This window comes from Streptomyces paradoxus (assembly GCF_014202475.1).
Classification (GTDB): Bacteria; Actinomycetota; Actinomycetes; order Streptomycetales; family Streptomycetaceae; genus Streptomyces; species Streptomyces paradoxus.
In genome coordinates this window covers 1-57,671 of sequence record NZ_JACHGV010000020.1, presented here as the reverse complement: position 1 = coordinate 57,671, position 57,671 = coordinate 1, and the positions used below count along the sequence as shown (strand labels likewise).

Annotated in this window: 48 protein-coding genes and 2 pseudogenes (1 of these 50 running past the window's edge); 30 read left to right on the top strand and 20 right to left on the bottom strand. The window is 70.2% G+C overall.

All coding sequences use genetic code 11. From position 1 onward, the window contains the following. The 3 genes from HNR57_RS37455 to HNR57_RS37445 all read left to right on the top strand — a co-directional run. Window positions 1-1,017: the 3' portion of a hypothetical protein gene (locus HNR57_RS37455; protein ID WP_184567604.1), read on the top strand. The gene continues 345 nt to the left of window position 1, outside the view; the window shows 1,017 of its 1,362 coding nt (coding positions 346-1,362); its start codon lies off the left edge, out of view; the stop codon is at window positions 1,015-1,017. A 195-nt stretch (window positions 1,018-1,212) separates the two neighbouring features. After that, a complete protein-coding gene (locus tag HNR57_RS37450; RefSeq protein WP_184567602.1) occupies window positions 1,213-2,187 on the top strand; it encodes a helix-turn-helix domain-containing protein in 975 nt (324 codons plus the stop codon). A gap of 109 nt (window positions 2,188-2,296) precedes the next feature. Continuing rightward, the gene (locus HNR57_RS37445) at window positions 2,297-2,614 is read left to right on the top strand and encodes a hypothetical protein (protein ID WP_184567600.1); all 318 of its coding nucleotides are present in this window, start codon (window positions 2,297-2,299) and stop codon (window positions 2,612-2,614) included. A gap of 45 nt (window positions 2,615-2,659) precedes the next feature. Here HNR57_RS37445 and HNR57_RS37440 read toward each other — a convergent pair. The 3 genes and pseudogenes from HNR57_RS37440 to lat form a co-directional block, all read right to left on the bottom strand. Continuing rightward, window positions 2,660-3,364, bottom strand: a pseudogene (locus HNR57_RS37440) (integrase core domain-containing protein). Window positions 3,365-3,484: 120 nt separating this feature from the next. Beyond that, the gene (locus HNR57_RS37435) at window positions 3,485-5,071 is read right to left on the bottom strand and encodes an aldehyde dehydrogenase family protein (RefSeq protein ID WP_313675805.1); all 1,587 of its coding nucleotides are present in this window, start codon (window positions 5,069-5,071) and stop codon (window positions 3,485-3,487) included. After that, on the bottom strand, window positions 5,068-6,447 hold the full coding sequence (lat, locus tag HNR57_RS37430) for an L-lysine 6-transaminase (protein ID WP_184567598.1): 1,380 nt from the start codon (window positions 6,445-6,447) through the stop codon (window positions 5,068-5,070). The genes HNR57_RS37435 and lat overlap by 4 nt, the downstream gene beginning before the upstream one ends. 366 nt (window positions 6,448-6,813) lie before the next feature. On the opposite strand from lat, the gene HNR57_RS37425 reads away from it, so the two are divergent. The 7 genes from HNR57_RS37425 to HNR57_RS37395 are packed head-to-tail and all read left to right on the top strand — an operon-like array spanning window position 6,814 to window position 16,863. Next, entirely contained in the window at window positions 6,814-7,842 is a 1,029-nt protein-coding gene (locus tag HNR57_RS37425; RefSeq protein ID WP_184567596.1) for a TauD/TfdA family dioxygenase, read from the top strand. Further along, window positions 7,839-10,826, top strand: coding sequence for an AMP-binding protein (locus HNR57_RS37420; protein ID WP_184567594.1), 2,988 nt, complete (start codon window positions 7,839-7,841; stop codon window positions 10,824-10,826). Before HNR57_RS37425 ends, HNR57_RS37420 begins: the two co-directional genes overlap by 4 nt. 59 nt (window positions 10,827-10,885) lie before the next feature. Continuing rightward, entirely contained in the window at window positions 10,886-11,767 is an 882-nt protein-coding gene (locus HNR57_RS37415) for a thioesterase domain-containing protein (RefSeq protein WP_184567592.1), read from the top strand. Continuing rightward, window positions 11,764-12,987, top strand: a complete 1,224-nt coding sequence (locus HNR57_RS37410; protein ID WP_184567590.1) for an MFS transporter — start codon at window positions 11,764-11,766, stop codon at window positions 12,985-12,987. Before HNR57_RS37415 ends, HNR57_RS37410 begins: the two co-directional genes overlap by 4 nt. Beyond that, window positions 12,974-14,347: a hypothetical protein gene (locus HNR57_RS37405; RefSeq protein ID WP_184567588.1), complete on the top strand. Its 1,374-nt coding sequence runs from the start codon at window positions 12,974-12,976 to the stop codon at window positions 14,345-14,347. The genes HNR57_RS37410 and HNR57_RS37405 overlap by 14 nt, the downstream gene beginning before the upstream one ends. A 35-nt stretch (window positions 14,348-14,382) precedes the next feature. After that, entirely contained in the window at window positions 14,383-15,705 is a 1,323-nt protein-coding gene (locus tag HNR57_RS37400) for an ATP-grasp domain-containing protein (RefSeq protein ID WP_184567586.1), read from the top strand. 48 nt (window positions 15,706-15,753) lie between these two features. Further along, entirely contained in the window at window positions 15,754-16,863 is a 1,110-nt protein-coding gene (locus HNR57_RS37395; RefSeq protein WP_184567584.1) for a hypothetical protein, read from the top strand. Here the strand turns inward: HNR57_RS37395 and HNR57_RS37390 are convergent. After that, a complete protein-coding gene (locus HNR57_RS37390; protein ID WP_184567582.1) occupies window positions 16,837-17,874 on the bottom strand; it encodes a helix-turn-helix domain-containing protein in 1,038 nt (345 codons plus the stop codon). The two genes, HNR57_RS37395 and HNR57_RS37390, sit on opposite strands and share 27 nt — an antisense overlap. Window positions 17,875-18,328: 454 nt before the next feature. Between HNR57_RS37390 and HNR57_RS37385 the strand changes: the two genes are divergently transcribed. Both HNR57_RS37385 and sbnA read left to right on the top strand, forming a co-directional pair. Then, window positions 18,329-19,369, top strand: coding sequence for an ornithine cyclodeaminase (locus HNR57_RS37385; protein ID WP_184567580.1), 1,041 nt, complete (start codon window positions 18,329-18,331; stop codon window positions 19,367-19,369). A 16-nt stretch (window positions 19,370-19,385) separates the two neighbouring features. After that, the gene (gene sbnA, locus HNR57_RS37380) at window positions 19,386-20,357 is read left to right on the top strand and encodes a 2,3-diaminopropionate biosynthesis protein SbnA (RefSeq protein ID WP_184567578.1); all 972 of its coding nucleotides are present in this window, start codon (window positions 19,386-19,388) and stop codon (window positions 20,355-20,357) included. Window positions 20,358-20,424: 67 nt separating this feature from the next. Here the strand turns inward: sbnA and HNR57_RS37375 are convergent, their stop codons facing one another. Next, window positions 20,425-20,979 carry a GNAT family N-acetyltransferase gene (locus HNR57_RS37375; protein ID WP_184567576.1) on the bottom strand — a complete coding sequence of 185 codons (555 nt, stop codon included), beginning with the start codon at window positions 20,977-20,979 and terminating at the stop codon, window positions 20,425-20,427. Between the two features lie 332 nt (window positions 20,980-21,311). Beyond that, window positions 21,312-21,710 carry a DUF6336 family protein gene (locus HNR57_RS40750; protein ID WP_184567574.1) on the bottom strand — a complete coding sequence of 133 codons (399 nt, stop codon included), beginning with the start codon at window positions 21,708-21,710 and terminating at the stop codon, window positions 21,312-21,314. 218 nt (window positions 21,711-21,928) lie between these two features. On the opposite strand from HNR57_RS40750, the gene HNR57_RS37365 reads away from it, so the two are divergent. The 3 genes from HNR57_RS37365 to HNR57_RS37355 all read left to right on the top strand — a co-directional run bounded on the left by HNR57_RS37365 (window position 21,929) and on the right by HNR57_RS37355 (window position 23,700). Continuing rightward, window positions 21,929-22,699 (top strand): class I SAM-dependent methyltransferase, encoded by a 771-nt coding sequence (locus HNR57_RS37365; protein WP_184567572.1) that lies wholly within the window; start codon window positions 21,929-21,931, stop codon window positions 22,697-22,699. A 109-nt stretch (window positions 22,700-22,808) separates the two neighbouring features. Continuing rightward, on the top strand, window positions 22,809-23,066 hold the full coding sequence (locus HNR57_RS37360) for a NucA/NucB deoxyribonuclease domain-containing protein (protein ID WP_313675812.1): 258 nt from the start codon (window positions 22,809-22,811) through the stop codon (window positions 23,064-23,066). Between the two features lie 31 nt (window positions 23,067-23,097). Next, window positions 23,098-23,700 (top strand): hypothetical protein, encoded by a 603-nt coding sequence (locus HNR57_RS37355; RefSeq protein WP_313675804.1) that lies wholly within the window; start codon window positions 23,098-23,100, stop codon window positions 23,698-23,700. Between the two features lie 82 nt (window positions 23,701-23,782). Here HNR57_RS37355 and HNR57_RS37350 read toward each other — a convergent pair whose 3' ends face one another. Together HNR57_RS37350 and HNR57_RS37345 are read right to left on the bottom strand one after the other, a co-directional pair. After that, a complete protein-coding gene (locus HNR57_RS37350) occupies window positions 23,783-24,136 on the bottom strand; it encodes a hypothetical protein (RefSeq protein WP_184567570.1) in 354 nt (117 codons plus the stop codon). Window positions 24,137-24,404: 268 nt separating this feature from the next. Further along, on the bottom strand, window positions 24,405-24,899 hold the full coding sequence (locus tag HNR57_RS37345; RefSeq protein ID WP_184567568.1) for a lamin tail domain-containing protein: 495 nt from the start codon (window positions 24,897-24,899) through the stop codon (window positions 24,405-24,407). A gap of 6,066 nt (window positions 24,900-30,965) precedes the next feature. On the opposite strand from HNR57_RS37345, the gene cas3 reads away from it, so the two are divergent. The 6 genes from cas3 (at window position 30,966) to cas6e (ending at window position 40,058) form a co-directional block, all read left to right on the top strand. After that, window positions 30,966-33,968, top strand: a complete 3,003-nt coding sequence (cas3, locus tag HNR57_RS37340) for a CRISPR-associated helicase Cas3' (RefSeq protein WP_425583478.1) — start codon at window positions 30,966-30,968, stop codon at window positions 33,966-33,968. Window positions 33,969-34,301: 333 nt separating this feature from the next. After that, complete coding sequence (gene casA, locus HNR57_RS37335) at window positions 34,302-35,993, top strand: type I-E CRISPR-associated protein Cse1/CasA (RefSeq protein WP_184567566.1); 1,692 nt, start codon at window positions 34,302-34,304, stop codon at window positions 35,991-35,993. After that, window positions 35,990-37,168: a type I-E CRISPR-associated protein Cse2/CasB gene (gene casB, locus HNR57_RS37330; RefSeq protein ID WP_184567564.1), complete on the top strand. Its 1,179-nt coding sequence runs from the start codon at window positions 35,990-35,992 to the stop codon at window positions 37,166-37,168. The genes casA and casB overlap by 4 nt, the downstream gene beginning before the upstream one ends. A gap of 124 nt (window positions 37,169-37,292) precedes the next feature. Continuing rightward, window positions 37,293-38,471: a type I-E CRISPR-associated protein Cas7/Cse4/CasC gene (cas7e, locus tag HNR57_RS37325; RefSeq protein WP_184567562.1), complete on the top strand. Its 1,179-nt coding sequence runs from the start codon at window positions 37,293-37,295 to the stop codon at window positions 38,469-38,471. Further along, window positions 38,468-39,268 (top strand): type I-E CRISPR-associated protein Cas5/CasD, encoded by an 801-nt coding sequence (gene cas5e / locus HNR57_RS37320; protein WP_184567561.1) that lies wholly within the window; start codon window positions 38,468-38,470, stop codon window positions 39,266-39,268. The genes cas7e and cas5e overlap by 4 nt, the downstream gene beginning before the upstream one ends. Window positions 39,269-39,272: 4 nt before the next feature. Next, window positions 39,273-40,058 (top strand): type I-E CRISPR-associated protein Cas6/Cse3/CasE, encoded by a 786-nt coding sequence (gene cas6e / locus HNR57_RS37315; protein WP_184567559.1) that lies wholly within the window; start codon window positions 39,273-39,275, stop codon window positions 40,056-40,058. 837 nt (window positions 40,059-40,895) lie between these two features. On the opposite strand, the gene HNR57_RS37305 is transcribed toward cas6e, so the two are convergent. The 8 genes from HNR57_RS37305 to HNR57_RS37270 all read right to left on the bottom strand — a co-directional run bounded on the left by HNR57_RS37305 (window position 40,896) and on the right by HNR57_RS37270 (window position 46,588). Then, the gene (locus HNR57_RS37305; protein ID WP_184567548.1) at window positions 40,896-41,120 is read right to left on the bottom strand and encodes a hypothetical protein; all 225 of its coding nucleotides are present in this window, start codon (window positions 41,118-41,120) and stop codon (window positions 40,896-40,898) included. 100 nt (window positions 41,121-41,220) lie between these two features. Beyond that, on the bottom strand, window positions 41,221-41,406 hold the full coding sequence (locus HNR57_RS37300) for a hypothetical protein (protein WP_184567546.1): 186 nt from the start codon (window positions 41,404-41,406) through the stop codon (window positions 41,221-41,223). A gap of 257 nt (window positions 41,407-41,663) precedes the next feature. Next, window positions 41,664-41,864 carry a hypothetical protein gene (locus tag HNR57_RS37295; RefSeq protein WP_184567544.1) on the bottom strand — a complete coding sequence of 67 codons (201 nt, stop codon included), beginning with the start codon at window positions 41,862-41,864 and terminating at the stop codon, window positions 41,664-41,666. 712 nt (window positions 41,865-42,576) lie between these two features. Beyond that, entirely contained in the window at window positions 42,577-44,025 is a 1,449-nt protein-coding gene (locus tag HNR57_RS40745) for a helix-turn-helix domain-containing protein (RefSeq protein ID WP_184567542.1), read from the bottom strand. Window positions 44,026-44,209: 184 nt separating this feature from the next. Beyond that, window positions 44,210-44,485, bottom strand: coding sequence for a hypothetical protein (locus tag HNR57_RS37285; RefSeq protein ID WP_184567540.1), 276 nt, complete (start codon window positions 44,483-44,485; stop codon window positions 44,210-44,212). 836 nt (window positions 44,486-45,321) lie between these two features. Further along, entirely contained in the window at window positions 45,322-45,546 is a 225-nt protein-coding gene (locus HNR57_RS37280) for a DUF5133 domain-containing protein (protein WP_184567538.1), read from the bottom strand. 205 nt (window positions 45,547-45,751) lie between these two features. After that, on the bottom strand, window positions 45,752-45,976 hold the full coding sequence (locus HNR57_RS37275) for a hypothetical protein (protein WP_184567536.1): 225 nt from the start codon (window positions 45,974-45,976) through the stop codon (window positions 45,752-45,754). A 225-nt stretch (window positions 45,977-46,201) separates the two neighbouring features. Continuing rightward, window positions 46,202-46,588 (bottom strand): STAS domain-containing protein, encoded by a 387-nt coding sequence (locus tag HNR57_RS37270; protein ID WP_184567534.1) that lies wholly within the window; start codon window positions 46,586-46,588, stop codon window positions 46,202-46,204. A gap of 148 nt (window positions 46,589-46,736) precedes the next feature. Here HNR57_RS37270 and HNR57_RS37265 point away from each other — a divergent pair, with 148 nt between their 5' ends. From HNR57_RS37265 to HNR57_RS37250, 4 genes are all read left to right on the top strand, one after another. Next, entirely contained in the window at window positions 46,737-47,216 is a 480-nt protein-coding gene (locus HNR57_RS37265; protein ID WP_184567532.1) for an ATP-binding protein, read from the top strand. 909 nt (window positions 47,217-48,125) lie between these two features. Beyond that, window positions 48,126-48,938 carry an alpha/beta fold hydrolase gene (locus HNR57_RS37260; protein ID WP_246555356.1) on the top strand — a complete coding sequence of 271 codons (813 nt, stop codon included), beginning with the start codon at window positions 48,126-48,128 and terminating at the stop codon, window positions 48,936-48,938. Window positions 48,939-49,670: 732 nt separating this feature from the next. Continuing rightward, window positions 49,671-50,690, top strand: a complete 1,020-nt coding sequence (locus HNR57_RS37255; protein ID WP_184567658.1) for a rod shape-determining protein — start codon at window positions 49,671-49,673, stop codon at window positions 50,688-50,690. Between the two features lie 851 nt (window positions 50,691-51,541). Next, window positions 51,542-51,739, top strand: coding sequence for a DUF8691 family protein (locus HNR57_RS37250; protein WP_184567528.1), 198 nt, complete (start codon window positions 51,542-51,544; stop codon window positions 51,737-51,739). A gap of 186 nt (window positions 51,740-51,925) precedes the next feature. Here HNR57_RS37250 and HNR57_RS37245 read toward each other — a convergent pair whose 3' ends face one another. Beyond that, window positions 51,926-52,276: a DUF6233 domain-containing protein gene (locus HNR57_RS37245; RefSeq protein WP_184567526.1), complete on the bottom strand. Its 351-nt coding sequence runs from the start codon at window positions 52,274-52,276 to the stop codon at window positions 51,926-51,928. 695 nt (window positions 52,277-52,971) lie between these two features. Between HNR57_RS37245 and HNR57_RS41030 the strand changes: the two genes are divergently transcribed. After that, window positions 52,972-53,139, top strand: coding sequence for a hypothetical protein (locus HNR57_RS41030; protein ID WP_376772334.1), 168 nt, complete (start codon window positions 52,972-52,974; stop codon window positions 53,137-53,139). 3 nt (window positions 53,140-53,142) lie between these two features. Here the strand turns inward: HNR57_RS41030 and HNR57_RS40740 are convergent, their stop codons facing one another. Beyond that, window positions 53,143-53,316 carry an STAS domain-containing protein gene (locus HNR57_RS40740; RefSeq protein ID WP_313675803.1) on the bottom strand — a complete coding sequence of 58 codons (174 nt, stop codon included), beginning with the start codon at window positions 53,314-53,316 and terminating at the stop codon, window positions 53,143-53,145. Between the two features lie 5 nt (window positions 53,317-53,321). Then, window positions 53,322-53,507 (bottom strand): hypothetical protein, encoded by a 186-nt coding sequence (locus HNR57_RS40735; RefSeq protein WP_313675802.1) that lies wholly within the window; start codon window positions 53,505-53,507, stop codon window positions 53,322-53,324. Window positions 53,508-53,690: 183 nt separating this feature from the next. Here HNR57_RS40735 and HNR57_RS37230 point away from each other — a divergent pair, with 183 nt between their 5' ends. The 3 genes from HNR57_RS37230 to HNR57_RS37220 all read left to right on the top strand — a co-directional run bounded on the left by HNR57_RS37230 (window position 53,691) and on the right by HNR57_RS37220 (window position 55,690). Continuing rightward, complete coding sequence (locus HNR57_RS37230; protein ID WP_184567524.1) at window positions 53,691-53,969, top strand: hypothetical protein; 279 nt, start codon at window positions 53,691-53,693, stop codon at window positions 53,967-53,969. Between the two features lie 614 nt (window positions 53,970-54,583). Continuing rightward, entirely contained in the window at window positions 54,584-54,946 is a 363-nt protein-coding gene (locus tag HNR57_RS37225) for an STAS domain-containing protein (RefSeq protein WP_184567523.1), read from the top strand. 102 nt (window positions 54,947-55,048) lie between these two features. After that, window positions 55,049-55,690, top strand: coding sequence for a carbonic anhydrase (locus HNR57_RS37220; RefSeq protein ID WP_184567521.1), 642 nt, complete (start codon window positions 55,049-55,051; stop codon window positions 55,688-55,690). A gap of 253 nt (window positions 55,691-55,943) precedes the next feature. On the opposite strand, the pseudogene HNR57_RS37215 reads toward HNR57_RS37220, so the two are convergent. Beyond that, window positions 55,944-56,342: pseudogene (locus HNR57_RS37215) on the bottom strand (Sua5 family C-terminal domain-containing protein); the annotation flags it as partial. A 363-nt stretch (window positions 56,343-56,705) separates the two neighbouring features. Between HNR57_RS37215 and mobF the strand changes: the two are divergent. Continuing rightward, window positions 56,706-57,671: MobF family relaxase (mobF, locus tag HNR57_RS37210; protein ID WP_184567519.1), on the top strand; the 966-nt coding region annotated here is incomplete at its 3' end.

Here is a 57,671-nt window from a genome sequence, read left to right as displayed (position 1 = left end):
GAGGGCTGGCGGGTCTGTGAGGTCAACGTGGACAGCGCGCTCGGCGGTGCCGGGGCGATGGCCGCCGCGGTGGGCGCTCACATTGGGGGCCCGGCCGCCCGGCGGCTGAGGGCGGAGGGCCTGCGACTGACCGCGCCGGATTACTACGCCCACAAGGCCGCGGCGCTGCGGGCCTGGGCCCCGGGCGACGAGGGAGAACCGCCCCGGGTCGCCGTCCTCGGGGTCACCCAGCCCGGCGAGCCCCACCCCGACGCCGTCTTCGACGACGAGGTCCGGATGCTCCGGCGACAAGGTCTGGCCGCCTCCCGCGAGGATCCGCGTGACGGGGTCGAGGTCGTCGCCGGCCGACTGCGCAACCGTTCCGGAGACGCCTTCGACCTCGCCGTCCGGTACTACGTGCCGCGGGTCGCCGAGCGGCTAGGCGCACAGGCGGCGCGGCTGCACGAGATCGAGGGCGCGGCCCGGACCGTGACGTTCGTCCCCCGGACGGCGTTCGGATTCGCGAGCAAGCGGATACTGGCCTGGCTGTGGGAGGCCGCGGCGGCCGGTCACGGCAGCCATGCGGTGGTCAGGCGGCGGGTCCCGTACACCGTCCTGGTCGCCGACCGCACGGTTTTCCTGCCGGACGGCCGCCCGGCGCACCTGCCCACCCATCTCCTCCGCCGGCAGGCCGGGTACCTGCTGAAGCCGGCGTTCGAGATGGGCGGACGCGGTGTGCTCCTGGGGCGCGCGACGGACGAGCGACGGTGGCGGCTCGCCGTCGACGAGGCACTGTCGGGGGCGTGTCCGATGGTCGCGCAGCGCTATGTCGCACCGCGCCCGATCGACGTGCCCATCGTGCACGGAGACGCCCTGGATGTGCGCCGGGTCACCGCGGTGGTCTCGCCCTTCCTGCTGCGCGGGCGGTACGCCGGGAGCTTCTGCCGGCTCGCCCCGGCGCACCGCTCCCCGGTGGTCAACTGGGAGGACGACCTGCTGCACACCGCGCTGGTCTCGGTGGACCGGGGAGACGCCTGACGGGACCGACGCGAACGGCCGGTGGGCCGCCCCTGATCAGGGGCGGCCCACCGGCCGTTCGCGTCGGATTCTTCCGCTTTTCGGCGCTCAGCATGGTGAGTTGCATGTTCCTGACCCCGGCGCGGGACTCCGCTCCGGGTCCGTGCGCTGCAAGCTGAGGGCACCGGGAGAACGGAGAGTCGGGAGGACGTGGTGATGTTAGAGGTACTGGGGCTCGACGCGCGTGCGAGCCGGGTCTACGAGGTCATGGTCTCGCAGCCGGAGTGGACGGTCGCGGACATCGCCGCCCATCTCGCGGTGGCCCCGGACGAGGTCCGGGACGCCCTCGACACCCTGGCCCGGAAATCCTTGCTGCGCCCTGCCGAGGGTCACCCGGAGCGGCTGCGCGCGATCAACCCCGCCATCGGACTGTCGGCCCTGCTGGCCGGACAGGAGGCCGAACTGGCCGAACAGCGCGCACAGATCGCCCGCACCCGTCAGGAGGCCGCCCGACTGGCCTCGCGGTGGACGGCCACTCACGTGCCGCACGGCTCGGTGGAACTGCTGGAGGACGAGGTCGAACTCCGGCGCCGCCAGGAGGAGCTGACCGCACGGGTCCGGCTCGAGGTTCTGTCGTTCCTGCCCGGGGGTGCCCAGAGCGCGGACGTGCTGGCTGTGGAGCGGGAGGCAGCCGAGGGATGCCTGGCCCGCGGAGTGCGGATCCGGGAGGCGTTCACCACCAGCGCCATGAACGACGCGGCGACCAGCGCCCACACCGACTGGATGGCCCGCGCCGGGGCGGAGGTCCGCCTGGCCCCCGCCCTGCCGACCCGGTTGGTCGTCTGGGACAGTCACACCGCCCTCGTCCCGGCCGAACCCGGCCCGGGCCTGCGCGCGGGCCTCCTCCTGACGGCTCCCGGAATCGTCACCGCCCTCGTCGCACTCTTCGAGGCGGTGTGGGCCGGTGCGGAGCCCGTGCACGAGGAGGCCCCGCACGACCGAAGCGCCGACCCGCAGGACCTGCAGCTCGTACGCTTCCTCCGGTCCGGGCTCACCGACGAGGCGATGTCGCGCCAACTCGGCGTCTCTGTACGGACCACCCGCCGCATGCTGGCCGGTCTCTACGCCCGCCTCGGCGCCCGCTGTCGGTTCGAAGCCGGCTACGAGGCCGCCCGCCGCGGCTGGCTCTGACCTTCTCCTGTCGTGGTCTTCTCCGCCCTCTCTGGCATTTCGCTGCCGTGGCAGGAAGCCGCCCTGCCGGAACGAGACACGGGCCGCCAGTAGGCGTCACCCTCATGGCATGCACTCGATCCTCATTCGTCTGCGCAGTCCGGCAGGAACCGGCGGACCGGCTCAGGGCGCCGACGCCCTCGCCAACCGCTTCATGACCGCCTCCGTGCCGGGGGTGGAACACGTCAGTCTGCAGCCCGTCACCGACGGGTTCGACGGCATCGCATTCGTCGTCGCGCCGAGCCTCTCCCAGGCGGTGCGCCGCACCCGCACGGTGTGCGAAACACTGCTGGCCTCCCGGGAGTTGGGCGACGGGTGGTGGCTGGAATCGTGTCAGGCTGACGTGCTCAACGTCAGCGGACTGTGGCTGCCCGGCCGCGCGCGCTGACTCGCGCACGCAGGCACGCGGCGGCCGCGAGACCAGGGCCGTGCGCTAGGTGTATTGCCCTGTGAGGTTGGGGACGCGGCTGGCGGGTGGTTGGCCTGCGAGCGCGGTGTGTCCGCGGTGGTGATTGTAGGTGTGGAGCCAGCCGGGGAACGCTTCGCGGCGTTCGGCCTCTGACCAGTAGGGGCGGGCGTAGGCCCATTCGTCGAGCAGGGTGCGGTTGAAGCGTTCGGCCTTGCCGTTGGTCTGGGGCCGGTAGGGCCGGGTTCGCTCGTGGGTGATCCCGGCCCGGGTGAGGGCGTCGCGCCAGTCGCGTGAGCGGTAGCAGGAGCCGTCGTCGGTCAGGACCCGCTCAACGGTGATCCCGGCAGTGGTGAAGAATTCCTGGGCCCGCGTCCAGAAGGCGGCGGCGGTCTCTTTCTTCTCGTCGGCGTGGATCTCGCTGAGGCGAGGCGGGGGTGATCGTCGACGAGGGTGTGGAGGTAGCTGTAGCCGGCGTTCTTGCGGGTTTTGCTGCCGGCCTGGCGGCCGAGGACGTTGTGGCCGCCGCCGTCGGGGATGTTGCCGAGCGGCTGGACCGATCAGCCATCCCGGCCTCGCCGAGCTCGCGGTAGCGGTCCGCCCACCGCTGGGCTGTCGTGGGCGAGACCTGGAAGCGTTCGGCGGCGCGGCGCAGCGGCCAACCGTCCTCGACCACGCAACGGGCCAGCCGCAGTCGTCGGTCTCGGTCAGGGGTGCATTACGGTGGGGCACGAGGGCCTTTCTTGTCGGTGTAGACGTCGAAATCCACACCGAACCTGGAAGGCCCTCACCCGTTCAAGCAGCCCCAACCGAGGCCTGCATCACCGTTCACAACCTCCCGAGATAGAACAGTTAGGGCAGCCGGTAGTCGAGGTCGGCGACCGTCTCGGCAGTGTCCATCTGGGCCTTCTGGAGCCGACCCGAGTAGTCCCAGTTCATCGACTGCCACCGGGTGAACTGGTCCAGGACCCAGACGCCCGACTGCCGTGAGCCGTTGCCAGAGCGCCCGTTTCCGCCGAAGGGAAGATGGGCCTCGGCACCCGAGGTCGAGTTGTTCACGCTGATCATCCCGGCCCGGACGCGCCGACGGAAGGTGAAGGCGGTGTGCGCGTCGTTCGTGTAGACGGCTGCCGACAGCCCGTAGCCCGGAGCGTTGGCCAGCTCCACGGCCTCGTCGAACTCCCGGTAGGTGGTCACTCCCACCAGCGGCCCGAAGGTCTCCTCGAGGAACAGCCGGTCGTCCGGGCGCACACCCGAGACCACGACGGGGTGGTAGTACAGACCCGTATCCGGGTCCCCGACGAAGCCTGCGCGTGGATGGGCGGCGGTGATGCGACCGGGCCGGGCATGGCCGTGCACCGTGTGGTGGGGGCGGATCCAGGTGAGGTACTCCTCGAAACGCTCGGCGAACCGCCGGTTGAGTAGCGGCCCGTAGAGCACCGGTCCGGTCGGTTCGCCGATCGTGGCCGCGTCCACCGCCGCGGTGAACCTCGCGAGGAAGTCGTCCGCCACGGACTCGTGCACGATCAGGGTGCCGAGTGAGGTGCAGCGCTGCCCGGCCGAGCCGAAGCCAGCGAACAGGGCTCCTTCGACGGCCAGGTCGAGGTCGGCGTCGGGGGTCACCACCAGCGGGTTCTTGCCGCCCAGCTCGAGGCATGGCGACTGCAGGTGGCGACCGGCCAGCTCGCCGATGCGGACACCGACCTCGGAGGAGCCGGTGAAGCCGATCTTGTCGACGGTGCCCGCGGCCAGAGCCTTCTCCAGACCCGCGAAGGTCTGCTCGCCGTCCGCATGCACGATGTTCAGCACGCCCTCGGGCAGCCCTGCCCGGCTCAACAGCTCATAGAGCGCGGCGGCGCTGGCCGCCGCGTACTCCGCGGGCTTCCACACCACAGCGTTGCCGCACAGCAGGGCGGGCACGATGTACCAGGCGGGGACAGCCACAGGAAAGTTGCCGGCGGTGACGACCGCCACCACGCCGACCGGCTCGCGGAAGGTGAGCAGCTGTTTGTCGGGCATCTCGCTCGGCACCGTCTGCCCGTACAGGCGCCGTCCCTCGCCGATGAAGAAGTCGCAGGTGTCCACGATCTCGCGGACCTCGCCCAGGGCTTCGGCGTACGGCTTGCCGATCTCGCGGGTGACCAGGGCAGCCAGCCGCTCCGCGTTGGCCTCCACGAGGCGTCCGGCGGCCGCGATGGTCCGGCCTCGCACGGGAGCAGGGGTGCCGGCCCATGCCTGCTGCCCGGCCTTCGCGGCCGCGCAGGCAGCCGCGAAACCGTCGGCACCGACGAGTTCCACTTCCGCCACGGCCTCGTCGAGCCGGGCGGGGTTGTACGAGACGCGTCCTTGGGCGGTGTGCTCCTGCGGCAGCGGCTTGCCGGCGACAATCGAGGCGACGGAGGACGTGGCCGCGGTGGAAGTGACGTGACGGGTGCTCACAGCTGCCCCTCCGAGGCCATCCGGGCGAGGGTGCGGTCCAGGGCGGACAGCGACAGGTCCAGCTCCGCGTACGCGATGTTCAGCGAGGGCCTCGCCCGGACCGTCCGCTCTCCGCTGGGCAGTACGAGCACCCGCTCCTCCTCCCGCATCCGGCGGACGACCTCGTCGCGGAGCTCCGGGGTCGGCATGTCGAAAGCGCACATCAGGCCGCGTCCCCGCACGTTGTCCATCATTCCGGGATGCCGGTCGGCAACCCGGCGCAGGCCCCCGACGAAGTGGTCGCCAGCCTCGGCGGCGCGGGTGATCAGCCCGTCGCGCTCGATGACCTTGAGCAGTCGGGTGGCCCGGACCATGTCGACGAGACCGCCGCCCCAGGTGGAGCTGATGCGGCCGCTCACCCGGAAGACGTTGTCCGGGACCTCGTCGACGCGCCGCCCGGCCATGATGCCGCCCACCTGGGTCTTCTTCGAGAAGGCGACGATGTCCGGCTCGATGCCGAGCTGCTGGTATGCCCACGGTGTACCGGTGAGGCCGACACCGGTCTGGACCTCATCGACGACGAAGAGGGCGTCGTGCCGGTAGCAGAGTTCCTGCATGGCCCGGAGGAATTCCGGCCGCATGTGGTTGTCGCCGCCCTCACCCTGAACCGGCTCCGCGATGAAGCAGGCGATGTCGTGCGGGTGGGCGCGGAAGGCGGCCTCGGCCTGGGCCAGGGCGCGCCGCTCGGCCTCCTCAACCTCGGCCAGATGGTCGGAGAGCGGGAAGCGTACGGCGGGCACTTCGATACGCGGCCAGTCGAAGGCCGGGAATCGGTCGGTCTTGGTGGGGTCGGTGTTGGTCAGCGACATCGTGTACCCGCTCCGGCCGTGGAAGGCCCGGGTCAGGTGGAGTGCGCGCCGGCCGAGCTCTGGGGAGCGGCCGTGGGCCTCGTTGTGGCGGCTCTTCCAGTCGAACGCGCACTTGAGCGCGTTCTCCACGGCGAGCGCGCCGCCCTCGACGAAGAACAGGTGCGGCAGCGCGGGGTCGCCGAGGACGCGCTTGAAGGTCTCCACGAATTCGACCAGGTACGTGGTGTAGGTGTCGCAGTTGGCCGGCTTGTTGGCGCCTACCCGGGCGAGCCGGTTCATCATCTCCGGGTCCTCCACCACGTCGGGCGGGTTGATGCCCAGCGGACTCGAGGCGAAGAAGGTGTACATGTCGAGGTAGGCCTCGCCGCTGACGGCGTCCACCAGCCAGCTGCCATGACTGCGCGCCAGGTCGAGAACCATCGGGAAGCCGTCCACCAGCATGTGAGCGGCCAGTCGGGCATGCACGTCGGCCGGGTGGACCTCCGCTGTGACGCCGGGCGCCGGGACCAGGTGTGTCGCGTCAAGCATGAACGTTCCTCCAGAAGTGGGCTGCCCGGGATGCGGGAAGGGGTCGGACGGCTGCCGACGACCGGCCGCGGGAACTCCCGGCATGGCTCCGATCGCTGCCGACCGTAGCCCAGCGGCACTCCCGCCCGGCCCGGTCCCCGATGGCATTCCACTGCCCTGGCAGAGGGCGGCCACAGGGAAGTGATGACGTCCTGCGCCGCCGCACGGCACAGTCGGAACACAGACGAAGCGACCTGCTTCGAGGAGCCGCCCGAGCGACGGAGATCCCACCGGAACCGGCTCCCTCTTCGGTCTCCCGACCACCCCGGCCCAGCCCCCGGGTGGCGGCGACGAACCGTCAAGGACATCCGCGAAGGAGAACAGCCCGTGCCCATCGGCAAGTTCGCCCGGCTCGATTCCGGGGAAACCGGCGGAGCGACCGCCACGGATCTGGTGCGCCGCACCGCCTACAACGAAGAGCAGCTGCCGCTGGCCTTCGAGGCCGACGCCGATGTCGATCTGGCGGCCTGGGTCCGGGAGCACCGCGAGGAACTCCGGGCCGACCTGTACCGCCACGGCGCACTGCTGTTCCGGTCGCCGACGAAGCCCGACTTCGACGCCGTGGTCGAGGCGTTCAGCGGTCAGCTGGTCGACTACGCAGGTGGTGCCGCCATCCGCAGCCGGGTTGGCAAGACCACGTACACCGCGAGCGAGTACCCCGAGGACCTCGACATCCGGCAGCACAGCGAGTTCTGCTACTCGCACGACTGGCCGATGCTGCTGTTCTTCCAGTGCGACATCGAGCCCAAGGACCGTGGGCAGACGCCGCTCACCGACAACCGCGCCCTGATGCGGGCCATCCCCGAGGACATACGGCGGCAGTTCGCCGAGCGCGAGCTGCTGTACGTCCGCGGCTACGGCTACAACCGCACCTGGCAGCGCTCGTACGAGACCGACAGCCGCGAGGAGGTCGAGGAGCTTTGCCGCGCCGAAGGCCGTACCGTCGAGTGGATAGGCGACGACCAGCTGCGCACGTCCGAGCGTCGGCCCGCGATCGCCCGGCACCCCGTGACCGGCGACGAGGTGTGGTTCAACTACGCCCACGGCTTCCACATCTCCCGCATGGACAGTGGCATCCGGGACGCTCTGTCGACCGCGCCGGACGACACGGACGAACAGCTGTGGCCCAACAACGTCTTCTGGGGTGACGGGTCGGACATCGACGCGGACGTCATCACGGTGGTCAACGACATCGTCGAGGAGCACACCGTCCAGTTCGACTGGCGTGAGGGCGACATCCTCATCGTCGACAACATGCTGGCCGCCCACGGCCGCCGACCCTTCAGCGGACCGCGTCGCATCCTCCTGAAGATCGCCGAGTCCTACCTCAGCACCATCCGAGGAGCACAGGCATGAGCATCACGGACACCTCCACGGCCCAGGCCTTCGACCTCAGCCCTCTGCAGCGCGCCGCGCTCGACGCCGGCGACCGCAGGCTCACTGTGAGCGTGCGGGTGCCAGCTACGTCGGCCACCGCGCTGGCCGAGGCACTTGGCGCGGCCCTGGCCGCCGCACCGGTTCTCACCGCCGACCGCGTCAGTGTCCCCGGACTGCGGGTTCCCCGGCAGCACAGTGCCGGCGCACCGCAGTGGACGGTCACCGCGGACGGCGTGAGGGAGCTGGTGAGGGGCACCCTGACGGCCTCGGTCGCCAACTCCTGGGACGGCCCCCTGCTGACCGTCTCCTGCGACGCGCTCTTCGCGGACCCGGCGTCGCTGTCCCTGCTTCTGGCGGACGTCGCCCGCCGGCTCGCCGGATCCGGGTCCGGGACGGAGTCCGGCCTGGACTGCCTGGACTTCCTTACGGTGGCCCAGGGCCACAGCGCCATGATGCGCGAGGGCGAACTCCGCGAGGAGGAGCACTTCTGGTCCGCCCGGCGGCGCGCCGCCGACACCGATTCCCCGCGCCTGACCGACGTCTTCCCCGGCGCGGGCGGCGCGGGCGCCGGGGGTGCCACGGCCGCCGACCGGATCCTGGGGCCGGACGAGACCGCGCTGCTCGGCGCGCTCGCGGAGCGGTCCGACTGCGACATCGCCGAGATCGCCCATCTGGCGCTTGACACGGTGGCTCAGCGGCTCGGTCTCGGCCTGCACGCCGTCGGTCTGCGCTGCGACGCCCGCGAAGTGATGGGCGTCGACACCCTGATCGGTCCGCTGACCCAGACAGTCGCCACCGGCTGGGAGGTCGACCTGAAGGGGACGGCGGCCGCCGTCCTGCCCGAGCGCCGGGCCGGCCTGGCCGAACTGTCCGAGATGCTCGGCGGACCGGCCCTGTCCGGTGAGACGGCCCGGCCTGTCCTGGTCTTCGACCCGGTCGGCGCGCCGGCGCTGCCCGACGGCTGGTACCTGGAGACCTGGTCCGCCCCGCTCGATGGTGACATCACCCTGTCCCTACATACCCATGGCGCCGCTTGGCGATTGCACGCCGAATCGGCGACCGGGGAGGGAGGCCGGCGGCTGCTCGACACCCTGCTCACCCTGTGGGCGGGTGTCCTCGACGACCTCGCGCACCGCCCTGCGGCGCCGCTCGGCACCCTGCGCCTGCTGCCGCTCGCGGAGGCGGCCGCGGTCGCCGAACGCCTCGGCGGCGGTAAGAGCGGTCCCGCCGCCGCGACGCTGACGGACACGGTCCTGGCCCATCTGGGTGAGCGTCCGGACGCGCCCGCCTTCCGGCGCGGCGAGCTGGTCCTCACCTACAGGGATTTGGGCGCCCGTGTGGCGGCGCTGTCTGGCGCACTGTCCGACGTCCCCGCCCACGGAGTGGTCGCCGTGCTCGCCGACCACGGACCCGACCTGCTGGCCGCGCAGCTGGCGGCGCTGTGGCGGGGGGCCGCCTTCCTGCCCCTGTCGACGCAGGAACCGGCTGCCCGGCTGGCGGATGCGCTTGAGTGGGCGCAGGCCTCTGTGGTCCTGACTGGCGCAGGTGCCCCGCAGGTGCCCCTCCCGCACGGCTGCAGGGCCGTGCGGATGGAGGACGTGCCCACCGCCCCGGGGGTCCTCCCGGGCGAACCGGTCCCCGTGGACGGCGATGCGACTGGCTACCTCCTGCGCACCTCGGGCTCGACGGGCCTCCCCAAACTGGTGCAGGTGAGCCGCGCGAGCCTGGACAACTACCTGTCGGCGATGGCGCGGACCTTCCTGGCCGACGGGGCGATGCTGCCCGTGCTGTCCAGCCCGGTCTTCGACGCCAGCTTCAAGCAGACGCTTGGCGTCCTGTACCGCGGCGGCTGCGTCTGGCTGCCGGCCGCCGACCGCCTCGACCTCGCTGCTGTCCGCGCCGAACTGGCCGCCGCCGGGGCTCCTCTCACCCTCAACTGCGTTCCCAGCTACCTCTCCGCCCTGCTCGACGCGGCCGCCCCGTCGGAAGACGGCGATCCGCTCCGCGTCAGCCGCTTCCTGCTGGGCGGTGAGGCGCTCGACGAGCAGCTCGTACGGCGCGTCTGGCAGCGTTTCCCGCAGGCCGAGATCTGGAACCTGTACGGCCCAACCGAGGCCACCGCCACCGCCACCGCCGGCCGGCTGGAGCCCGGCGGCGACATCCACGTCGGCACGCCCATCGCGGGCGCTGGAATCGTCGTGGTCGACGCCTCAGGCGAGGTACTGCCGGAAGGGGTGCGCGGCGAGGTGGCAATCATCGGGCCGGGACTCGCCGCCGGCTACCTCACCGGGCACGAGGGCGCCTCTCCGTTCACCGAGCTCCGGGTAGCCGGCCGCTGCTTCGCCGCCTACCGCACGGGGGACATCGGACACCTCGACGCCACCGGCACGCTGCGGCTCGCGGGCCGCAGCGACAGCCAGGTCAAGCTGAACGGCTGGCGCATCGACTTGCGGGAGATCGAGCGGGTGGCGCAGCGCGCCGAGGGCGTGCGCGATGCCGTGGCCGTCGTCGACCGGCGGGCCGAGGAACCCCGACTGCGCCTGTTCGTCCGTGGCGAGGCCGACCCCGACACCGTCTCGGAGCTGCTCCGCGAGTGCCTGCCCAGGCCGATGGTCCCCGAGTCGGTCACGGTGCTCGACCGCTTCCCCACCACCGTCTCGGGCAAGGTCGACCGGAAGGGCCTGCTGGCCTTCGCCAGCACGGGTGCGGAGGCGGACCCCGCCGGCTACGACCCGCAGGAGCTGCTGGTCGCAACCGCCTGGAAGCAGCTCGTCGGCCGCGGCTGGCCGAGCCCTGAAGACGAGTTCTTCGCCTCCGGCGGACACTCGCTGCTGCTCGCCCGCCTGGTCAACCAGCTGCGTGCGCAGGGCTACGACAACCTGTCGCTCCGGCAGGTGGTGCGCCGCCCGACCGTGGCGACGATCGCGGCGCTGATGCGCACGGGGTCCGCGGTCCCGGCGTGAACCGCTCCCTCCCCCTGGGCCGGACCCGGCTCCGGCCTAGGGGGTCAACAGACGAGGAAATGACAACCGTGCTCGTGGACACCGGAAATCTCGTACCCCTGAGGGAGGCCGGGCGGGGCCGGACGATTGTCTTCGTTCACCCCGCGGGCGGCGGAGCGGGCGGCTTCCGCAGACTGCTGCCCCACCTGCCCCCCGACTGGCGTGTGTTCGCCTTCGAGGCGATCGACCCCGGCCCACCGGACCGGTGCTCCGTCCCGGCCATCGCCCAGGACTATCTGACAGCGCTGGAAGAGGTCGCCTCACCGACCGGCGCCGTGCTGGCCGGCTGGTCCTTCGGCGGCACGGTCGCCGTGGAGATGAGCCGTCGGGCCGAGACCGCGGGCTGCCCGCCCGACGGGGTCGTCCTCTTCGACAGCGCGACCCCGGACGTGCTCGCGCGCCGGGAGCGCTCCGCACTCGCCGAGATCGCCGGGCTGTTCGGGGTGGAACTGCCGGATCGGGTCGGGACGGACGAGGAGCTGGCCCTCGCAGAGGTCGCTACCGCCTTCAACCGGGCCGCGCCCGGCGCGAGCATCTCGGCGGTGGAGCTGCGCCCCATCCTCGACGTGTTCCGCTGGCACCTCGACGCTGTGCGGCGACCTTGGCCCGACGCTGGCTGCGCCGCGCCCTGCTTCCTGGTGCGCGCGGCGGACGAGGAAGGCTGGGGCGACGCTCCGGAGGACCTGGGCTGGGACACGCTCCTGGCCCGCCCCGTCACCCGGCACCGGGCGCCGGGCACGCACGACTCGCTGTTCTCGGCGGAGCACATCCCCGTGCTGGCCGCGGTCGTCCGCGACATCGTCGCCGGTCTCGATGACGGTCCGAGGAAACGCAGGACGGCCGACTTTTCCAGGCTGCGGGGAGGACCGAGCGCGGCGGGGACCGGAGGCGTCGGCCGGTGAGACCGTTCCGGGTCCTGCTGACCTCGTTCTCCGTATCCACCCTGGCCGACGGCCTGACCGCGGTGCTGCTGCCGCTAATGGCCGCGGCAGCCTCCCGCTCCCCGCTGGACGTGGCACTGGTCTCCGTGGGACGGGCCCTGCCCTGGACCCTGCTCGCGCCCGTGGTCGGCGTACTGGTCGAACGGACACCGGTCCGTACGGTGCTGCTGCGGGCCGGCGGGTGCCGCATGGCAGTGCTCGGGGCGCTGCTGGTCGTCCTAGCGGTCACCGGACCGAGCATTCCCGCGCTGGTCGTCGCAGCCGTCGCGCTCGGCGTCCTGGAGGCCTTCTACGAGGTGGCCGCCCAGAGTTGCACCCCGTCGATGGTCGGGCCGGACAAGCTCGTGGCGGCCAACGCCAAGCTCACAGCGACGGAACTCGTGATGCGCAGCTTCCTCGGTCCCTCCGCCGCTGGCGCCATCGCCTCGCTCAGTCTGCTGACCGTCACCGGGACCAGCGCCGCCCTGTACGGATCCGCCGCGCTCGTAATGCTGGCCCTGCCAGCCGTTCCCCCCGCGGCCTCCGGGCCACGGCGGCACATCCGGTCGGAGATCGTCGAGGGGATGCGCTTCCTGCGACGCGATCCGCTCCTGACGCGCTTCGTCGCCATGACCGCGTGCAGCGCGGTGGCCTATGCAGCCTGGATGCCCGTCTTCACCCTGTACGCCCTCACCCCCGGACCCATCGGACTCACCAGCACGGGTTTCGGGCTGGCCATGGCCGCCGCCTCGCTCGGCGGCCTGGCCGCCACCTTGCTCACCCCCCGACTGCCGCGGACGCTGTCGCCGATGCGCGTCCTGACCGGGGCCGTCGTGATCGGCACGGCCGCCCTCGCGGTCCCGGTCGTCACAGCCCGACCGGTCGCCAACGTGGCCGCCCTGATGGTGTACAGCGCCTCCGTGGTGACCTGGAACATCATCACCGTTTCCTACCGACAGCGGTCCACGCCGCCCGGGATGCTGGGCCGGATCAACGCCTCTTACCGGGCGCTCGCCTGGTTCCTGGTGCCGCTGGGCCCTCTTCTCTCCGGAGTGGTGGGCACGCTGCTGGGGCTGCGGGGGGCGCTGATGCTCTGCGTGGCGATCTCCGCCGCGGCCCTGCTCCTCGCACCCGGTGCGCACAGGCATGCCGGTGCTCTCACCCGCGCTACCCCTCAGGAGGACATCCATGATCGTGTATGACCGCTTCGCCCGGTCCTGGGACGAGCGGCTGCTGGCCGACCGGGGGCCCACCGGCCGGGCGGCCGCGATCGCCCACGGCCTCGACGAGCGGCTCGGCGACAGCATGTACCGCCACCCGCAAGGGCCCGTGCCCCTGCGGCCCGTGCTGCTGCCCTCCGCCCTCGCAGAGGAGATGCGCACGGTCGGCCTCCGGCTGCTCGACATCATCCGGCAGGTCGCCGCGACGCGGGCGAACGGCGTCTTCGAGCTGGCCGACCTGGTCGGCTACCGCCGCCCCGGCGTCTGCATGCTCACCGAGGACCCGGAGTGGAACGCCTCCGCGTTCGAAATGGCGCGACCCGACATCGTGGTGAGCGGGGGCGTCGTCCGCGTGGTGGAGTGCAACATCATGAGCGCGGTCGCGGGGCCTGAGCAGGTCACCAGGATCGACCGCTACTTCCGTGAGATCTACGGGCCGGTCGACCCCTGCGCCGACACCTCCCGCCTGGTTGTCCCCGACGTGATGGGCCCACGCCGCGAAGTGGTCCGGGCCGTGGCCCGCGGCCGCGGGGTGGACCGGCCACGGGTTGCGGTGCTGGGCTGGGATCGCGGTACCGGCTTCGGCTCGGCCGAGTACTTCGGCGATGTCGTCGACGACTTCGCACAGCACGGCGTAGACGCCGAGTTCGCCGTGCCCAACGACCTGGAGGCGGACCGGACCTCGCTGCGCCACCATGGCCGGAGGATCGACGTGGCGCTGCGCATGTTCGTGTCCGCCGACGCCCCCAGGGCCGACCTCGACATGTCCGCGCCGCGCGACGCCATGCTCGCCGGCACCGCCATCACCCTCTCGCCCGAGGTCGCCGACGTCTACTCCAGCAAGAAGCTGCTCGTCTGGGTGTCGGAGGCGGCGGAGGAGATGCCGTCCGCCGACCGGGACTTCCTCGACCGCCACCTGCCCTGGACCCGTCTCCTCGTCGACGACAAGGTCACCTGGCGGGGCGGCTCATACGGACTGGTCGACCTGCTGCTCGGCGAGCGGGAGCGGTTCGTCATCAAGCCCTCCGACCAGCACGGCGGCGAAGGCATGTCGGCGGGCGCGGACACCGAGCCCGATGCCTGGGCCGAGGCGGTCGAACGGGGCCTGCGGGACGGCTCGTACATCGTGCAGGAGTTCATGCGTCCCGACCCGCTCCCCGTACCCGCCCTCCGCGCCGCGGACCAGTCCCTCGAAGTGGCCCGGGTGGCTTCCGTGTTCGGTCCGATGCTGATGGGCGGCCAGCTGGGCGGCATCCTGGCTCGCCACACCGACCGGGCCGACACCACGATGGTCAACGCGATCGGCGGCGGCGTCATGAACACCTGCTGGATGACGCCGTGAACCGCGCTGGCTCCCCACACCCCGAGGAGAACACCGTGCTGGATACCTGGGACGAGCTCGCCCATCCCGACGACCTCGCGCTCGTCCGGGACGGCAGCGCGGAGGTCGCCGGGCGGATCCGACACGCGCTGCGCGGCCTGCCCTTCACCCCGGACGAGCTCCTCACCCCCGTGCAGCCCGTCGCCCTGGCCGAAGGCGTGCGCCGCAAGATGGAGGACGCCGCCGTACGCCTGGTGCGGCTGATCGAGCGGGTCTGCTGGTCCTTGGCCGAGGATCCGGCCGTCCTGCGAGACCTGGTCGGCCTGACCCCGGCCCAGGTGCCGTTGCTCGGCGCCGGGGGAACAGCGGCCGAGCGGTCCCGCGCAGGCCTGCTGGCCCGGCCCGACGTGATCATCGAGAACGGCCGACCGCGGTTCATGGAGTGCAACTTCGGAACCGCCGACATCGGCCCGGTGGTGGCCCGTCACCTCACCTCCGCGTACGGCGCGCTGTACCGGACGGCTGCGGAGCGGCTCGCACGCCCGGGCGCGCATCAGCCGTACGCGGGCAGGGCGGCTCTCTTCCGCCGCCTGTGCGAGGAGCGCGGGCTGCCTCCGAAGGTCGCCGTAGTCGGCACCTTGCGGGAGGAGAACGTCGGCGACTCGCGCTACTTCGAGACCGAGGCCCGCTACCTGCGCGACCACGGCTTCACGTCGGAGTTTTTCGAGCCGGAGGAACTTGACGCCGCCGGGGACGACTGGCCGGTCGTGGTCAACCACTTCATCGCGGCCGAGTGGCAGCGGATGGGTATCCCGCTGGACGGGATGCGGCGGCTCCACCGGCAGTCGGTGATCATCGCCCCCGACGCCGGCATGCTTTTGTCGAGCAAGCTCGTACTGGCCTGGCTGTCTGCCGGCCGGTTCGAGCTCTCCGCCGCCGAGGCCGCCCTGGTCGAGGAGTGCGTGCCGTGGACACGGTCGCTCGACAAGGGGACCGTCGTGTACCACGGACGAGAGGAAAGCCTCCCCGAGCTGGCGATCCGCCGCCGGGAGGACCTGGTACTGAAGCCCGTCGGGGCCTTCGGAGGCAGGGACGTGGTGCTCGGCCGGTCCGCCGACCCGGCGGAGTGGCGCGCCCGGATCGAGTCCGCCCTGGCAGAAGGGACCCACATCGTCCAGGAACTCGTGAGGCCCGACCTTCTGACCGTGGCCTTCCACGACGCGGCCGCCGACCGGCTGGTCAGGCATCCCGTCTCGTACGTCCTCGGCCCCTATGTGGTGGACGGCGCCCCCTCCGGATACATGGTCCGGCACGCGCCCTCAGAGGTCCCGTCCGTGGTGAACTTCGCCCGAGGCGCCTCCTTCAACCTCGGTGTATGACGCGGCGCGGCCACGACGACGTGAGCACAGACCCGACAAGGAATCGACATGCAACCGGCACCCGCACTCGCATGGCTGGACGCGTTCCGGCGGCTGCGGCAGGGCCAACGGGACGACCTCGTGTCCCGGCTGGCCGCGGTGGAACCTGTACTCTCCCCGGACGGACCGGACCCCGGCATACCGCTCAGACCTGTCCTGATGCGACGGTGGCATCTGCGACAGCAGGCGGAGGTAGGCGGCACACTCATCGGTCTCCTGACGGCCGTCGCGCACCGGCGTGCCGGTGGCGATCCACGGCGGCTGGGCGAGCTGCTGGGGGAGGAGCCGTCGGCCGGCGAGGCGCCGCGCCTCGCCCCGGCGGACGACGGCACCTGGTGTGCCACTGTCCATCCCCGTGAGGGCGTGTGGTGGTTCACCGACTTCGAACGACGGTCTCCGCAGCCCGGTCTGGCCGCTGTGCACACGGTCGCCACCGCTCACGCGACCTGCCTCGTCGCGCAGGCGCTGCGGGTAGCGGGCGCCTCGCTCGGGCCTTCAGACCCCCGGGAAGTCCGCAGCCGCACGCGTGCGGCTGGAACCCCCGCCGGTGCCTTGGAGGTGATGACCCGCGCACGGCGGACCGGACGGCCCTCCACCCCGGAAGACCGTTGGTACGCCAACCGGCTGCTGCTTGCCTGGCTTTACGAGGCGCGTGGCGAGCTCGGGCCGCGCCACGCGGGACTGATCGAACGCCACGTCCCGGCGACGTACCCGGTCGAGGACCGTGACGTCGTGGTCGACGGAGTACGGACGCCGCTGCTGCGGCACCTCGTGGCCGCTCGGGCCCGTTACGTGCTCAGGAGCGTACGCCCCGGCGACCCGCCCGGCACCGTGCTGGGGTGGGCCACCGGCGGCGACGCGTGGCACCGGGCGCTGGACGAAGCGGTCGGCAGGCGCACGTGGATGGTGGCCCAGCGCCTCGTGCCGCCGGGACGAGCGGCGGTTCCGGTGGGGTGGCCCGATGGCTCATGGCGCCTGGAGAGCCTGGGGACGCGGCTGGAGGCGCACTACTGCGGCACGGAGTACGCGGGCGCGCTGGTGAGGCTGCTCGGCCCTCCGTCGGCAACGGGGGTCGGTGCCGACGGAGGCCTGTCAGCCGTCTTGAGCCTCGATCCCTGACGGGGCGTCGTTCTGGTCGGGGTTGTCGAGCAGGCCGAGCCGGTGGGTGACGTAGCCGCCCTGGAAACGGCTGGTGGCTCCGAGCTGGAGCATGATGGCGGCGATGTGCTTGCGGCAGGTGCGGACGGACATGCCGAGCCGCCGGGCGATGACCTCGTCCTTGAGGCCCTCGGCGAGCAGTTTGAGGATGCTCCGCTTGACGTCGCCGGAGATGCTGCGACTGGACTCACGGTCGTTGCTGCCGGTGTCGAATGCATCGGCCGCCTGCCAGCTGCGCTCGAACACGTCCAGGAGGAACGCGACGATGGACGGCTCGCGGACCACGACCGCCGCCGCGGGGTCGGTGTGGTCCGGAATGAAGGCGGTTTCCCGGTCGAAGATGATGAGTCGGTTGAAGAGCTCGGTGGACGTGCGTACCTCCGCCCCGAGCGCGGTGACCTCTTCCACGTACGCGCGGGCGGGCTGGTTGTAGCGGGTGGTCCGCTGGTACAGCGTGCGCATGGCGACACCCCGCTCCAGCATCCGGCGGTCGCGAGGCAGGGCATCCGCCAGGACCTCTGGGTTCCTGACCCCGCCGGGCTGTGCCGTGAGCACCTCGAAGCGGCAGCGTTCTGCCGTCTCCTCGAGAAGTAATCGGATCTTGTGCAGGTCCTTGAGGAGGTGGACGCCGCCGGTGGCAGCGGCCATGCCCTCTGTGTAGCGGGCGACGAGGGCTTCCTTGCCCTCGGCTATGCGCACGATGGCACGCTGCCGTTCGAGCACCTCGCTGGCGAGCGCGCTGGTGAGTTCGGCGGCGGCCGTCTGCGGCGCCACCGGAACGAGGGCTTCCGGCCTGGTCGTTGACCGTCTGAGCAGCCGTACCGCCATGAGTCTGGCCACGCTGCGCTCGACATCCTGCGGAGTCATCCCGCCCGGGCGCGAGTCGTTAGCCAGCGGCAGTCCCCCCTTCTTGATGGCCAGGTCGTACACAGCAAGGTCCTCAGGGTCGAGATCGTCGAACCCATTTTCCATTGTGTCCATGTTCAAGCGCTTTGTTAGGTGCTCACTTTGCTGCGTTGCACGTTGGTGTGTGATCAACGCTCTATACCCGAGTGTATGAGTCCGGACAGGCTCGTCTTCATGATCCGCCCCGATCGACGGGGCGTTGCCTCATGCAAGGGATGCGTCGATATGAGCATGATCACCTGTCACTCGAGCCGCTCGATCGCCCTGCGACTCGCCGGGCTCGTCTCCGCCGCCGGAATCGCATTAACCGCCCTGCCGGGCCTCTCACCGTCCCCTGTCGCCCCTCAGAACACGGCGATATCGGCCGCTGGTCCCGCGTCGGACGACACAGGCTGGGGCGTGTCGCCCCAGAGCGAGCCGGACACGGGCTGGGGAGCCCCCTCCGCCTGACGGTCCCGCCGTCCACGGGGCGTCGCGGCAGTCGCCTCTGCCCCACACTCCACAACCCAAGGAATCTGTCATGTCACGCCAGCCAATGTCAGACCTCTTCTATCTGACCAGGGCCGATGTCGCGCAGGCGCTGAGCCACATCGACCCGGTCGCCGTCGCCGCGGACGTCCTGCGGGCGCACGCGCGCGGGGAGACTGTCGTGCCGGACGAGGGCTACCTCGGCTGGACCACTGCAGACGGGCACAGCGCCCGCAGCCTCAACATGCCCGGCCTGGTCGGAGGGCAGGAGCCCGTGGTCGGCACGAAAATCATCAACGCCTCGCTTGGCAACACCGCGCGAGGCATCCCGCGGGCGGATGGTCTGACCTTCCTCTTCGACCCCGAGACCGCCCACCCCTACGCGATGATGGACGCGGCCCTGATCAGTGCCACTCGCACGGCAGCGGTGTCGGCCGTCGCCGTCGGGCTGCGGACCCGCCCCGTACTCCGACTGGCATTCCTGGGGTGCGGCGCTCAGGCAGACGCCCACCTCGGGCTGCTATTGCCCCGGCTGGGAGACCTCACGGAGCTGGCCCTCTACGACCAGCGGCCCGCCGCCGCCGCGGCGTTCGCCGAGAAGCACCAGGCGGCCGCGGAGGCCGTCGGCGTCCGGCTAACGGTGGCGGCGACCGCGCAGGAGGCCGTCCGCGGGTCGGACGTCGTGGTGCCGCTCACAACCGTGACCAAGGGTTACATCCGCGCGGAGTGGCTGCTGCCCACGGCCACCGTCGTGCACGTCTCGTTGGACGACCTGCTTGCGGAGGTCGTGCTCGGCGCCGCCCAGGTCGTGGTCGACGACTGGCAGCTGGTCCGTAGCGATCCGCGCCGTCTCCTCGGCCGGATGTACCGAGAGGGCCTGCTGTATGGCCAGGACGAGCCGGAGCCCGGCCGGCCTGCGAAGCGGGTCGACGGGACACTGGGCGAACTCCTGCTTAAGGAGACGCCGCTGGCCGATGGAGACGGCGTGACGGTCGTCAATCCGTTCGGCATGTCGGTCCAGGACGTCGCACTCGCGCACCGGGTGTTCACCGCGGCGACCGAGCTGGGCATCGGCTCCCGGTTGCCCCGATGAACGCGATGGAGGCGGCATGATCCACGACAACATAGCCGGAGCCGTCGGCAACACTCCGGTCGTCCGGCTGACACGCCTGTTCCGCGACGAGCCGTTCGAGGTCCTGGCCAAGCTGGAGTACCTCAACCCCTTGGGCAGCATGAAGGACCGGGCCGCTCGTCACGTCATCGAGAGCTGGCTCGCCGACGGAACGGTGTGCCCCGGCACCCGGCTGGTGGAGAGCTCGTCCGGCAACTTCGGCATCGCCCTGGCCGCCCTGGCCCCGCTGTACGGGCTCCGAGTCACCTGCGTCCTCGACCCGAACACCTCTGCGACGAACCTCGCCATCCTGGACAGCCTCGGGGCGGACCTCGACATGGTGTGGGAGCGGGACGCGGGTGGCGGCTACCTGGAGACCAGGCTTGCCCGGGTGCGGGAACTGGTGGCCCGGGATCCCGCGGTCGTATGGGTCAACCAGTACGCCAACGACTTGTGCTGGCAGGCCCACTACGAGCAGACCGCGGCGGAAATCCTGACCCAGGTTCCCGACGGCCTCGACGTGCTGGTGGCCGCGGTGAGCACCACAGCCACGCTCCAGGGCATCGCGCGTCGTCTGCGTGGACGGTGGCCGGCGCTACGGGTTGTGGCGGTCGACGCGTTCGGCTCGGTCATCTTCGGCGGACCGTCTGCACCCCGAAGACTGCCCGGGCACGGATCGAGCCGTGTCCCGGAGCTGGCGGCCACGCTCGAGCATGACGACGTCGTTTACGTACGCGACGAGGAGGCGGTCGCGGGGTGCCACACGCTCCTGCGGAGCGAGGGCATCCTCGCCGGTGCGTCATCGGGAGCCGTGGTGAGCGCCCTGCGGAGCGTGGCTCCGTCGCTGCCGGCCGGGGCCCGGGTCCTCACCCTCTTCGCCGACCGCGGGGAGCGCTACATGGACCTTGTCTACGCCGGTACCGCCGACGCACGGCCCGCGGATCTGAGGGAGCCGGTCGACGTTCGGTGACCGGACGGACCCGTGCTCTCGCCCTGCCTCGGGAGGGCCGCTCGAGGCGGGGGAGGCGGGTTCCGCTTCAGCGGTTCTCGGTTCCGACCATCGCGTAGACGTACATGTCGCGGCGCTCTTCCCCCACCTGCTGCCAGCTTCGCAGCAGCCCCTCCCGGAGGTATCCGGCGCGCTCGGCCGTACGGCAGGATGCGGTGTTCCACGGTTCGATGAAGAGCTGGAGCCGTGGGACCCGCAGGCCGTCGAAGGCCCATGTGCTGACCGCTTGCAGGGCCGCCGAGGCCGCCCCCAGACCCCGCGCGGACTTCACCACCCAATAGCCCAAGGTGGCCCGCCCCTGCGGGGCCTCGCTCACCCACAGCCCGACCGTGCCAAGCGGCCGATCGTCCTCGGCCCGGGCTATCACGAACGGATACCCGCTTCCGCTCGCGGTCCGTTCCCACTGGCGCTCGACGAACGACACTCCCTCGTCGTGTGAGTACGGGGCGGGGACGGTGGTGATCAGCGGAATGTATGCGTCATCCGCAGCCTCCCGTACCAGATGGAGGTCGTCGAGCCGCCAGGGCCGCAACATCAGCGCGTCACCCGCAGGCATGCGCGGCACGTCGGAGGGGAGATCCATGACCCCTATCTTGCCCCAGCAAGACGGAAAGCTGCAGCTGTCAGCGGTCGACCACCCAGCTCGCGTCCGCTGGCCACGATCCCGTGCCGACGATGTGCTCCACGAGCCTGAAGGCCTCCCGGTCCTGGTTGGCACGCCTGATCTGATCCGCTGTCTGGGGTAAAGGGGGGAGGGAAGTCGGTCGTTGGCCGCCTCGACAAGGACACAGGCTGGCCCTAACTGGACGCGGTCACGAACAAGAAGGACGACGCGCCGTGATCACTCCCGCCGAGCCGCTGGCAGTGTTCTGGCTTGCAGTGTTCATGTGACCGCTTGCCGGTTGAGGGCAAGTTCTAGCTGTACAACCAGCTGCCGTAAGGCGCAGCGTCTACGAGCTGATACAGGCCGAGAGCGGCAGCTCCGAGGACAAGAAGAAACAGCCCGGAGCGCAGGAACACCGGACCCACGACGGTGACTGAGGCGGCCTGTCCCGTGAGGGTGCGCCAGTCCCGCACACGTCGGATGTCTCCCGCACTGGCCCACCAGAAGCCAGCACCGGTCACAAGGAAGCAGCGCGCGGGATGACGCCACCTGCCGGAGGCGTCGCGGGCGACGTCGACGCCGACCTCCACCACCAGCTCGGGTTCCACCAGCGTGACGATCAGTTCTTCCTGGCTGCCCCACCCGGCAGCGAACGACCATCCCGTCCACGGATGCCCGCGCCGCCCTCGAGCGAGCAGGCCGGCGACCACAGCACCTGCCGCCCGGGCGAGGGTCGTGGTGCTAGCCGATGTACTGAAGGCGGCCTTGGTCGTCGTACCTGCCGAGCAGCAACGTGCGGGGAGCTGCCAGGGAGCTGGTGACCGCGCCGACGATCGCCTCGCTCGTCTCGCGGACCTACTGGCGAAGAGGCAGTGTTCCGACCTTGCGCTATTCGGTGCGGCAAACCCGCCTGGCCTAGGCTGCGACGATGGGACAAGCAACCGACATACCCGAGAGCTTCGCCGATTCTGCGGGACCGGCCCGGGTGAACGACTATGACAGTTTTGCCGAGGCATACGCGGCGGAGAACGAGAACAACCTCGTGAACGCGTACTACGAACGGCCCGCGATGTTAGCCCTCGCCGGAGACGTGGCTGGCCACCGAGTTTTGGACGCTGGCTGCGGCTCGGGCCCACTGACCGCCGCACTGCGGGACCGCGGCGCGGTCGTCACCGGGATTGACGCCAGCGCCGGGATGCTCGCACTGGCCAGGCAGAGGCTCGGTGATGACGTAGCCCTGCACCTGGCCGACCTGGGCGAGCGCCTGCCGTTCAAGGACGGCGCGTTCGACGACGTCGTCGCGTCCCTGGTCCTGCACTACCTGGAGAACTGGGGGCCGACGCTGGCCGAGTTTCGGCGAGTACTCAGGCCCGGCGGCCGGCTGATCGTGTCCGTGGATCACCCGGTCACGGCGTACACGTTCCGGGACCCTCGGCCCGACTACTTCGCGACCACGAGCTACACCTTCGACTGGATGCTCGGCGGGCAGTCCACCCCGATGCGACTCTGGCGAAAGCCGTTGCATGCAATGATCGACGCTTTCACGACCGCGGGTTTTGGCCTGTCCGTCATCAGCGAGCCGCAGCCTGACCCAGCCGCCCGGGCACTGTTCCCCGACGGCTTCGACGACCTTTCGACCAAGCCCTGCTTCCTGTTCTTCGTCGTCGAGGCGCTGCCGTCGGTCACTGGCCCGGAGTAGCGAGTCGAGGCCGCTGGAGACGTCGAGGTCGCCCAGGTGAGATGACGTCTTCCCGGACGACCTCGACTCGGGGCCGCTCCTTCAACTCCTTTCAGCCAAGTCCCGTCCTATCCGGCTCACCGACCGCAGGAAGATCGACCAGAACCGGGAGAAGGCGTGCCCGTCGAGCCTGGTGCGCCCACCGGGCAAGTCCTGCGACGAGTACCCCTTCGCCAGCACCTGGCAGGGCGCTAAACACAGCGGCGGTGAGTACAGCCGCCGCATGATCAACGCCAGGCAGAACACCGATGCGGGCAAGGCGCTCAAGGGCTTCTACACCTACAGCCGCGTCCTGGAAGGCGACCGGTTCCTGGTATGGATCAGGTAGCCCCAACCAGATGAGACCAGACGAGGCGACCGTGAACGAGCCAGCCCGTACAGGCACAGCCCTGGTGCACGCCGAGTACCACCTCTTCCAGATCACGGACCCACAAGGGCCGGTGGCCGACGACCTGGACGCAAGCCACACCGGCCTGGTAGCCGCCGACGGCGGAGCCATCGAGGTGACCACCGGGATCCACACCGGAGACGTCCACGTCACCGTCGAGCCGCACTCCAAGCGGCCCATGCCCGCCCGGGGCTGGGAGGAGATCGCCGAGATCTCCTGCGACTCCCCGTCGGGGGAACTGCTCGTGACGTCATCCATGGACGACCCTGCGGATCTGCCCTCGCTGGCATCCCAGGGCCCCGGCTCATACCGGCTGCGCGTCCACGCGCTCGGCCGGGACAGGGCCGTCGACCAGACGACGCTGGACGAAGCCGTGGAGTCGTACCTGATCCAGAGCTGGCCCGCCGCACACCAGGACGCTCTCCTGGTGCAAGCGACAGACACCTACGGGGCTCAGGTACGAGCCCAGCCGGCTAACGACACGATCGTCATCGACCACGAGGACTCACTCGAGACCCAGACCGGCCGGGAACGCGACATCCTGCGCAGGGCCGGACGCGGCGACTACTCCTGATCCGCGATCATGCGCGCCTTCGGTTGGGGCGGCTGTGCCGCCCCAACCGAAGAACACATCGGGGAGCGCCGGTGCGACGGCTCTAAAATTTGGGCCCGGGGTTCTTGGGCTGCCCTCCCATTCGGTGGTCGCTCCAGTCGATGCCGTCGTCGTGCTCCTTGCCCGACGCGAGTCCGAGGAACCCGAGTAGGGGAGCTGCGATAAGGATGGCCCCGCACAGGCTGCCGATGGCGACGTAGGCCGCGGCGGCCGTGACGGCCCAAAACAGGATGTCGCACACGATCCTCGCCCACAGCGGGAACGGGGCACGCCACGCATGGTAGCGGCGGTACATGCGCACGAGCTTGCCGGAGGCGCGCTTGGTTCGGCCGACCTGTCTCTGACCTGGCCCAGCTGTGTGGCCGCTGCCGTACCGACGTCCCTTTTTCTCGTCCATGGACCTCTTTGTCCCTTCGAGTGTTTCCGTGACCACAGCAGCTCTCCTCTGGGGCGGGCAGCGGTCACCCAAGACCCGAGGTACGCGAGCGACAACGTGAAGCTGCGCGGAGGTTTCGGTGTGCTCGTCGACGGGCCAGCCGGTGGCGCACTACACAACGAGGCGCTGGGAGTGCAGTCCTGGAACTTCACCTCAGCGACGCCCCGCAGCCAGGGGCTGAGGCGGGCTGGGCAGCCGGCCCGGGGCCGGGTCTGGCCGGCGGGTGGTCTTAACCGTGGAAGTTGATGTAGCCGTTGCCGTCGGGGTCGTCGTTGGTCTTGGTGTAGGCGTGGACGTCGGCGCGGCTGCCTGAGGGCTTGTAGAGGTAGATGGTGTCCTTGTCGTTGTTCCACAGGAAGTTGCAGCTGTCGCGGTAGACGACGTTGTGGGTGTCGGAGTCGGTGCCGTGGCCGCCGCGCAGCTTCACGTAGTCGCCGGGCTGCAGGTAGTGGTTGGCGGTGAAGGTGAAGCGGTTACCGGTGGCGTCCTTGACGACGTAGTCCTTGAGGTTGATCGTCGAGCGGGAGGAGTAGTTCTTCACCGTCAGGTACTCCTCGCGGGTGTTGCCGGAGGAGCAGCTGTTGGAGTCCCGGCCCGGCGCGTCGTACTGAACTCCGCGGATCTTCAGTGCCGAGCTGTACTCGGCGGCGTGGGCGGGAACGAAGGACAGGGCGGTCAGCGCGCCGGCCGCAACAGCGGCAGCCGTGACGAGGGTCTTGCGCAAGAGCGGGCTCCCCAGGTTCGAGCGGGTGGTGTCGCCTGTGCAGGACTCGCACCCTGGTCCGGCGGTTGCGCAGAGATGAGGACCTTCACCCGTTCGACGGACGCAGAGGCACTTCGCCTGCGGCGGTGGAGGCCCGGCCACACCGCCGCAGACAACGTGTCTCCATCGCGTGGCTACTGAGCCGCGGCGAGTGGGACGACCTCTACGGCCTGTGGGCCGACACCCCCAGCGGGGAGCTACCCCCGCGTCTGCGGAGACGACGAACGCCCGAAGCCATCCCGAGCGTGTGCAGGAAGAAGCTACCCCCGCGTGTGCGGGGACGACGGGTCGAGGTCTCCGTCGTCGGGCTGAGGAGGGAGCTACTCCCGCGGGCGCGGAGACGACACCTCGCCCTTGCGTAGCCGCAGGGAAGCCTTTGAGCTACCCCCGCAGGCGCCGGGACGACTTCAACGACGCCGCCAACCAGAGCCGCGACGTCGAGCTACCCCCGCAAGCGCGCGGACGACGAGACGCGGCTGATGGTTTCGCGGTCAGTCTAGGAGCTACCCCCGCGGGTGCGGGGACGACGCGAGTGGAGACGCGGTGTCCGGCCCGTCTTCAGATCTATCCCAGCTGGTGCGGGGACAACATCCCGCTGTCCCCGGCGATCCGGACAGCGTCCGAGCTACCTCCGCGGGCGCGGGGACGACTCGTCATTGGTCATGAGGACCTGAAGCGGGAAGGAGCTACCCCCGCGGGGGCGGGGCGACGTCAAGGTCTACGGGGTGGACCTGGGAAAGCTCGAGCTACCCCCGCGTGTGCGAGGAGGACGACACGGACATTGTCGCGGACGCCCTGAAGGAGGAACTACCCCCGCGGGTGCAGGGACGACGCCAGCCAGATGTTCGGTCTGGCCCGACCGTGGTCTACCCCTGCGGGCGCGGGGACGACGCGACCCTGTAGTACCGGGCGTTCCCGTCGGCGGAGCTACCCCCGCAGGCGCGGGGATGACTACCCGATCGTGCGCTGCCGGCGCCCACCCGGAGAGCTACCCCCGCGGGCGCGGGAACGACCGGACCAACACTTGAGCCGTGATCGAAGGCCAGGAGCTACCCCCAGATGCGGGGACGACCCGAAAGCCGCTTCGACTTGCTCCGCCCAGGGCGAGCTACCCCCGCGTGCACGGGGACGACGACAACCTCGAGACGTTCCCACCCCCGATGCCGGAGCTACCCCCGCGGGTGCGGGGACGACCCGCTCGGCCTGGTCGAGCTCGCCGACGAGGAAGAGCTACCCCCGCAGGTGCGGGGATGACTCGCTCAGAGTCATCTCCTCCAGCATGGGCGCTGAGGCTACCCCGCAGGTGCGGGGAGGACATCGGTCCTGCTGCAGTACTCGACGTGGATACCGGAGCTACCCCCGCGGGCGTGGGGGACGACGTTCTCGACACCTGCGCCATCTGGGAAGACGTGGAGCTACCCCCGCGACGCGCCGGTGGCGAGCGGCCACCTCATGCCTGAGCTACCCCGCGGGTGCGGGGACGACGAGCCCGAGGGAGGTATGGATCTGCCCCTTCGCCGAACTACCCCGCGGGTGCGGGGACGACTTTCAGCGAGTACCCGGCCGTCGGCGCTCAGGTGGAGCTACCCCCGCGGGCGCGGGGACGACCCAAGTACGTCCTTAATCATCGGGGCGAAGTGAGAGCTACCCCCACCGGTGCGGGGACGACGCGACGACCTTGCGGATGTGCGGCCACAGCTGGGAGCTATCCCCGCGGGCGCGGGGACGCCATGCACGACGCGGGCAAGAACGCCGGCAAGGGCGGCTGCCCCGCAGCGCGGGGACGACGTAGCGCGCACTTCGTCAACGCTGTAAATGCCGGGGCTACCCCCGCGGGCGCGGGGACGACGGCTCGGGCCGCCCGGTGCCGTTGTAGGCCAAGGAGCTACCACCGAGTGTGCGGGCGGCGCCCCATCGCCGGCGCGCGACTCGACGTTGACGCCGGAGCTGCCCCCGCGTGCGGGGACGACCAGGACTCCGTGTCTGTGTTGCTGCCGTCCGTGGAGCTACCCCCGCGGGTGCGGGGACGACTTGACCGCGCGCGGGTTGCCGCCGCTCTCCTGGGAGCTACCCCCGCGAACGCGGGGACGACTTCGCCAGGGTACGAGCACGCTGCTTGACCAGGGAACTACCCCCTCGGGCGCGGGGACGACCGATCCACGCAACCCGCGCGGCTGGGACAAGAAGAACTACCCCCGCGGGCGCGGAGACGACCTCTTCATCACCTTCGGCAGTGCCTGGATCGCGGAGCTACCCTCGCTGGCGCGGGGACGACTCCACTGAACCGGACATCTGCCCATTCGATCGCGAGCTACCCCCGCGGGTGCAGGGACGACGAGGGTCTCTGGCGCCGCGTCAAGCTGATTCCGGAGCTACCCCCGCGGGGCGCGGGGACGACCGGACGTTGCCGTGGCAGGCCCGCAGGTAGGCGGAGCGACCCCCGCGTACGGGGACGACACCAGCACCAACCACGGCATGGAGCTACCCCCGCGGGCGCGGGGACGAACGTGGTTGGGATGGGACCGGGGCGGCCGGACGATGAGCTACCCACGCGAGTGCGGGGACGGCCAGTCACGAAGGCCCCGGCCGAAGATGGACACGGAGCTACCCCAGCAGGCGCGGTGACCGCGCCCTTGACCTGCGCCACCACCCAGGAGCTACCCCCGCGGGTGCGGGGACGACTCCGCCGTGCGGGCCAGGGACACCCGGGAGCTGGAGCTACCCCCGCGGGTGCGGGGACGACGGGTACGTCACGACGGTGACGCACTCTTTCAAGGAGCTACCCCCGCGGGTGCGGGGACGACGAGAGTGCGCTGCCCATGCTGCCGCTGCCGCAGGAGCTACCCCCGCGGGTGCGGGGACGACGCCAGCACCGTCGTGCCGTAGGCGGACGGCTCCGAACTACCCCCGCGGGCGCGGGGACGACGCCGGGGGCGCCTTCCTTCGATCGTGTACGGAGAGCTACCCCCGCGGGCGCGGGGGCGACGCGTTCAGCACCCCGTGCAGTGACTGCGACGGGGAGCTACTCCCGCGGGTGCGGGGACGACGCGGCGAGGTCGGCCTGTCCGTTCTTGACCAGGGAGCTACCCCCGCGGGCGCGGGGACGACAACGCGGAGAACTACGAGAAGGGCCTGATCACCGAACTACCCCCGCGGGGCGCGGGACGCGGGTCCTTTCCTGCGCCCAGCCCCACAGGGAGGAGCTACCCCCGCGTGTGCGGGGACGACCTGAAGGCCCGATACGACAAGTACCACGCCAAGGAGCTACCCACGCGGGCGCGGGGACGACGTGCTGAAGGGCGTGGGTACGGGCGTCTACCGCGAGATACCCCCGCGGCTGCGGGGACGACATGATCGTGGCGATCTCCTCGATGTTGAGGAACGAGCTACCCCCGCGGGTCGGGGACGACCCGGCAGGCGGCCAGCACATCGCCGGTGCCGCCGAGCTCCCCCCCCCCCCGCGGGTGCGGGGACGACGAGGCGTCGAGGATGCCGGCCGCGTTGCGGATGGAGCTGCCCCAGCGGGTGCGGGGACGACGCGCTCCCCGCCATGCCCGCCGTGAAGAAGGCAGAGTCACCCCCGCGGGTGCGGGGACGACACGCCGATAGCTTCGTGGCCGCCGTTGACGAAGGAGCTATCCCCGCGGTCGCGGGGACGACCCGGCGATCGGCCGCCAGTACTTGTAGGTGAAAGAGCTACCCCCGCAGGTGCGGGGACGACGGGAAGTCGGCGCCCTCGGTGAGCACCATGCAGGAGCTACCCCCGTGGGTGCGGGGACGACATCTGGCGAGCGTCGGCTTCGGCGACATACGGGGAGCTACCCCCGCGGGTGCGGGGACGACGGGCGGTCAGCTCTCCAGCAGGTCGATGACAGGGAGCTACCCCCGCGGGTGCGGGGACGACCCCTCGTGCGTGCGCAGGAAGTCACCCACGGTCGAGCTACCCCCGCGGGTGCGGGGACGACTCGTACATGGTGAACCACGGCTCCCGCCGGAGGTACCCCCGCCGGCGCGGAGACGACGATGCCGCGTCGCGGAACGTGGGTCGGTGCGTGGAGCTACCCCCTCGTGCGCGGGGACGATACGCACTCCTCCGCGAACAGCGCGGTGTAGTCGGAGCTACCCCTGCGGGCGCGGGGACGACACCTCGGTGGCCAACCGGCAGGCGGTGAAGTAGGAGCTACCGCCGCGTGTGTGGGGACGACGTGTCTGCGGCCAAGTACTCCGTGGAACTACCCCCGCATGCGCGGGGACGACCAGGCCGCAATGTACGAGCTGCACCGCTTCGGAGAGCAGCTCGGGGTGAACGAGCCGCTGGCGGAGCTACCTCCGCGTGTGCGGGGACGACCGCTCCCACGCGTTGCCCTTCGCCTTGTTGCGGGAGCTACCCCCGCGGGTGCGGGGACGACACCGCTACACCCCCCGCGACCCCTCCGGCCCGTACGAGCTATCCCCGCGGGCGCGGGGACGACGCGGCGAGCGTGTACGCCTTGACCGTGTCCCAGGAGCTACCCCCGCAGGCGCGGGGACGACCGCCGGGGGCGCCTTCCTTCGATCGTGTACGGAGAGCTACCCCGGCGGGCGCGGGGACGACGCCTTCAGCACCCCGTGCAGTGACTGCGACGGGGAGCTACTCCCGCGGGCGCGGGGACGACTGGCTCACCTGTACCTGAATGGGCACACCCTTAGGGCTACCCCCGCGGGCGCGGGGATGACGACGCCGACATTGCCGCAGACGCGATCAAGGAGGAGCTACCCCCGCGGGCGCGGGGCCGACGCTCTGACCAGGGCGCTGTACCCCGGCACTGGGGAGCTACCCCCGCGTGTGCGGGGACGACGATATGGGCCCCGAGGGCAATGCCGCCATCGTGGAGCTACCCCCGCGGGCGCGGGGACGACGAGTTCATCGAATCCCTCCTCAACGACGACCGGGAGCTACCCCGCGGGTGCGGGGATGACGGAATCCTCAACGCTGTCATGGCGCTGAACCCCGAGCTACCCCCGCGTGTGCGGGGACGACTGCACCATGAGCGCGCGCACGTGGTTGCAGTAGGAGCTACTCCTTCGTGTGCGGGGACGACACCACGACCAGCACGGTGCAGGCGATCGACGGGGAGCCACCCTCGCGGGTGCGGGAACGACACGTTGCATATCGAGTAGTGGCCCTGGAACGTGGAGCTACCCCCGTGGGCGCGGGGACGACCTGTACTACGCGGGCAAGAACGCGTCCAAGGGCGAGCTACCCCCGCGTGTGTGGGGACGACGGACCCGCCACCTACCAAAGTTCGGGGTCGTAAGAGCTACCCCCGCATGCGCGGGGACGACATGGCGGCCATCAACACTGCCTCCCCTGCCGGCGAGCTACCCCCGCGGGTGCGGGGACGACAAGATCTTCTTGGCGACCTTGACCTGGTTGTCGGAGCTACCCCCGCGTGTGCGGGGACGACTCCGTCTGGACCGACGAGAGAGTCCAGGTCGGAGAGCTACCCCCGCGTGTGCGGGGACGACCCAGGAGGAGCCCGCCCAGTGCGGCGACAGCCAGAGCTACCCCCGCGTGTGCGGGGACGACCGCCACGAGGCCCGGTACTGGCCAGTGATGACGGAGCTACCCCCGCGTGTGCGGGGACGACTCGGACGTGTGGGAGCAGCTGACCACCCCCGCGGAGCTACCCCCGCGTGTGCGGGGACGACCTTGTGGAGCTTCTCCCACGGGGCGATGGGCAGGAGCTACCCCCGCGTGTGCGGGGACGACCCACAGCAGGACACGACGGAACATGACGACCTCGAGCTACCCCCGCGTGTGCGGGGACGACCCACAGCAGGACACGACGGAACATGACGACCTCGAGCTACCCCCGCGTGTGCGGGGACGACACTTGTTGAGCTGCGGTGACGCTACCAAGAACTACGTTTTGCATTCACCTGGGTTGAGCTCTGGTTCCTTCGCTTCGGTGGCTGATGCTCCTGCTGGGTCGTGTTCCATCTTGCCGGAGCCGTTTGAACAGGACCCTGGCAGCTGGCAGAGCCGTGAGCACTGGGATCTGCATGCCGGTGTTGATGTCAGTGGCAGGGCCTATGGTGCCGGGCATTGGAGGGGGTTGCGTGGATCGTGAGGCTTCGGTCGTTGAGTTGATGAAGGCGATGGGGTTGTCGCCGGAGGCCGTTGAACGGGTGTCGCGGCTGTGGGGGAAGTCGGCTGCGCGCCATGGGGGCCGCACTCATCTGCTGCTGGGGCATCTGCTGGATACGGCTGCTGTGGCGGGGGTGATGTGGGACCGGTACGTGTCGGCTGCGTTGCGGCGGCGGCTGGATGAGATCAGCGGTGGGCGGGGGCGGCTGTGGTTGATGTGGGTGTGCGGCATTCACGATTGTGGGAAGGCGTGTCCGGCGTTCCAGGCCATGGACGCTGCTGAGGCCGCGCCGGTGCTGGCGGCGGGGCTGACATGGGGGCGGCTGCCGGCCAACGGGCCCAAGCGGTGGCGTCATGACGTGGCCGGGGCGGTGCTGTTGACGCCGCGGCTGGTGGCCGAGTGGGGCGGCGAGGAGGCCGCGGGGTGGGTGTGGCCGCTGGTCGCCGGACATCATGGGACGTTTCCGTCGGCGGCTGCTCTCAGCCCGCCGCGAGGGGCCCAGGGCCGGGGTGCCGCCTGGGAGGAGGCCCAGCGGGCGGTCGTGGACGTTTTCACGCGCGCTGTCGGCTTTGAGGACCTGGCGGATGTGCGGCCGGTGGGTTCCCTGCGCAAGGCTGAACAGCTGGCGTTGTCCGGCCTGATTGTGATGGCGGACTGGATCGCCAGTGACAGCAGCCAGTTTCCTGGCCTGGCGGACGCCGGTCTGATCTCTTTCGCCGAGGCACAACGGCGCGCGGAGGCGGCCTGGGAGCGGCTGCGCCTGCGTGGCGGCTGGCGGGACCTTGCCCTGCCTCAGAATCCGCTGGATCCGCTGACTCGTCGGCTGGGTGTGCAGCCGCGGGCGTCGCAGCGGGAGCTGGTGGAGCGGGCGTGGTCGATGCCGGTGCCGGGGCTGCTGGTGGCCGAGGCCCCCATGGGTGAGGGAAAGACGAAGGCGGCGCTCGCGGCCGCCGAGGTGCTGGCGGCGAGGTTCGGCCTGGACGGGGTGTTCGTGGCGATGCCGACCCAGGCGACGAGCGACCCGATGTACGAGCAGGTGCTGCAGTGGGTGCGCACCTTCGATGCGGAACTGGAGTCTCAGGTCGCGCTCCTGCACGGCCGCCGGCGCTTCAACACCTGGTGGCGGGCCATCTGGGACGGCAAGCCGCGCCCGGACGGCGAGGGGTTCGGATGCGGTGACGAGGGCCACCACGACGCCACGGGCCTGGCCGACGACGACTTCGGCGCGATCGACGAGGACGCCGAGTACGGCATGGCGCCGGCTCGGCCTTCGACAGAACAGGCCGGGGCGGACGGTCCGGCGTACTGGTTCCTGGGTGACAAGCGTGGCCTGCTCACCGCGTTCGCGGTCGGCACGGTCGACCACCTTCTGCATGCGGCGACCCGCACCCGGCACGTCATGCTCCGGTTCGCCGGGCTGGCTGGGAAGGTCGTCGTGGTGGACGAGGTGCACGCCGCGGATGTCTACATGCGGCAGTTCCTTGTCGAGGCGCTGCGCTGGCTGGGCCAGGCGGGGGTCCCCGTGGTGCTGCTGTCGGCGACGCTGCCGCCCGCGCAACGTCAGCGCTTCGTCGACGCCTACCTGTCCGGCGTGCTGGGCACGGCGGACGTGCACAAGTACGTGCCGGAGCCGGCCGGCTACCCGTGCGTCACAGTGGCCTACGGCGTCGGCGGCCGGGCAGTCGCCGAGACGTCCCGTCAGGCGGTGCCGTCCTGGCGAGAGTCGACGCCCGTGCGGCTGTCCTGGCTGCCCGATACGGACCCTGCAGGGACGCGGGTGGCCGCAGCCGTGCGTGAGGCCGTCGCAGACGGAGGGGTCGCCCTGGTGGTGGTCAACCAGGTCGCCCGGGCTCAGGCGATCTACCGCGATCTGCGCGATGGGGGTTTCGACGGCGTCCTGCACCTGCTGCATGCGCGGCTGTGCGCTGCCCACCGTGCGGACCGGACGGCCAAGTGCCTGCGTCTGATGGGGCCGCAGGCCGATGACGACCGGCCTCAGCGCATGGTGGTGGTCGCCACCCAGTTGGCCGAGCAGTCCTTCGATGTGGACGCCGACGTGCTGATCACCGACTTGGCGCCCACCGACCTCCTCCTGCAGCGCATCGGCCGGCTGCACCGCCACAGCGGTACCCCGCGTCCGGCCGCACACCAAATGCCCCGGGTGATGGTCACCGGTGCAGCGCCGGGGAGGGACGGGGCACCGCGGTTCCTGCGTGCCTCGGAGCTTATCTACGGCCAGTGGTCGCTGCTGCGGGCGGCGACCCTGGTCACGGAGGCCGCGGGCACTCTTACGGCCGCGGATGCGGGCGGGCCGGCGGCACAGGGGTGGAGCATTCCCGCCGACGTGCCGGATCTGGTGGCGCGGGCCTATGGGACTGCCGGGATCTGCCCGGCGGGCTGGAACGAGGCCGGTGCGTGGGAGCAGTGGCAGGCGAAGGAACGGGCGCGGGAGACGAGGGCCGAGGAGTACCTGCTGTGCCGTCGGCGGGAGTGGGCCTTCCCGACCCTGGAGGGGCTCCACTACGCGGGCAGCCGGGCCGCCAGCGAGGAGCAGCTCGATGCCGTCGTCCGTGACGGCGATCCGACCGTCGAAGTGGTCGTCATCCGGCGGTCCTCTGGCGGGTATCGGGCCGTCGACGGGACCTGGCTGGGAGTGCACGGCGAGGTGGATGACGACGAGGTGACCGACCGGCTGATGGGCGGCACCCTTCGCCTCCCCTCGCGTCTGACGGACGCCGCCCAGGCGGAGCTGGGCCCGCTTGCGGGGTGGGCCGGCCGGCCCTGGCTCCGATACCGCTCGGCGCTCGTGCTGGAGGAGGACGGCACGAGGCTGCTGGGCGCGGACCGGGTGTCGTACGACGACGTGCTCGGACTGGTCATCGAGCGGGAACCGAGGTGATTCGGCTGTGGAGCCGGGCCGGACATCCTCGCCCCCCGCGCTGCGGGGACAGCTTCTGATGCTGAGCGAAGTACCAAACGGGAACACCCCCGTGGTCGGGGACGGCTCCGGCTCCACCAGCCGTGCGCAGCGTACCCGCTTGGCGCCGGAAATGCTGCGTGTCGACCAGTCTGCCCCGACTTCGCCCGATCCGCTTGAAGTACCAAACATTGCCTGACACGCTTTCAAGGATTGAGCAGTCACAACTCATCGCGTCTGGCGCGGAGTTGAGTCTTCGATCATTGCGTCCGGGGGGACGCGGAAGGCCAGTACATGGATGGAGGGGGACAGCCCATGGCCAGCGAAGGAGATCTCGTCCGCGATGGATGGCTCGGCGCCGTCGACTGCGACGGCGTCCAGCAGTCCGTCGGCCTGTTGGACGCGTTATGCGACGCCCACATCGTGCGGCGTCTGGAACTTCCGGTGCACACGATGCTGCCGGTCGTGCTCCGGCAGCTGCTGCTGCCCGTGATGATCGACGCACTCGGGCCGCCCCGTACCCGGCAGGAGTGGGGTGAGCGCTTCCACCGCGGCCACTTCTCCCAGGACGAACGGGAGCGCCTCGCGCACTACCTCGGCCCCAGCTACGGGGACCGGTTCCGCCTGTTCGACGCGGAGTACCCGTTCGCCCAGGTTGCCGGCCTGGAGGCGTTGAACGGGGAAACCAAGACGGCCGCTCAGCTGGTGCCGTCCGTGGCCTCCGGTAACAACGTCCCTTTGTTCAGCGCGCTCAGCGAGGCCGACGAGCTGCTGTTGACGCCAGGGGACGCGGCGCTGTGGCTGTTGCATGTGCAGTGCTGGGACACGGCATCGATCAAGACCGGCGCGGTGGGGGACCCGCAGGCCAAGAACGGGAAGACGACCGGCAACCCGACCGGGCCGCTCGGTCAGCTCGGCGTGGTCGTCCCCACCGGGCAGACGCTGTACGAGACGCTGCTGCTGAACACGCCGATCCTGCCCGACGGACTGGAGCCGGGGGATAGGCCGCAGTGGGCATGGAACGAGCGCCCGGCCGGCTTGGGCTGCAAATCGCCGGCCGCAGCCGCCTGGTCCGAGCGGCCGGCGTCCGGTCTGCTGGACCTACTGACCTTCCAGGCCCGCCGGATCCGTCTGATCGCCTGCGAGACGAAGCAGGGACCGCGGGTGCACCGGGCGATCGTGTCGGCCGGCGACCGGCTGGCGCTCACGCCCGAGGCCGAGCCCCACACGGCGTGGCACCACACCGCCAAACCGAAGAAGGGCCAACCCCACCGGCGGCCCCGCCGGCACACCTCGGGCCGCGCCGCCTGGCAAGGGCTGGGAACTCTTTTGGCGATGACGCTGCCCCTCGAGGGCGACGGCCCCTACACCTCGCTGCTGCTACGCCAGATCGGAGACCTGCAGGGCTCCGGGGTGCTGTCCGGACGGTATCCGCTGGGGGCGGAGACGTCGGGTCTGGAGTACGGCACACAGTCCGCCGTGGTCGAGAACGCCATCGGTGATGACCTGCCCCTGCCGGTGAAGGCGCTGCTCGCTCAGGACGACTGGCTGCGTAAAGCCCTGCTGGAGTGCGTGGCGCAGGCGGACCAGGCCGCCCGGGCCCTGGACGGTCTCAACAACGACCTGCGGCGTGCCGCCGGCGGCGATCCGCTGCCCCGTGACAAGGGCAGCCGACCGTCCGCGCGACTCCTGCACAGCCTCGACGCAACCATGCGCCGCCTGCTCGCCGGACTGCGGACCGTCGACGAGGACGACGAGGAACTCCTGGAACGCGCCCAACTCGCCTGGGAGCAGTCCGTTCAGAGTGCCGTCGACCGGGAGGCAGACCTCCTGATCGCAGCAGCCCCGCCGCGGGCCGTGGTGGGCCGCACGGTGAAGAACGGCGACAAGGAGTTCGTCTACCGCAGCGGCAAGGCCATCGGCGCCTTCCGGGCAAGGCTCGCCGACATCCTGAAGCGGGCCGCCGAGGAACGCCGCGTCAACCGCGAGGAGGCGGCCGCAGCATGACGACCACCAGCCCCACCCCCAGCATCCGTCCCACGGGGGACCGGACCCGGCTGTTCTTCTGGGAGGAGATGGCCCGGGACTGGCAGTCGGCGCGCAACGAAGGGCGGCGCCCGGCGTTCTCCGAGTACGTCTCGCGGAATCTGCGGGCGCTGCGCGAGGGCGTCAACCGGGAGCCGGGGACCGACCCGTCCCTGCGGTCCGTCCATCGCGTCCCCTTGCCAGACGACGGTTGCGACCGCCTCCCGGACCGCTACATCGCAGAGCACCACACGCTCACGCTGTTCGGGCTGCACCAGCATGCTGCCTCCGAACCCGTCCACCAGCCAGAGGTGGGTCTGGGTACCGCCTGCCTGCTGCTGCGCCGTAGCCAGGCGCTGACGCAGGCCGCCGTGGAGCGTCGGCTGACCGCGGCCGCGACCGCCCAGGACCTCAACGAGCTGGTACAGCACCTTCAGCGGCTTGTGCCGCTCCTGCGCCAAGCGAGCATCGGACTGGACTACACCCGCCTGTTTCGCGAACTGACCGCGTGGGACGGACCGGACCGCAATCGGGTGCTGCGCTCCTGGGGCCTGCAGTACACCGACCCCGGCACAACGACCCCACAAGACGAGAGCAGCGCCGGCCAGGAGCGCACGCCGTACTGGGCGACGTTCGACCCCGCCAGCCGAGATGCCGGAGCGGACTTGGCCGCGCTGCGATCGGGCACCGGCCGCGAGCCGGGCACGGTCGCCGCGATGTGGCCGTTCCACCGCACCCGCATGGTCTCGAAGTGGCGCAACAAGGGCTCCCTCACCCGGGACCTGGCAGCCGAGCACACCGCGCTCACCCTCTTCGCCCGCCACCAGCAGACCCACGACCGCCGGATGCACATGGCGGGCAACAGCCCGGGCACCGCCGCCGGCCTGCTCGCCCGCAAGGCGGCCGCGGACAGCGAAGGCAAGGCCGCCACCGCGGCGCTCGAGCGACGCTTCGGCGTTCTGCTCACCTCCGCTGACGCCGACGAGCTCGCCATGCACCTGCGCTCCCTGGTCCCGCTGTTGAACCAGGCCGGAGTCGGACTCGACTACGACCTGCTCCGCACCGCTCTGCGGACCTGGGACGACCCTCGCCGCCCGGGCGCCGCGGCCGGCTTCCGGCAGCGGTGGGACCGCGACTTCCACATCGCCTCCTCCTGACACCCACCCGGGCAGACCAGTCGCCACCGCACCACCGGGCTCCCCGCCCAGCGCACCCGACCACGTCAACCCTCCTCCCTGCGCGCCCGCTCAAGCGGCGCCCCTGCCTTCAAGGAGTCATGCCATGAGCCAGCCCACCCTCTTCGTCGAGGTCCACATCCTGCAGAGCCTGCCGCCGTCCAACGTGAACCGGGACGACTCCGGCACCCCGAAGCAGGCCGTCTACGGCGGCGCCCGCCGCGCCCGCGTCTCCTCACAGGCGTGGAAGCGGGCCACCCGCACCGAGTACGCCAAGCACATGCCAAACGCCGACCGGGCCACCCGCACCAAGCGGATCGCCACCCTGCTCGCCCAGCGCCTCGCCCGCCCCGCCGCCGAAGCCGGCGCCGGACTCACCGGCGAGCAGGCCGACCGTCTGGCCGCCGCCCTGCTGGAGCCGCTCGGCATCACCAAGTCCACCAAAAGGGACGACCAGTCCGCCTACCTGCTGTTCTTCGGCAAGAAGCAGCTCGACGCCCTGGTCCAGCTGCTTGACGGCAAAGCCGCCGAGCTCGCCGCCCTACCCGACGACGACCTCAAGAACGAGGTGAAGAAGCTCGCCGTCGTCCAGACGCTGTCCACCGGACACCCGGCCGAGGTCGCCCTGTTCGGCCGCATGGTCGCCGACCTGCCCGCCCTGAACGTGGACGCCTCCGTCCAGGTCGCGCACGCCCTGTCCACCCACGCCGTTCGCACCGAGTTCGACTACTACACCGCAGTCGACGACGAGAACACCGACGACCACGGCGCCGGCATGATCGGCACCGTCGAGTTCAATTCCTCCACCCTGTACCGCTACGCCGTCCTCGGCGTGCACCAGCTGCGTGACAACCTCACCGACGCCGAAGAGACCCGCCAGACGGCGGTCCGGTTCGTCGACGCGTTCGCCCGGTCCATGCCGACCGGGCACCAGAACTCCTTCGCCCACCGCACCCTGCCCCACCTGGTGCTGCTGACTGTCCGCGCCGACCAGCCGGTGAACCTGGTCTCCGCCTACGAGGAGCCTGTCACCGGCGTCACCGGCCTGGCCTCGGAATCCGTCGTGCGGCTCGCCGACGAGCTCAAGGCGGTCGGCGAGACCTGGGGCGACAAGCCGCTGCGGACCCTGGCCACCTACACCGCCGAAGGCGACAAGATCACCGAGGTCTTCGGTTCCTCCCTGCCCTTCCCCGCCCTGCTGGACTCCGTCGACGCCCTGGTCGGGCAGTGGCTCGCCGACGGCGAGATCGCGCCGGCCGAGACCGCCCAGGCCGACGCCCGATGACCGGCACCGACCACGCCGTCCTCGTGCTGCGGCTGGCTGCTCCGCTCCAGTCCTGGGGCGGCCCGTCCCGCTACAACCGGCGCGAGACGCGTCCCCAGCCCACCAAGTCCGGCGTCCTCGGCCTCCTGTCCGCCGCCGAAGGCCGCGACCGTGAGGCCCCGCTCACCGACCTTCTCGGCCTGCAACTCGGCGTCCGCGTGGACCAGCCCGGCACTCTGCTGCGGGACTACCACACCTACAGCGACTACCGCGGACTGCCGCTGCCATCAGCCAAGGCCAACGCCAAGGGACAGCAGACCAGGACCGCCCCACCCAAGTACACCGGCGTCACCCAGCGTTTCTACCTCCAGGACGCCGTCTTCGTCGCCGCCCTCCGCGGCCCGACAGCCCTCCTGCAGGGCCTGGAAGAAGCCGTCCGCAACCCCGTCTTCCCGCTCAGCCTCGGCCGCCGCTCCTGCCCGCCCACCGGACCCGTCAGCATCGGACTCCGCCCCGACACCCCGCTGGACGAAGCCCTGGAAGAAGTGCCCTGGCAGGCAGGCAGCCACCGCCGCCGCCAGACCCGCAGCGCCACCGTGTCCCTGGAGGCAACCATCGAGGACCCGGCTGGCGACCAGCTCGCCGTCGACGTCCCCGACACCTACGACCTCAAGACCGGAACCCGGTTCGGCCGGCGCGCCGTCCGTCACCGCTGGGTCACCGTCCCCACCGACCGCCCCCAGTCGGCCCACCCCGCAGCGGACACCGGCACCGCCGGACACTCCGACCACGACCCGTTCGCCCTCCTGGGCTGGTGACCACATGCCCTACCTGTCGAAGATCGCTCTCAACCCGCGCCGCCGCGCCGCCGTGGCCCTGCTCTCCAGCCCGCACCGCCTGCACGCCGCCATCCTGTCCGGACTGGCCGTACAGCCCGTCACCGAACGCGTCCTGTGGCGCCTGGACAGCAACACCCCGCACCGGGCAGACATCCTCATCCTCACCGAGAGCCGCCCCTCCTGGGCCCACCTCGTCGAGGACGCGGGCTGGCCCGGAGCCGACGGAGGCGCCTCACTCATCGCCGACTACACGCCCCTGCTGGAACACATCGTCCGCGGCCGCGAATTCAGCTTCCGTCTCACCGCCAACCCCGTCCAGAACGTCCCCCGGCCCAGCCGACCGAGCGAACAGCAGGCCACCCGCCTGAAGGAAGAGGCCGACAACGGCAGCCGGCACCGAGGCTTCCGTGTCGCCCACCGCACCGCCGCCCAGCAACTCCAATGGCTCCTCAAGCGATGCGAACGCCACGGCTTCAACATCCCCGGCGCCACCGCCACACCCCCCGCCCCCGGCCTGCAGACCCAGGGCGAAGACGTGTCCGCCGGGCCTGCGGTAACCATCGTCAGCCGCGACATCCTCCGCTTCCGCAAGCGCCCCGACGGCCCCCGCGTCACCCTTTCCACCGCAACCTTCGAAGGACGTCTCCGCGTCACCGACCCCGACACACTGCGCGTCGCCCTCCTCGGCGGCATCGGCCCCGCCAAGGGCTACGGACAGGGCCTGCTCACCCTCGCCCCGCTCCACACCACCGAGGCGCACCATGGCTGAACCCTGGTGGCGGACCGGACCGCGGGACCTCCACCGGCTCGAGGACCGCATCACCAGCCTCTACGCCGAGCGCTGCCACATCGACCGGGACGACACGCCATCGTCCTGATCAACAAGGCACGCACCGTCCACGTCCCGGCTGCCTGGCTCGCCGTCCTCCTCATCGGACCCGGCAGCCGGATCACCCACTCCCATCACCCTGCTCGCCGACTCCGGCACCGCCGTGTGTTGGGTCGGCGAGCAGGGCGTACGCCTCTATGCCACGGGCACCAGCACCGCGCGCGGCTCCCAGCTCCAGCTCCGCCAGGCTGGCTGGGCACCCGCCGCAAAGAACGCGTCGCCGTCGCCCGCCGCATGTTTCATGTGCTTACCCGGCGAGAACACCACCGGCACCCGCGGGGGTAGCTCCTGGACTGGATCCGCCCCGCGACCGCTTCCGGAGTAGTCCCCGCACTCGCGGGGATAGCTCCCGCGCCAAGCAGGGCAGCGAAATCCTCAACCGGTTGTCTCCGCACCCGCGGGGGTAGCTCCGTCAGCCGGATTGCCTTGCCAGTGAGGTCGAAGTCGTCCCCGCACCCGCGGGGGTAGCTCCCCCTGGATCAGGGACTTGCCCGCGGCCACCAGGTCGTCTCCGCACCCGCGGGGGTAGCTCGTCGTTCGCCACCTGGCTCCCGCCCGGCCTGTAGTCGTCCCCACGCCCGCGGGGGTAGCTCGGGTCTGGTCTGGGCCTGATGGACGTACTGGAGGTCGTCCCCGCGCCCGCGGGGGTAGTTCGGCCCGGCACGCCGCGGCCGTCGCCGGCGCCGTCTACGACCACGTGGTCGACCGCTTCGTGCCCTAGGCGGAGGGCGTACGGAGAGGGGTCTGGCCGTATTCGATCTTCTCGGCCGCCTCTTCCTCATCCACGCACACGGTGCCTTGCCCGCGGCAGTCGTCGCACTTGTCCCAGTAGTGGTCGGGCTCATCGGTAGCTTCGTCGATGATCCCCCGGAGGACCTGCACGGACCCGTCCCCGTGGCAGTCAGTGCACGTGAACTCGTACTCGCCCGGCACCAATTCCATCGCGCTGACCTCTCTCCGGACCGTGTGTGACGGGTCGTGATCCTACTCAGCTGCCGCTGGGGGCGGTCTCACGGCAGAGCCCGCCCCCATGGTTCCGGCGTCAGTACCGGCTCTGAACCCACAGCAGGAGCAGGCTCACCGCGCCGCTACCCACCCCGTAGGCCATGCCGCGGGCGGCGTGCTGGTGGATGCGCCACTCCCACAGTCGCCGGCGCCGCCGCGCTATGCGGCCCTCCGGCTCGTCGGGCGTGTTGCTGACGTCCTTGCCCTTGCTACCGTCGCTCATGACGGTCCCCTCTCCATCGTGGGATTGATCCGCGTGAGGGGGGTTTTCCGCCCGGTAGTTGCCTGCCCGGGCATCGGACGGGAGGCCCCCTTCTGCGCCGTCGACCTGACGGCCCCTTGTAGAGAGCTTCTCCGGCTTTCCGGGCTTCTTCAAGGGACGTTTGTGCTGCTCAGGCGTCCTGTTCCGTCAACATTGCTGTGCCCCAACGGTGTTCTCCGTCAAGTTCGATTGCGACTTTTTGCGGAGCGAAGCACTCCTCAGCCGCCGACGGGCGTGTCCCAGAATCCGGTGTGGGCGAGGGTGTCGGCGGTGACGGGGGGTTCGCGTTCGGCGAGGAGGGGGTGGGTGGCGGCCATCTGTCGGATGATCAGTTTGGGGTAGCCGGAGTCGACAGGCCAGCCGCCCTGGACCGTGAGAAGGGTGTGCACGCCGTCCGACCCGTGGGCACCGTGAGCCACTCGATGCAGCCTATGTAGATCGTCGCGCATGGATCGCTGCGGCTTCTCGCTACGGATTGACTTGGTGGGAGGGATCCAAGCCGGACGAGCTGATGGGACTTTTTGAGAAGCACGGCGAGGCCGACCCTTCACTGGCGATCTACCTTGCTTACGGCTTGGCAGACCTCGGGCGACGGGACCTGGTCGGGAAGTTGTTGACGCGAGACAACCTAGAATCCGGGAATGCGTTCTACGACGTCAGCCTCTTGTCGGAGGGCTGGGGCCGTCCGGTGCTCCCGTTCACGCCGCTACTGGCTCGCGGGTGGGCCCTGGTAGGCCCGCTCACAGGGGACGAAGTACCAGACGTGCCCGCTCCGCAGGCATCGCACTGGACGCTCTTCACAGATGCAGACCTGCCTCGTCTCCTGGGCCTGCTTGGAGGGTAGGGAGGTTCCGTCATGCGCCGACTCGTTCTCATCCACGGACGGTCCCAGCAGCGCAAGGACGCAGAGGACCTGAAGCAAGAGTGGGTACAAGCACCTCACAACGGTCTGGCTGGTGCAGGCGTAAGCGCGACCGTTCCTGAGGAACGGATTCGGTTTCCCTACTACGGAGGGGTCTGCCGCACGATCGGGTGACATCTGAACTGGCTTCTGCCGCACTGGCGTCACCTGGCACCGCGAGGATCGGTCAGGCGAACACGTCGCGTGACCAACCAGCGTGGCGAGTGCTGTCATGACCCGGTTCCGAGTGGCGAGATGTGGTGTGCCGAGGAGCGGTGGCGCAGGGCGTCGACCATCGCCGTGAGGGGGTGCGTGTGGGCGGCGGTCATCTGTCGGGCGGGGGCTTGTCGTTTGGCGTGTTTGTGCAGGAGGCGCGCGCGGCCGTCTTCGACGGTCCGCTCTTCGAGGAACACTTTGCTGAAGGTCGTCATGACGGCGTCTGGTCCGGTGGGTTGGGGGTCCGGATCTGGTTCTGGGTGGAGGAAGGTCGCTCCTTCGGTGGCCTCGTGGCGGGCGTCGTCGAGCAGCTGCCTGAAGTGGTCGGCGTCGCCGCCCAGGACGAGGACGAAGGCCTCGAGGACGTCGTGGTGGGGCAGGACTGTGGCTTCGAGGATGGAGGCGACGGCACCGGCGCTCAGGAGCCAGCGGCTGGCGACCGCGACGTCGCTCGGTGCGGGGCGCCCTGCGCGCAGGTGCAGGGTGTGCACGGCGGTGCGCAGCCGCTCGGCGGCAGGCATAGGGGGCTCGTCCGGCGGCACGGCGGGCTCTCGGCTCTTCTCGCTGAGCTTCTCGGATTCCCAGACGGTCCGCAGCACGGTCGGGTCGGCGCCGCAGGTTCGAGCGAACTTCCGTGTGAGGGCCCAGGTCGGCACGCGCTCACCGGACAGGATGCGCGACAGGTAAGAGGCGGAACATCCGATGCGGCTGCTGACCTCCTTGTTCGTGAGCTGAGCGGTGCGGATCAGCATGGACAGGATCGGCGCGAGCCGGTTGTACGCCGCTCCGGATGATTCGATCGGTGTGGTTTGGTCGGTGCCGTCGCCTCGTTCGGGGCCTGGTTCGCGGGGCTCAGCCCCGGCTTCGTTGGCGGCGGGTTCCTCGGGGGTGTTGGCGGCGTGGGGTCTGGGGTTGTTGAAGAGGCCGGCGAGTGAAGTGAGTGCCCTCTCGGAGCGGTTGAAGCGGGCCAGGCGCCGCAGGATGTACCGCTCGGTGTAGCGGTGGCGGGCGGTGTCCTCGCTGATACGCAAGATGGAGCTGATGGTGGACCAGGTGAGACGCCGGTAGCGAGCGCGGCCGACCACCGCCGCCGTCAGGCCGTCGAGCTGCTCGTGCAGCTGGGCGATGCGGCGCAGGGGTTCTTCCCCGTCAAAGGACGGCAGGAGCCGCGCCAGGTCGCGGGCACCGTCCTGGATGTCCTTGGCGATCTCGATGAGGAGTTCGTCGCCCGCCGTCGTGCCATGTGCAGCAGGGCGTGGCGCCTGAGTCCGGGGGGTCGGCCGCGCTTCGGTCGCCACGGCCTCCGCAGGAGTGGTGGGTGCCGGGGTTTGGGCCGGCGGATCGCCGTGCATGCGGCGGCGGTGGGCGGCCTGACGGCAGGCATCTCCGCAGTACTTGCGGGGCCGGCCCTTGCCTGGTCCGCCGGTCAGGGCGGTGCCGCAGAACTCGCATGTGTCGCTCACTGATCTTCCATCCCGTCACGAAAAGGGTTCAGAGCGGGTTTCGCGGCGTTGATACAGCCGAATTTCACCGGCTTTCGTGACACGTCGCGTCCCTGGGGGGCTGGGCCCGATCACGGGCGGGCCCAGCCCGTCTGGGGTGGGTGGCGGGGGACTGACCATCAGCGCCCGCACCGCATGATGGGTGTCAGCGCCGGTAACGGCGGCGACGGAAGAGCTTGAACGCGGCGCCGGACAGCACACCGGCCACGGCGTAGACGGCTTCCGGGGAGACCGTCACGTGAACAGGCGGGCGAAAAATCAGCACGTACCCGGTGAACAAGACCCCGAGGAACGCAACGGCCACCGGTGTGCCAAACCGGTTCACGTAACGGAATCTTTCGTTACGGCCATTACGCTTGCCACCGTCAAAGTGGCCGGAAGGCCGTTTGGCACGGCGGCGCCGAGGGGTAGATCGCCCCATGGGGCACTCCTTTGTGTCGCAGAAAGCGTGCGGGATCTCGGACAGTGTTTGGACGACTCAGTCGAGATCCCGCACGCACCTGAGGGTGAAGGTGCCGATACACAGTGCGATGAGCTAATCACCCATTTGCCGCACTCGGGTCCAAACCTCAAGTTGCCCCAGGACACGTGACTTTCGTTGCGGCCGGAGCAGAAATCTCCCTGACTTCCGTCGCGCAGCGTGTCAGCCATGGCTAATTCCCGTCGGCGAAACAATCCTGTCTTTTCTCGTCACGAAACGACGAATTAAGTCAGGGAGGTCGCAGGTTTTGACGCCGCTGGAAGCTATGGCGCCAAAATGGTCACCGAATCGGTCATGGGGTCGTCGTAACACGACGCACGGCGTGCAATTGCAGGACCGGTTTTGTCATCATGCTTCTGGGCCGCACCGTGTGCTCCCGCCTCCCGTCGCGGTCATCTCGGCGGCGGAAGGTGAGACGGAAGTCGCCGGCACCCGGTGCTTCCTTCTGGTGGCGAGCCCCACCAAGGGGTGAGGCGGGAGAAGCCGCCGGATGGAGGTCAGCTGTGAGCGTCCGACTCCTGGGCGGCCGCTCGACAGGTCGAGCGGGAGACCACCGACACCCACGGGCCTGGCGCGGGCGGTGATGCTGACGGGGGCCTGTGCATCCCTCCTGCGCCGGGACCCGGTGACCGGCTCGTCCTGGCGATCTCGACAACTACCACGCAGGCACTGCCGCCTGGGCGGCGCGGGCGGTATCCACGGTCGGTGTTCGGCGGAAGGCGTCGGCGTGGTCACAGGTACGCGGATCGCGTGAAGCGTCGGGGGCCCGGGCACGCTCAGCGGCGGAGAGGCGGCTCGCGTCGCATCGCGTCGGCCAGGAGATGGCGGGCCACGTACAGCGCTGTGTCCAGTTGGCGGGTGCCGGTGACCACGCACAGCGTGTATGCCGCGTCCTCGAGCTGGCGCCTGGTCCTCTCACTGCCAGCGAACGCTGCGCGCCGCCTGAGTGTCTCGCAGCGTTCGACGAGCTCCCGCAGGAGCGAAGGATGTGGCCTGAGCATGACGGACCCCCTCCGTACTCGCCCGTTCGGACCTGCCTCCTTCACTCCTACGGTCGCAACCCTTGGCGCCCGCCGCACCCGGAGATCGAGCGCCCGCCGGGACGGATCACAGATGGGACCGGAAACCCGATTGCGTGTTTCGTCACCGTAGGCACCGGACCCGCCCCCTACGCAGCAGCTCCCGTGAGCGCTCCGGGGGTTCTGGCTAGCTCGGGCGCTCCCATTGGTGTGGACCGAGCTCACGCCATTCGACGGCGCCAGGGAGATCGAGGTCGTTCTCGTAGCCGGTCAGCCCGACCTTCTCCAGGAGCCGCAGAAGCTCCTGGTCCGAGTGAGCGATACCGATGCACCGTTCTGCCTCCGGGCAGCGCACGATGACCCGCCGACCGTGTTCTCCCGGGACAGGCGGTTCCACGATGACCAGCGTCACGCTGTAGCCCCCTCGTGATGGGTCAAGGTGATCACCAGCGTCGCTCTTTTCGCGCCGCTGTTGCTCATACGCCCTGTGTACGACGGGTGTGAGGATCCTGCGACCGGAAAGGCAGCCGGGGCCTCGCGGCCGCGGCGGTGTGCAGATTCCTCGGGGGTGGATGGGGCGCTCCGGCCCAGGCCGCGCCTGGCGGCGGTCAGCGCTGCCAGCCGCCCGAGGGGCTGGTCAGTTGGTGAGTGCCTCACGCAGGGTGGGGCGGCAGTCGATGAGGGCGTCGACTCCGACGATCTGCAGGGTGCGCATCACTGATCCGGCGGGGCCGGCCAGGCGTATCCAGCCGCCTGCCGCGGTGACGGCTTGGTAGGCGGCGATGAGGATGTTGATGCCGGTGGAGTCCATGAAGGTGACCTGTCGCATGTCGACCACGATGCGGGGCCGGGCGGTGTCGGAGACGTTCAGGGCCTGCCTGAGCTGATCGCCGGTGTCACGGTCGATCTCACCGGCCAGGGTCAGCACGCGGACGCCGTCAGTGGCGGTGGACAGGATCGACAGCCCGACCGGTCGCGGTGCCTGCTCAGCTCGTTCGGGGTCCGTCATGTGCCCTTCCGCCATGTCGGTGATACTGGCACATCAAGACCTTCACCCAGCAGTGCTGCCCTGCACCGTGCGGGTAATGCCTTCCCATCGAGGGCGCAAAGCGTGTACCACGCATGCACGGGTACGCGCGGGGGTGTGAACGGGGTATTAAAGGCGGGCCGCGATGGAACCAGTGCCGGTGGGTGAGGACAGTGCGGCCCCGGATGAGCAGGCCATACAGACCACGGTGGCCCTGGAAGGCGACGGCACGTGCATCGCCGACGCCCGCCACCTCGCCGGGGACTTCCTCACCCGCGTCCAGGCCGAGCACGGCCTTCCCGTCTCGCAGCGCGCCATGGACCTCACCCAGCTGGTAGTCAGCGAGCTGGTCACCAACGCCCGCAAGTACGCGCCGGGCCCGGTGCTGATGGATCTGCGCATCGCCGGCGACACGGTCGAGGTGGTGGTGTGGGACTGCGATCCGGTGCTGCCGGTGGCCCGGGCCGCCGACGCCGGGCGGGTCGGGCAGCACGGCCTGGAGATCGTCATGGCCGTCGCCCAGGGCTTCGAGGCGCAGCGGGAACCGGTCGGCAAGCGCATCACCGCGCGCATCGCCCTCCTGGACGACCCCGGCGGAGCCGTCGCCGGGCGCCGGCCCCTATAGCGGCGCGTAGGCGGCCGGGATCGGGGGCACGCTCGTGTTGCCCGTAGACGGGACAGCCGCCGACGGTGCGGCGGCCGGAGGTCAGAAGTCGACGATGTGGTCGAAGCCGCGCAGCATCGGGGTCAACTCCTGTGCGCAGCCGCACACGGTACACAGCCGGGTCGCCGGGTTTCCCGCGGCGTCCAGGGCGCGTTCCAGATCGAGTAGCGGCGCGGCCCCGTGGTGACTCCTCGCAGTCCGGCGCGTGCAAGACGCCCCCGGCCGGGCCGTGACCGCCGCGCAGCTTCTGCAGCATCCAACCCCGAAGGCCGGCGCTCCCCCGAGCACCTCGCGGACCGCCGCTGCGGTGACGGCTGAAGCCGTTCGGTGATGACCTGGTCGTAGTCGACCCGTCGACCGGCCGCACATGCTCAGGCACGCGCACCCATACCCGGGGCTCTGCCTCCTCGACACCGTCGTCCAACGGGTGGAAGAGCGCTGTTTGGAGCGTGCGCTATTCGGCGGTTAGGGGGGCGAGGAGCTGCGGATGCTATTTCCCCTGGGCTGTGTCGCCGCATGTGGCGATCGGTGCACGTCGGGCGCGCGGTGTGGTGTTACACGGATGGGGGAAGGCGTGGCTCGCTCGGCTGGTCGGGGTTGGGCGCGGCGTAGAGGATGAGGCGCAGGGCGCAGCCGCCTTGGCTTCCGGCTTTGATGAGGGAGGGGTTGGCGTGGTGTATCCGGCTGGCAGGGCGGTATCAGTGCTTGCCCATTCGTGGCCGAGGTGGGGTCTGCGCGGTGGGTGATGCCCCTGTAATGCGTGCCGGTGCCAGCAGGTCACCGACTGCGCCGTACATACGCGACAGACCCTTCTCCCGGGGTGTATGTCCCGTCGGGATTGATGCGGACGGCGTCTTGCTGTCTGGTTTGATGAGTGAACCGGCGGGTGGTTCTGCGCGTGCGGTGATCGTGGCGCTGCACGGTGGGGGTATGAATGCCGGGTATTTCGATGGCCAGGCGCACCCGGATGTGTCCTTGCTGGTGTTGGGTGCGCACTTGGGTTACAGGGTGCTGGCGCTGGACCGTCCTGGCTACGGTGCGTCAGCCGGCCGTTTTCCCCGCGGGCAGAGACTGACTGCGCAGGCCGCGACGGTGCGGGCCGCGATAGCCGCCTTCACGGCCCGTCACGCACCCGATGCGCGCATCTTGCTGCTGGGTCATTCCTTCGGGGCCAAGGTCGCCTTCGCTGTCGCCGCGGGCTGGGGCACGCGGGGGCTGCTGGGCGTGGATGTGTCGGGGTGCGGGCGCAGGCTCGCGGTGAACGCTGGCTTGGTCGGAGGTGACGCGGGTAGGGACGTGCGACGGTTGAACTGGGGGCCACTGGGGTTGTATCCGCCGGATACGTTCCGGATGAGCCAGGCGGTGGTGGCGCCGGTGCCTGTCCACGAAGTGAGCACTGTGGCGGGCTGGACACGGCTCTCGGCGGTGATCCTTCCGCGCGTGGATGTCCCTGTCCGGCTGACCTTTGCTCGGCATGAGGCCTGGTGGCGGCATGACGACGGCGAGATCACCGATCTGATGGCGCGGTTTTCCGCAGCTCCACGCATCGTCGTCGACCGCCTGCCTGAGGCCGGCCACAACATCAGCCTCGGCTGGGCTGCCCGCGCCTACCACCTGAAAGTCCTGGCGTTCGCCGAAGAATGCCTCGCCCACGCACGCCACGCAGCCCCGCAGGACTTCTGACCGCGGCGGGTGCCGTGGCGCTGACGCCTCTACGAGGTGACCGCTCAGCTGGTGTCCTTCGACGAGTGCAAGGTACTGGCTATCGACCCCTTTGACGGCCAACCCGTACGGCACGGAGCCAAGGTGGATTGGCGCCATCCACGCCAGAACCAGGGCCGACGCATGGTCGATCAGCCAGACCGAGGAGCTGGTCATCAGGACGCAGGAGGGCCGGGAGGGCCGCTTCACCGTCACCAGGGGCGGCGACCTCTGCTCGCGCGAGCTGATGATTGCTGGGTACGGGAGCTCTCCATTCGATGACGGCGTACCTGACCGCATGTGAGTGACATCAGAGCACGTGGCTGCGCTCCGGGCCGTTCGCGACCGCTCCCCTCGGGCCGCGAGCAGGCCCCGGCCGGGCCCGAAAGACAGGGCAGCCACGCTCTGGTCGGGCTGCGACACCGAAGAGCCCTCGCCTTGCCGAAGAGTGTCTGACCATGCCCCCCGGGCTGATCAGCCGCTGAGGTGACAACTGGGGCAGGCGGCGTGGGAGCAGTTCGCCGCAGCGGGCACGCCGATACGGTCCGGTGTCAAAGCAGCGGCGCAGCGTGGCACGTCACCGGATCGACTGTGGTGAGCCCACCTGCTTGCCGTCACCACACAGCATCTGATGTGGAGCAGCATCCGCCTCGCCGACTGAAGGGCCCTGCAGAAAAAGTGGAAAGGGCAAGACGAGTCCTGATGGGGAACTCGATGTCGTTCATGGGGCGTGACATGGCTGTCGACCTCGGGACCGCCAACACGCTGGTGTACGTCAGGGGTCGCGGGATCGTGCTCAACGAGCCGTCCGTCGTCGCGGTCAACACCGACACCGGTGGCATCCTCGCGGTCGGTGTGGAGGCGAAGAAGATGATCGGGCGTACGCCTGGCCACATTCTTGTCGTGCGTCCGCTGAAGGACGGTGTCATCGCTGACTTCGAGATCACGGGGCGGATGCTCCGCTACTTCATTCTGAAGATCCACAAGCGGCGGTATCTGGCTCGTCCGCGGGTCGTGGTCTGTGTGCCCTCGGGCATCACGGGCGTCGAGCGCCGTGCCGTCATCGAGGCGTCGTCCCAGGCCGGCGCCCGTCAGGTGCACATCATCGAGGAGCCCATGGCCGCGGCCATCGGCTCCGGCCTGCCGGTCCACGAGGCCACGGGCAACATGGTGGTCGACATCGGCGGCGGCACCACGGACGTGGCGGTCATCTCCTGCGGTGGCATCGTCATCGCCCAGTCCATCCGTGTCGCGGGCGACGAACTGGACAACGCGATCGTCCAGCACGTCAAGAAGGAGTACTCGCTGCTGCTGGGTGAGCGCACGGCCGAGCAGGTCAAGATCGCGATCGGTGCGGCGTGCGACCTCGACACCGAGGAGCACACCGAAATGCGCGGCCAGGACCTGGTCTCCGGGCAGCCGAAGACCGTCGTCATTGCCGCGGCCGAAGTGCGCAAGGCGATCGAGGAGCCGGTCAACGCCATCGTCGACGCCGTCAAGACGACCCTCGACAAGTGCCTGCCGGAGCTGTCCGGAGACATCATGGACCGAGGAATCGTTCTGACCGGCGGCGGAGCGCTGCTGCGAGGCCTGGACGAGCGGCTGCGCCGCGAGACGGGCATGCCGATCCACATCGCCGAGGACCCGCTGGACAGCGTGGCGCTCGGATCCGGAAAGTGCGTCGAGGAGTTCGAGGCGCTCCAGCAGGTGCTGAACGCCCAGCCGCGCAGATGACACAACTCTTCGATTCCGCCGTAGGGGGAGGGTCTCCCATCGGGGTCATCGTTCTCAGCTCCTGACCTGCGCGCCCTCTTTGACATCGGAACAAGGACATTGAGTCTTGGCTGTCACACCCCCCGAAAGTTCGGCGTCCCGTCGCCCCGGACGCCTGTGGACCGTTCGCATTGCCGGTCACGGTGACCGGACGGCGTCGGTGACCTGCTCGTCGGCCTGCCGTATGCCGCCGCGCTCCCGGGACGTCATGGGCCTCCGCCAGTTCGCTGAGGCCCACGCGCTTGCGCATGCCAAGGCTGCGACCGTTCATCTCGATGCTGCCTGTCAGTGCCGGGCGCAGCGGTGCCTCGCGCATGAGGGCACGCAGGTGGCATGCGGGGGCAGTGTGGTCCTTGCCCTGCGGCGTGATCCGGCCGTGGGGCGGGTGTGGATAGTCGCCGAAGTCTGCTCTCAGTGTGCCCCGTTGATGCCTCACACCCGGGTGCTGGCTCAGGCTGTGTCCCGCTGGCGGCCTGCCGTGAAACCGGCGGCCGCACAGCCAGCACCGACAGCCCCGGCAGCCGCTGCCGTCCCGAGCGGATTTCGCGCACCTACGGGTGAAAGCGATCACTTGCCGGGGGCCGGTAACGCTGGCAGCAGGCGGGCACGGCGGCGTCGGCGGGCCCAGCGATAAGGAGCCGACCTCACACACCGTGTCCTGCAGCCGGCATGCGCCGGCACGAATCACGCTGGTGCGCGCTGCGGACGGTGGTGCCAGGCAGGTGGCGAGCCGGGCTTGTTCACCCATTGCGGGTGAAGTCTGCGTGGCAGAGCTGGTATCACCATGGGGCATGCCTGGAGTGGGCGAACCCATGCGCTATGAGTTCCGCATCTGCGGGCCGGTTCCGGAGAACGCTGCGGCGACGTTCCCCGAGCTGGACTCCGTGATGCTGGGCAGGCAGACGGTCTTCTTCGGCACTGTCATCGACGAAGCGCATTTGTTCGGCCTTTTGGCCCGCTTCCGCATGCTAGGGCTGCTGGTCACGGAAATGCGACCGCTGCCGTATTGATCCCGAGGACGGGCGGGATGGGCGGCGGCGCGGATGCGGCCGGGGAGGATACGCGCGCCGTGTTGCGCGTCGGCTCCGCTGCGGCCTGCCGTGGAGATGAACCCGCCCGCGCCGGGTGCCGACCCACCGACCGGCGACGGAATGTGACTACGTCAGCCGGGATGCCTTCCACGGCGACCACCAGCTCTAGTCGAGGATGCCGAGGGCGGTGTCCGGGCGGCAGTGGACGCAGGCTGGCACCTGCTGGCGTAGCGCCTCCAGCGACTGTTGGCGGGTGGCCGGACGGCACCGGCCGCTCTTGGCCGCTGCCCAGCACGCACCGGTGTGCACGGCGTCAATGTTCGTGCGGTTGAGCCCGTGCTGGATCAACCACTCCGGAGGAGGTGGCCGCATCTCCTCGCCACGGTGCCGTTCTGTCTCGCGCCGTTCTTCCGCTGCGATCCAGCCGTCGATCTGGGCGAGGGCCGCCGTCGCTTGTTGGACCACCACGCGCCGGGCGAAGCGGAGCAGCTGAAGCCGCGACGGATCTTCGTTCATGCGTTCGATTCTATGTCTCGTGCAGGCGGCGACGCCGGGCAGGCGTCTCGTGTCAGCGAACGCTGAGCACAGTTGTCCTCGAGGTCGAGCCGCTGCGTCTCAGGCTCGTCCTCGCGGGGATCGGCTTCTTCACCCCGCAGGGCCGGAAGTCGGCATCGGAACAGCAGCGACCGGAGAGGAAGTTCGGGGGCATGACGAAGGCCCGGACGCCTGGTCCGGGCCTACGCTCTCTCTGTACCTGTTATGGGGCGCTGGAGGTCTCATGTGACGCGCCTTCTACGTCCCGCGCATCCCGATCGCGGACAGCGGCTGCGAACGTGCTGGTTGATGATCCCGGTGGCAATCCTGCAGGCCGCCTGCTGTGAAACAGCAGCCGTGGCCCGCCCGGCCGTGATCGGCGTGAAGCCGGGCCGACGGTGTGCCCGCGCCGAAGTCGTCGGCCGGTGAAGATCACACGTCTTGGCGCCGCGGCCGAGGGCAGGCGTCCAGGGAGACCCTGTCCCCGACGGAGTTGGTGATGACGACCTCCCGCACACCAAGGCCCCTGCCCGAGAGAAGGCGCGAGGCCTCGCCCACCCACCTGGAGCAGGAGAACGCCCAGCTACGCCAGGCGGTCGCCTCTCATGCGACGGTCGACCAGGCCATAAGGCGTCCTCGTCGCGGTCCACCGGATTGCGCCGGCGGCCGGGTTCGAGGTGCTACGTGAGGTTTCCCAGCAGACCAACATCAAGCTGCACTCCGTCGCGCAGACGGTGATCGGCTGGGCGTTGGGGGAACCACTGCCGGAACTTGTGGGCAGGGAGCTGGGTGCAGCCGTGCAGCGGCGCTCGCGCCGAGGCCACGACTCAGGCAAGGCCGGATAGGGCTCAAACGGTCAGGGCCTGCTCGGTATTGGAGTGGCAGGGGATGAGCGCATCGACGCCGGTCAGGTGCAGCACGCGCAGGACGGATTCTTGAGCACCGGCGATGCGCACCCACCCGCCGGTGTCCCTGGCCTGCTGATAGGCGGCGACGAAGACGTTGATGCCGCTGGAGTCCATGAAGGTCACTCCGCTGAGATCCGCCACCACCGCAGGGGCACTGGCTTGTCCTCGCTCAGCAGGGCCTGGCTGAGCACGTCCTGGACGTCGTGGTCGATCTCGCCCCGCAGCGTCACGACACGCACGCCCGAGACCATGTGGTGTTCGGCGGAGAGTCGGTCTGGCCGGCCCGCCTTCTCGAGGTGGGTCACCGGCTCCTCGAATGTGCTTGCTGGGACGGACGTGAGCGCACGATTCTGCCCCACCACCGCCGAACCCACGCACCCCAAGTGGCTGTGCCGGCTCTGCCGCATGCACGGCGGCAGCCCGCGTACGGGGCCGCGAACGCGTCGTGGCCCGGGCGGCTCCCTCATGTCCGCTTAGGCTTCGTGGACGTGGCGCCCACCTTCGAAGACCTCGTGACGCTGCAGCGTACTGCCGACGGGGCACATACCGAGGTGCAGGGGCTCTACGACGGTTACGGCCGCACCCCTTCGAGCGGGTGGACCGAGCATCAGCGCACCGCCTGGCACACTGCCTGGAAGGCCTGGGTCGACGCTGTCCGCGACGTCCAGGAGGCGGTCACGGCATACGCCTTCGAGCAGGGCAGCGAGCGCCGCCTGGTCGATGCGGAGGTGAAGAAGGCAGCCCGCCACCCAGGGCCCGCCGACTGACCTCCAACAACCTCGGCGGCCACCCACGCTCAGGGGGAGGGCTCGTCGTCGTGAAAGCCCATCCCGCCAGTCGTCGTCTTCGGTGCGGCTCGGCGCGAGGTGGGCGAGGGCCAACCGCAGCACGCGGACCCCGAAGGCCGGCGATAACACCGGGGCCGCGGCGTACTTGTGGGAGCCAGGCCCGGACCGCCGGGCTCAGCGCACCTACGCTCTGCCGGTCGTGCACCGGCCTGTGATCAACCGATCGCCACACCCGCCGGCACAGGCACGGGAGCGGGAATCCCTCCAATGGACGGCAGGCCCACGACCGTTCTCACCACCGAGAGCGGCAGAATCCCCACCCAGCCCAGCAGACGCATCCCGGTGACCTGCTCACCACAGACCTGCAACCCGGGGATAGGGGTCTCAGCCCACCCGCGGTCCTCGTCACACGCCATCGCTTCATCATCCCCGCCCTCTGGCAGGACTGGCCTCGGACACTCCCGGGCAGCGGTCTGTGGCTGCCTTTCAACCGACCGCGTTCGTGGACGGTGTGAGGATGTGCTGTGAGGGGAGTCGGTAGGCTCATCGTCACAGTTGGTGGCGTCTCCCGATGAGACGGCTGGGAGATCGTCATGACCGCAGAACCCTCAGTCGCGGCGAGTGTGTCGGGAATGTGCCTGGCCGTGCAGCTCGGCGGGGACATGGACTATCAGACCGCTCCGTTCCTCCGCGGCCGCATCGGTGAGGAGATCGCCCGGGGCCTGCGGTATGTGGTGCTGGACCTGTCGGGGGTGTCGTTCTGTGATTCGGCCGGGCTGAATGTGTTGCTGTGGGCCTGGCGGCAGGCGGGCGGGGCCGGATCTGTGCTGGTGCTGGCCTGTGTGCCGCTGAATCTGCAGCGGATGCTCAGCATGACCGGGGTGGACAGTGTGCTGCCGGTGTACGGCACCGTCGCCGAGGCTGAAGCCGAGATGGCGGCCGGCGGCGGGAGTTGATACGCCTGGGGGTGATAGCAAGGCCGTCAACGTGGCCCGACGTGGGGAGCTCGGGCGGCACCAGGCGAGGCGACGGGCTGGTGCGGGTTCTAGGCTGCCGCCATGAGCGAGATGCAGACCCCGACGCCCCGCGACGCCTTCGAGCTGCTGCTGGCAGGTAACCAGCGCTTCGTCGCCGGCACCCCCGAACACCCCAACCAGGACGCCACCCGCCGCGCCGAGACCGCACCGTCCCAGCGGCCCTTCGCCGTGCTGTTCGGGTGCTCCGACTCCCGGCTGGCCGCCGAGATCATCTTCGACCGCGGCCTGGGCGACTTGTTCGTGGTGCGCACCGCCGGGCATGTCGCCGGTACCGAAGTGCTCGGAAGCATCGAGTTCGGCGTGCACGTCCTCAACGCGCCGCTGGTCGTCGTCCTCGGCCACGACTCGTGCGGCGCCGTGGCAGCGGCCTGCTCCTCCCTGGAGGACGGGCAGACGCCGGGCGGCTTTGTCCGGGACGTTGTCGAACGGGTGACCCCGAGCGTGCTGGCAGCCCGGGCAGCGGGACGCGAGACGGCTGACGAGATCCTGGCCGAGCACATTGAGCACACCGTGGGCCTGCTGCTCGAACGCTCCCGCGTCCTGGCCGAGCGGGTGGCCGCTGGCCGTCTCGGTGTGGTGGGGATGTCCTACCGGCTGGCCGATGGCAGTGCACAGCTCGTCGCCTCTCGCGGCCTCGATGCGGTGGTTCCCGCCGCGTCCTGATCGGCCCCGGCCGTGGTTGCCCAGCGTTTGCTGCGGTCGGAGGACACCCGTGTACGTGGATGAGGAACACCGCGGGTTCTGCTTGATCATCCATGGAAGGGCTCCCGATGGCTCACGGAGCCGATCCCGCGTCCAACTCCGTGCCCCGCGCTGACCTGGCGCGGGCCGCGGGCTGCGAGATACGCCGGGGATGGGAACGCTCATCACCGACGGGGGGCACGAGCTGTGCCCGGCCTGCCAGACCGGTGGGCGCTCAGCCGAATCCGTCACGAATAGCCGGCCCAGTAAAGGCACGGCGCCGTTGCTGGCACACGGTGGGCCGGGGCCCCGCGGCGCGGCGAAGACGGTTGGCGATCGCCAGCCCCAGCCGCTCCTCCACCGGCAAGGACGCGACGATGACGTCGCACCCCTTCTGGTCGAGCTCGCGCAGGAACCCGTACAGCCCGCGCGCGTAAGCGGCCATCGAACCGGGGACCGCCACCACGGCGTGCGCCTTCACCGGGGCGTCGGCGAGGGACGGGGCAAGAAAGACGCCCACCTGGTGTCCCAGCTCCCACGCCCTTTCCGCTTCGGCGATGACCTTCTCGGGCTCGACCAGGACGACCCGAGCCCGCGGTGCGTAGTGGGACGGATGCTGGCCAGGCACCCGGACCCCGCAAGGCTCGCAGTGGCGAAGAAGCCCAGCGGCAGCAAGACGCCATCCACCGCATCGACCGAATTCTCAGCAAGGTGAAGGTCGAAGTCGACGCCGACACCGTCGACGGGGACGTCATCGTGGATGCCGAGGTCGTTGAGGGCTGATCCCTGCCGTTGAGCGGGACTTCCCCAATTGGGAAGTCCCGCGGTTTTTGGCGGTTGCGTGCGCAGCATTTGCATGGCAGACCCTGTCCGCCGGGCGGGCGCGGTGTCGCTGCGGGTGCCCGCCGCACGGGATCGGCCGTGAAGTTCCGGTGAACCCTCCCACCCCACGGGATCACGCTGTTGCCGCAGTTCAGAGCCGGTGTCTTCTGTGGGGATGCTCAGTGTCGCGAAGGTTCAGAGGCGTAATGCGTGGCGGTACTACGTGCGCGGAGTCGCGTTCGGGGACGGCCGCCGTCCGGTCGGCCAGTCGCTGAAGGACGCCCAGGTGATGGCCGGCCTCCCACCCGGGAGATGGCTAGGGCGCGGCCTGGTTGCGCTCGGGCTCACCGAGGGCGGGAAGGTGTCCGAGCGGCAGATGAAGCTCGTCTTCGGGCAGGGCCGGCACCCGGACGCCGACCGCATCGAGCGCGGCCTCCTGGACGACGGCGCCGACCCGGCCACCGCGCGACTGGCGACCGTGCTTGGGCAGCCGATCGAGGAGATCGAGGCGCGCAAGCAGACTCCGCTGCTCGCGCTCGACTTCACCTTCCGGCCGCAGGCGTCCCTGATCGTGTTGTGGGCGCTGGGAGATACCAGGACGCGCCGGGTCATCGAGCGGGCGCACGAGCGGGCCATCGCCAAGGCGCTGCGCTGGCTGGAGGATGAGGTCGCGGAGACCCGGTGGTCCTCGGGCCGCGACCGCGCGAAGACACCGGCCCTCGTGGTCGCGGCGTTCCGGCACTTCGACAACCGGGACGGCTTCCCGCTCCTGCATGACCACTGCCTGGTCCTGAACCGCGTGCAGCGCAGGGGCGACGCTGGTGAGCCGGTGTGGGGCGCCCTGGACACGGTCCGCCTCTACCAGCATGTGGTGGCCACCGGGACGCTCTATACCCTCGCGATGACGACCGAGGTGTGTGAGGAGCTGGGGCTGGCGACGGTGCCCCGGGAGGTGACGCCGGGCCTGCGCCCGGTGATGGAGATAGCCGGTGTCGACGCCGAGCTCATCGACTGGTCCTCCACCCGCCGTCAGCGGATCGAGGACGTTCTGGAGGGCCTCACCTACAAGTACGCGCACAAGCACGGGCGGCTGCCCGGCGAGCGCGCCCGCCAGGGCCTGGCCTGGTGGGCGGCGCAGGAG

What these genes read in the sequence shown, in the direction of transcription:
- HNR57_RS37450 (WP_184567602.1), top strand. Translation starts at nt 1,213, where the DNA reads ATGTTAGAGGTACTGGGGCTCGACGCGCGTGCGAGCCGGGTCTACGAG.
- HNR57_RS37445 (WP_184567600.1), top strand. Translation starts at nt 2,297, where the DNA reads ATGCACTCGATCCTCATTCGTCTGCGCAGTCCGGCAGGAACCGGCGGA.
- lat (WP_184567598.1), bottom strand. Translation starts at nt 6,447, where the DNA reads ATGCTTGACGCGACACACCTGGTCCCGGCGCCCGGCGTCACAGCGGAG.
- HNR57_RS37420 (WP_184567594.1), top strand. Translation starts at nt 7,839, where the DNA reads ATGAGCATCACGGACACCTCCACGGCCCAGGCCTTCGACCTCAGCCCT.
- HNR57_RS37415 (WP_184567592.1), top strand. Translation starts at nt 10,886, where the DNA reads ATGACAACCGTGCTCGTGGACACCGGAAATCTCGTACCCCTGAGGGAG.
- HNR57_RS37405 (WP_184567588.1), top strand. Translation starts at nt 12,974, where the DNA reads ATGATCGTGTATGACCGCTTCGCCCGGTCCTGGGACGAGCGGCTGCTG.
- HNR57_RS37395 (WP_184567584.1), top strand. Translation starts at nt 15,754, where the DNA reads ATGCAACCGGCACCCGCACTCGCATGGCTGGACGCGTTCCGGCGGCTG.
- HNR57_RS37390 (WP_184567582.1), bottom strand. Translation starts at nt 17,874, where the DNA reads ATGGAAAATGGGTTCGACGATCTCGACCCTGAGGACCTTGCTGTGTAC.
- HNR57_RS37385 (WP_184567580.1), top strand. Translation starts at nt 18,329, where the DNA reads ATGTCACGCCAGCCAATGTCAGACCTCTTCTATCTGACCAGGGCCGAT.
- sbnA (WP_184567578.1), top strand. Translation starts at nt 19,386, where the DNA reads ATGATCCACGACAACATAGCCGGAGCCGTCGGCAACACTCCGGTCGTC.
- HNR57_RS37375 (WP_184567576.1), bottom strand. Translation starts at nt 20,979, where the DNA reads ATGGATCTCCCCTCCGACGTGCCGCGCATGCCTGCGGGTGACGCGCTG.
- HNR57_RS37365 (WP_184567572.1), top strand. Translation starts at nt 21,929, where the DNA reads ATGGGACAAGCAACCGACATACCCGAGAGCTTCGCCGATTCTGCGGGA.
- HNR57_RS37350 (WP_184567570.1), bottom strand. Translation starts at nt 24,136, where the DNA reads ATGGACGAGAAAAAGGGACGTCGGTACGGCAGCGGCCACACAGCTGGG.
- casA (WP_184567566.1), top strand. Translation starts at nt 34,302, where the DNA reads ATGGCCAGCGAAGGAGATCTCGTCCGCGATGGATGGCTCGGCGCCGTC.
- casB (WP_184567564.1), top strand. Translation starts at nt 35,990, where the DNA reads ATGACGACCACCAGCCCCACCCCCAGCATCCGTCCCACGGGGGACCGG.
- cas7e (WP_184567562.1), top strand. Translation starts at nt 37,293, where the DNA reads ATGAGCCAGCCCACCCTCTTCGTCGAGGTCCACATCCTGCAGAGCCTG.
- cas5e (WP_184567561.1), top strand. Translation starts at nt 38,468, where the DNA reads ATGACCGGCACCGACCACGCCGTCCTCGTGCTGCGGCTGGCTGCTCCG.
- cas6e (WP_184567559.1), top strand. Translation starts at nt 39,273, where the DNA reads ATGCCCTACCTGTCGAAGATCGCTCTCAACCCGCGCCGCCGCGCCGCC.
- HNR57_RS37305 (WP_184567548.1), bottom strand. Translation starts at nt 41,120, where the DNA reads ATGGAATTGGTGCCGGGCGAGTACGAGTTCACGTGCACTGACTGCCAC.
- HNR57_RS37300 (WP_184567546.1), bottom strand. Translation starts at nt 41,406, where the DNA reads ATGAGCGACGGTAGCAAGGGCAAGGACGTCAGCAACACGCCCGACGAG.
- HNR57_RS37285 (WP_184567540.1), bottom strand. Translation starts at nt 44,485, where the DNA reads ATGGGGCGATCTACCCCTCGGCGCCGCCGTGCCAAACGGCCTTCCGGC.
- HNR57_RS37280 (WP_184567538.1), bottom strand. Translation starts at nt 45,546, where the DNA reads ATGCTCAGGCCACATCCTTCGCTCCTGCGGGAGCTCGTCGAACGCTGC.
- HNR57_RS37270 (WP_184567534.1), bottom strand. Translation starts at nt 46,588, where the DNA reads ATGGCGGAAGGGCACATGACGGACCCCGAACGAGCTGAGCAGGCACCG.
- HNR57_RS37265 (WP_184567532.1), top strand. Translation starts at nt 46,737, where the DNA reads ATGGAACCAGTGCCGGTGGGTGAGGACAGTGCGGCCCCGGATGAGCAG.
- HNR57_RS37260 (WP_246555356.1), top strand. Translation starts at nt 48,126, where the DNA reads ATGAGTGAACCGGCGGGTGGTTCTGCGCGTGCGGTGATCGTGGCGCTG.
- HNR57_RS37255 (WP_184567658.1), top strand. Translation starts at nt 49,671, where the DNA reads ATGTCGTTCATGGGGCGTGACATGGCTGTCGACCTCGGGACCGCCAAC.
- HNR57_RS37250 (WP_184567528.1), top strand. Translation starts at nt 51,542, where the DNA reads ATGCGCTATGAGTTCCGCATCTGCGGGCCGGTTCCGGAGAACGCTGCG.
- HNR57_RS37245 (WP_184567526.1), bottom strand. Translation starts at nt 52,276, where the DNA reads ATGAACGAAGATCCGTCGCGGCTTCAGCTGCTCCGCTTCGCCCGGCGC.
- HNR57_RS40740 (WP_313675803.1), bottom strand. Translation starts at nt 53,316, where the DNA reads ATGGACTCCAGCGGCATCAACGTCTTCGTCGCCGCCTATCAGCAGGCC.
- HNR57_RS37225 (WP_184567523.1), top strand. Translation starts at nt 54,584, where the DNA reads ATGACCGCAGAACCCTCAGTCGCGGCGAGTGTGTCGGGAATGTGCCTG.
- HNR57_RS37220 (WP_184567521.1), top strand. Translation starts at nt 55,049, where the DNA reads ATGAGCGAGATGCAGACCCCGACGCCCCGCGACGCCTTCGAGCTGCTG.